Consider the following 55607-nt stretch of genomic DNA (forward strand, 5'->3'; position numbering starts at 1 on the left):
GCAGCCGGCATCTGGCACAACTGGACCACCGGCGCCAAGATCAAACGATCCCTGATCGCCTACGACCACTGAGAACATCGGACTCACTCATCTAGGGGGTGTCGTTTGGATCTTGCCGGGGTCGCGGGCCCCGGGCCGGGCCGTTCCCGGCGCCCTCCAGGAGCATGTCCGGCGCCGTCGGGCAGGCACCGGCGCCCCTGCGGCAGGCCCCGGCCGCTCCTCGTCGGCCTGCGGCGCCGTCGGCGCTCCGCGGGACCACGCGCCTCGGCGTCGTCGCCTCCTCGCGCTCCTGCGCCGGCGCCATTGACCTCGTGCCGTCGCGAGGCGTTGTATCTCCGGCCGGGGCCCGCACACATCCCGGATCCACGAGGATCCACGAGGCAGAGAGGGAGTGCTCCGTCATGCGCGTACTGCTCGTGGGAGCCGGCGGGGTGGGCACCGCCGTCACCCGGATCGCGGCCCGGCGGCCGTTCTTCGACCGGATGGTGGTGGCCGACCGCGAGCCGGGCCGGGCCGAGGCGGCGGTCGCCGCGCTCGGCGGGGAGGGTGCCCGGTTCCGTGCCGAGCGCGTGGACGCCGGTGACGAGGACGGGGTGGCGGCGCTGCTCGCACGGCACGGCTGCGACGTCCTGCTCAACGCCACCGACCCCCGGTTCGTGATGCCGCTGTTCCGCGCCGCGCTCCGCGCCGGCACCACCTATGTCGACATGGCGATGTCGCTGTCCCGGCCGCACGCCGAGCGGCCGTACGAGGAGTGCGGGGTCAAGCTCGGCGACGAGCAGTTCGCGCGGTCCGGGGAGTGGGCGGCGGCCGGTGCGCTGGCCCTGGTCGGCATGGGGGTGGAGCCGGGCCTGTCGGACGTGTTCGCCCGGTACGCCGCCGACGAACTCTTCGACGGGATCGAGGAGATCGGCGTCCGCGACGGCGCGAACCTCACGGTGGACGGCCACGGCTTCGCGCCGTCCTTCAGCATCTGGACCACCATCGAGGAGTGCCTCAACCCGCCCGTGGTCTACGAGAAGGACCGCGGCTGGTTCACCACCGAGCCGTTCAGCGAGCCGGAGGTGTTCGACTTCCCCGCGGGCATCGGCCCGGTGGAGTGCGTGAACGTCGAGCACGAGGAGGTGCTGCTCGTCCCGCGCTGGGTCGACGCGCGACGCGTCACCTTCAAGTACGGTCTGGTCCGCGAGTTCGTCGACACGCTCAGGACGCTGCGCCTGCTGGGCCTGGACCGCACCGAACCGGTGACCGTGCCCGGCCCGCAGGGCCCGGTGCGGGTCTCCCCCAGGGACGTGGTGGCCGCCTGTCTGCCCGACCCGGCGACGCTGGGCGAGCGGATGCGCGGCAAGACCTGCGCCGGCACCTGGGTGCGGGGCGTGAAGGACGGGGCGCCGCGCGAGGTGTACCTGTACCACGTGGTCGACAACCAGTGGTCCATGGCGGAGTACGGCTGCCAGGCCGTGGTGTGGCAGACCGCCGTCAATCCCGTCGTCGCCCTCGAACTGCTCGCCGGCGGCGCCTGGTCGGGCACCGGCGTGCTCGGTCCGGAGGCGTTCCCCGCGGGGCCGTTCCTGGACCTGCTGACCGCGTACGGCTCGCCCTGGGGACTGCGCGAACAGTGACCGCGCGCACGGCGTTCCGTTGTTTCACCACCGGTCGACAGGTGACCCGAAGAGGAGTAAGGCGCCCAAAAGGGTGCTGTCCGCCTTCACACCGATCGCAGGTGACTCTCGATGGACAACTGGCGCGCACGTGCGGCCTGCAGGACCGAGGACCCCGACCTCTTCTTCCCGATCGGCACCTCCGGACCCGCCCTGATGCAGACGGAACAGGCCAAGGCCGTGTGCCGACGCTGCCCCGTGCGGGAGCAGTGCCTTCAGTGGGCACTGGACACGGGGCAGTCCATCGGGGTGTGGGGCGGTACGAGCGAGACGGAGCGCCACGCCCTGAAGCGCCGCGTCGCCGCGCGGCGGACCGCCGGGGGTTCCTGAGAGGGCTCGCCGTGCCCGGCCCCCTGAGCCGCAGTACGCTCGCGGGACACCACGGGAAGGGGCCGCCATGAGCGTGCGCGTGCGCCGTGTCTACGAACCGCCCGAGCCGGACGACGGGGTCCGGATCCTGGTCGACCGGCTGTGGCCGCGCGGTCTGGCGAAGGACGCGGCGCGGGTGGACGAGTGGCCCAAGGGGCTGACCCCGTCCACCGAGCTGCGCCGCTGGTACCACGCGGACGACCGGCCGTACGAGGAGTTCCGCGAGCGCTACGAGGCGGAACTCGCCGCTCCGGAGGCCGCCGAACTCCTGGATCACCTCCGCGAGCTCGCCGGGAAGGGCTCGGTGACCCTGCTGACCGCGTCCAGGAGCCCCAAGGCCGGTCACGCGGAGGTGCTGGCCCGTCTGCTGGAGGACTAGGCGGTCCGCGCGGCCGCCGCCCGCCCCGCCGCCCGGCCCGAGAAGAGACAGCCGCCGAGGAAGGTGCCCTCCAGGGCGTTGTAGCCGTGGACACCGCCGCCGCCGAAGCCCGCCACCTCGCCCGCCGCGTACAGGCCCTCGACGGGCCGGCCGTCGGTGCCCAGCGCACGGGAGTCCAGGTCCGTCTGGATGCCGCCCAGGGTCTTGCGGGTGAGGATGTTCAGCTTGACGCCGATCAGCGGGCCGGCCGCGGGGTCGAGGATGCGGTGCGGGGTGGCGACGCGGCCGAGGCGGTCGCCGATGTAGCGGCGGGCGTTGCGGATGCCCTGCACCTGGGCGTCCTTGCTGTAGGCGTTGTCCATCTGCAGGTCGCGGGCCTCGATCTGGCGGCGCAGGACGGCCGCGTCGAGCAGCGGTTCGTCGGTGAGGGCGTTCATCTTCTCGACGAGCTGTTCGAGGGTCGGGGCGGTCACGAAGTCGGCGCCCTTGCGCAGGAACGCGTCCACCGGTCCGGGGGCGCCCTTGCCCAGCAGGCGGGTGCGCAGGAAGCCGGCCCGGTCCTTGGCGGTGATGTCGGGGTTCTGCTCGGAGCCCGACAGCGCGAACTCCTTCTCGACGATCCGCTGGGTGAGGACGAACCAGGAGTGGTCGTGTCCGGCGATGTCCTCGGTGGTGCGCAGGTGCTTCAGCGTGCCGAGGGTGTCGTAGCCGGGCAGACAGGGGTCGGGCAGGCGGCGGCCGAGGGCGTCGAACCACATCGAGGACGGCCCCGGCAGGATGCGGATGCCGTGTCCGGGCCAGACCGGGTCCCAGTTCCGCAGGCCCTCGGTGTAGTGCCACATGCGGTCCCGGTTGACCAGGCGCACCCCCGCGCGGGCGCTGATGTCGAGCATCCGCCCGTCGACGTAGGCCGGGACCCCGGTGACCATCTCCCGGGGCGGGGTGCCCAGCCGCTCGGGCCAGTACCGGCGGACGATGTCGTGGTCGGCGCCGATGCCGCCGCTGGTGACGATCACGGCCTGGGCGGTGAGCTCGAACTCGCCGGTCGTCTCGCGGCTGGAGGCGACCCCGCGCGGCGCGTTGTCCTCGGCCAGAACGGTGCCGCGCACCCCGCGCGCGGTGCCGCCCTCGACGACGAGTTCGTCGACCCGGTGGCGGTGGTGGAAGGTGAGCAGTCCGTCGCGCGCGGCCTGCCGGGCGTACCGGACGAAGGGGGCGACGACACCGGTTCCGGTGCCCCAGGCGATGTGGAAGCGGGGCACGGTGTTGCCGTGGCCGTCCGCGCGGAGGTCGCCGCGCTCGGCCCAGCCGACGGTGGGCAGGAAGGTGATGCCGTGGCCGTCCAGCCAGGACCGCTTCTCCCCCGCCGCCCACTCGACGTAGGCCCTCGCCCAGCGCACCGCCCAGGAGTCCTCGTCGTCGAGCCGGTCGAAGCCCGCGCTGCCCTGCCAGTCGTTCCAGGCGAGGTCGAAGGAGTCCTTGATGCCCAGGCGCCGCTGTTCCGGTGAGCCGACGAGGAACAGCCCGCCGAAGGACCAGAAGGCCTGGCCGCCGAGGTTGGCGGCGTTCTCCTGGTCGACCAGGGCGACCCTGCGGCCCCTGCTGGTCAGCTCGTGGGCCGCGACGAGGCCCGCGAGTCCCGCTCCGACGACGATGACGTCGGCGTCCATGGCGACCGTCCCTTCCTGTTGCGCGGTGACTGTTGTCCGGTGAGCAGCGCGGTGAGCAGTTGTTTCAGCCAGGCCCGGGCGCCCGCGACGTCCCGGTCCAGGAGCAGTCGGGTGGTGACGCCGTCGTAGGCGGCGACCACGGCGTGCGCGGCGCCCTCGACGTCACCGAGCACGGCGGGCAGTTCGGTGTGGCCGCGGGCCCGGGCGAGCCGGTCCTCGACCGCCCGCCGCAGCCGTGCCCGGTGCTCCAGCAGGGCGCGCGCCACCTCCGGGTCGCGGGCGGCGTGCACCAGGAAGTCGGTCTTCACCAGCAGCCAGTCGCGGTCGAGGAGCAGGACCTCGGTGACGCGGTCCACGGCGGCGGGCACGTCGAGGTCGGGACCGTCCTGGGCGAGGGCCCCGGCGACCTGCTCGGCGATCAGTTCGGCGCGCTCCGTGTACAGGGCGAAGAACAGTTCGTCCAGGCCGGCGAAGTTGGAGTAGAAGGCGCCCCTGGTGTAGCCGGCGGCCTCGCAGACCTCCTCGATCGAGACGTGCCCGAAGCCCTTGGCGGCGAAGACGGAGAACGCGGCCTCGAGCAGGTTCGCGCGCGTGCGCAGACGGCGCCTGGTGACGCGCCCCGCCGTACCGCCCACCGCCATGCCGGCCCCGTTCCCTCGGTTCGATACGGGAACGTATCCGATACGCCGGTGTATCGAAAGGTCCTGGAGCGGCGGAGTCCGTGCCGGAAGCCTGTCCTCCCCGCCCCCGCTCCTCCACACTGGGCCGCACCCGGGCGGGGAGGGGCCGATGGGCGCGGACACGGAGCGGGGGCCGGGGGCCGGCCGGCGCGGCGAACTGGACGTGCTGCGCGCCCTCGTCGTCCTCGGGCTGGTGTTCTTCCACACCGCCCTCGTCTTCTCCCCGGACGACGACTTCTACGTCAAGAACGCCCGGACCACGGACGCCGTCACCGTCCTCGCCGGGTTCGGTGTGGTGTGGGCCATGCCCATGCTGTTCCTCGTCGCCGGTCTCGGTGCCCGGCACTCGATCCGCCGCCGGGGGCCCGGCGGGTTCGCCCGGGAACGGCTGCTGCGCCTGGGCGTCCCGCTGGTCTTCGCGACGGTCGTGCTGTGCCCCCTCCCCCCGTGGCTGCGGCTGCGCGCCGCCGACCCCGGGTACGACGAGTCGTACGGGCGGTTCTGGGTGCGCTTCCTGTCCGTGCGGCCGGACCTCGCCGACTTCCCCTTCGTCCTGGAGGGCGACCACTTCGAGACCGGACACCTGTGGTTCGTCGTCCTGCTGCTCGCCTTCTGCCTGCTGCTCGCGCCGGCCGCCGCCCGGCTGGCGGCCGGGGCCGACCGCGTGGCGCCCGCGCTGCGGCGGCGGCCGGCGCTGCTCCTGCTCCCCGCACTGCCGCTCGCCGCCGTCAACGCGCTGCTGGGCATGGAGGAGGGCTACGCGGGCTGGAACCGCTGGGCCTACCTGCTCTTCTTCGTGTACGGCTTCGCCCTCGCGGACGACGAGCGGGTCCGGGAGCCCATGCGCCGCGCCGCGATCCCCGTGGGTGTGCTGGGTGTGGCGCTGTTCGCCGGGACCGCGCCCGGTTTCGTCGCCGGGGACGACCCGTTCACCGCGTGGACCCCGTTCGCGCTGGTGACCAGGGCGCTGTTCGGGGCGGCCGGCTGGTGCTGGGTGGTCGCGATCCTCGGCCTGCTGGACCGGCCGGGACGCCCGCGCGTACGGAGCGGCCGGGGCAGCGGGTCCAAGGTCCTGCCCTACCTGGCCCTCGCCGCCCTGCCGCTGTACGTGCTGCACCAGCCGGTCGTGGTCGCCTTCGCGTACGGCGTGGTCGGCTGGTCCGCGCCGATGGCCGTCAAGTACGCGGTGATCGTGGCCGCCTCCCTGGCGGTGGTCCTCGCGCTGTACGAGTACGGGGTGCGCAGGTGGACGGCGACCCGGTTCCTGTTCGGGATGCGCCCCGACCCGCGCACCCCTCCGCCCGCGCCCGCGCGGTGATCTGCTTTCCTACTCTCCTCGGACGGCAACGACTCGAACTCGGGACGATCATGCGAGCAACCGTGCGGCACGTCGCGGACGGCACCTTTCTGGTGCACGGCACGAACACCAACTGGGTGATCCTGACCGAGGGGGACGCCGTCACGCTGATCGACACCGGCTACCCCGGCGACCGCGAGGGACTGCTCGCCTCCCTCGCGGAGGTGGGGAGTTCACCGGAGGCGGTGACGGCCGTGCTGATCACCCACGCCCACAGCGACCACCTGGGATCCGCCGAGTACCTGAGCGCCGCGTACGGCACTCCCGTCTACACCCACAAGGCCGAAGTCCCGCACGCCCGGCGGGACTTCCTGCACCAGGTGACCGTCGGGCAGGTACTGCGCAACGGCTGGCGGCCGGGCGTGCTGCCGTGGGCGGCGCACGCCCTGCGCTCCGGCGGGACGGCGGACGTGGCGGTCACCGCGCCCGAGCCGTTCCCGGAGTCCGGTCCGGGCCCGCTCGACCTGCCCGGCCGGCCCGTGCCCGTGCACACGCCCGGCCACACCGCCGGGCACTGCGCGTTCCACTTCCCGGAGACCGGGGTGGTGGTGTCGGGCGACGCCCTGGTGAGCGGCCACCCCACCTCGCGGGTCGAGGGACCGCAGATGCTGACGGACATGTTCCACCACGAACGCGCCACCGCCGTGGCCTCGCTGGACGTCCTGGCCGGGCTGGACGGCGGCCTGCTGCTGCCCGGGCACGGCCCGCTGCACGAGGGGTCCGTACGGGACGCCGCCCGGCTGGCCCGGGAGCGGGCCCAATAGAGTGAGGTGACGATCACCCGCGAGACGAGGACACCGCCGCCATGGCACTGCAGATCAACGCCACCAACCCGGAGCACCCCGCGCTCCTGTTGGAACTGCCGTGGCACCTGCCGCTGGAGGAGTGGCCCGAGGAGTACCTGGTGCCGCTGCCGCGCGGCATCTCCCGGCACGTGGTGCGCTACGCGCGCGCCGGCGACGAGGTGATCGCGGTCAAGGAGCTCGCCCAGCGGCCCGCGCTGCGCGAGTACGAGCTGCTGCGCGACCTGGACCGGATCGGCATCCCGGCCGTCGACCCGCTCGCCGTGGTCACAGGCCGCACCGACCCCGCCGGGGAGCCGCTGGAGAGCGTCCTGATCACCCGTCACCTCGGCGGCTCGATGCCGTACCGGTCGATGTTCGAGACGACGCTGCGCCCGGCGACCATGCACCGGCTGATGGACGCGCTCGCCGTGCTCCTGGTGCGGCTGCACCTCGCCGGGTTCGCCTGGGGCGACTGCTCGCTGTCCAACACGCTGTTCCGGCGCGACGCGGGCGCCTACGCCGCCTACCTCGTGGACGCCGAGACCGGGGACCTGCACCCGGAACTGAGCGTCGGCCAGCGCGAGTACGACCTCGATCTCGCGCGCGTCAACATCAGCGGCGAACTGCTCGACCTGGAGGCATCCGGGGCGCTGCACCCCTCCGTCGACCCGATCGAGTTCGGCACCGAGATCTGCGCCCGCTACCAGAGCCTGTGGCAGGAGCTGACCCGCACCTCCGTCTACCCGGCGGGCAAGCACCACTACATCGAGCGCCGCATCCGCCGGCTGAACGACCTCGGTTTCGACGTGGCCGAGATGCAGATCGAGCACGCCTCCAACGGCGACACCGTCACCTTCGTGCCCAAGGTCGTGGACGCCGGTCACCACCAGCGGCAGCTGCTGCGCCTGACCGGCCTCGACGCCGAGGAGAACCAGGCCAGGCGGCTGCTGAACGACCTGGAGAGCTGGATGGCCACCCAGGACGACTACGCGCCGGGCGACCCCCTCGGCGCCCGCCCGGAGGTCCTCGCCCACCGCTGGGTGCGCGAGGTCTTCCGGCCCACCGTGCGGTCCGTGCCGCCGGAGCTGCGCGGCCCGATGGACGCCGCGGAGATCTACCACGAACTGCTCGAGCACCGCTGGTACCTGTCCGAGCGGGCGCAGCACGACATCGGTCTGGACACGGCCGTCGAGGACTACATCAGGAACATCCTGCCGAAGGCGCGGGAGACGCTCCAGCCGACGAACGACTGACCCGGCGGTCCGGCCCCGTCAGGCCGGCGGCACCACCGCCACCGGGCAGTCCGCGTGGTGCAGGACACCGTGGGCCACCGAGCCGATCCGGGCGCCCACGGCCGTGCGGCGGGCGCGGCGGCCGACCACCATCAGCTGGGCGGTGCCCGCCACCGACAGCAGCACCTGTCCGGCGCTGCCCATCTCGACGTGCTCGATCACGTGCACGTCGGGATAGCGCTCCCGCCACGGCGCGAGGGCCGCCGCCAGCGCCTTCCGCTCGTACGGTTCCAGGCCGCCGGCCTCGTCGAGGAGCCGGAGCGAGGCGGGGCTGTAGGCGAACACCGGCGGCAGGGTCCAGGCCCGTACGGCGCGCACCGTGGCCCCGCGCCGGGCCGCGGTCTCGAAGGCGAGGCCGAGCGCGGCGGCGCTGTCCTGCGGGTCGCCCTGCTGGCCGACCACGATCTCGTGCCCGGCGACCTCGTCCGACGCCTGGTCCCCGGCCCGCACGAACACCACAGGGCGTTCGGCGTCGACGATCACCTGCTGGCCGACCGAGCCGACCAGGAAGCCCATGATCCGCCCGTGCCCGCGCGAGCCGAGCACCAGCATCTCCGCGTCCGCGGCGACACCGGTCAGTGTCCGCACGGCGTCGCCCTCCAGGACGTCCGTCGTCACGGCGAGACCGGGGTGGCGTTCACCGACGGCGCGGACCGCCTCCTCCACCGACGCGCGGACCCACTGCTCCTGGGTCGCCCGGTCCCCCGTGTCCACCGCGTCGTGCGCCTCGAACCGCCAGGCGTGCACCACCCGGAGCGGCAGTCCCCGGCGGACCGCCTCCCGCGCCGCCCAGGCCAGCGCGGCGAGGCTCTCCCCGGTTCCGTCGATCCCTGCCGTGATCGGGCGCGTCATGCGGTTCCCTCCCGGTGTCGTGTCCGAACTCTCGTGTTCCCAGTCTTCCCCACGCCACCGTCCCGGCCGCACGCGGTCGCGCCGCACGTGGAGCTCACGCATACCTGAGCGATTCGGCGCGACCGAACATACGATGGGCGGGGCCGGTGCGGTGGCCGCGGCCGGACCGGGGCCCGCCGCGCCGGGGATCCGACCGCACGACGTGGGGGACGTATGGCACAGGCCGCCGAAGCGGCGCGGACCGTGATCATGACGGTGGACGACGACCCGGGCGTCTCCCGCGCCGTGGCCCGGGACCTCAGACGGCGCTACGGGGCGTCGTACCGGATCGTGCGCGCGGAGTCCGGGGAGTCCGCGCTGGACGCGCTGCGCGAACTGAAGCTGCGCGGCGACCTCGTCGCCGTGATCCTCGCCGACTACCGGATGCCGCGGATGAACGGCATCGAGTTCCTGGAACAGGCCCTCGACATCCATCCGGGCGCGCGCCGGGTGCTGCTCACCGCGTACGCCGACACCGGCGCGGCCATCGACGCGATCAACGTCGTCGACCTCGACCACTACCTCCTCAAGCCGTGGGACCCTCCGGAGGAGAAGCTCTACCCGGTCCTGGACGACCTCCTCGAGGCCTGGCGGCGCAGCGACCACCGGCCGGTGCCCAGCACCAAGGTGGTCGGGCACCGCTGGTCGGCGCGCTCCTCGGACGTGCGGGAGTTCCTGGCCCGCAACCAGGTGCCCTACCGCTGGTACTCCGCCGACGAGCCGGAGGGCCGGCGGCTGCTGGCCGCCGCGGGCGAGGACGGGATGCGGCTGCCGGTGGTGATCACCCCGGACGGGACGCCCCTGGTGGAGCCGGAGTCCGTGGACCTCGCCGCCCGGGTGGGCCTGGCGACGACCCCGGAGGCCGACTTCTACGACCTGGTGGTGATCGGCGGCGGCCCGGCGGGGCTCGGCGCGGCGGTCTACGGGGCCTCCGAAGGACTGCGGACCGTGCTGGTGGAGCGGTCGGCGACCGGCGGGCAGGCCGGGCAGTCCTCCCGGATCGAGAACTACCTGGGCTTCCCCGACGGCGTGTCGGGGGCACAGCTCACCGACCGGGCGCGGCGGCAGGCGACGAAGTTCGGCGCCGAGATCCTCACCGCGCGGGAGGTGACGGGTCTCGAGGTCAACGGCGGCGCCCGGGTCGTACGGTTCTCCGACGGTTCGGCGGTCGCCGCGCACAGCGTGATCCTGGCGACCGGGGTGTCGTACCGGCAGCTGGCGGCACCCGGCTGCGACGAGCTGGGCGGCTGCGGTGTCTTCTACGGGTCGGCGCTGACGGAGGCCGCCGCCTGCCAGGGCCACGACGTGTACATCGTCGGCGGCGCCAACTCGGCCGGGCAGGCCGCGATGTATCTGTCCCGGTTCGCCAAGTCGGTGACGCTGCTGGTGCGCGGGCCGGATCTGGCGGCGTCGATGTCGTACTACCTGATCCAGCAGATCGACCGGGCGCCGAACATCTCGGTGCGGTGCGGCGCGGTCGTCGAGGGCGCGCACGGCGACGGTCGTCTGGAGCGGCTGATGCTGCGCGACACGGGCAGCGGGCAGACCGAACTCGTCGACGCGCAGTGGCTGTTCGTGTTCATCGGCGCGGCCCCGCTGACCGACTGGCTGGACGGCACGGTGCTGCGGGACGAACGCGGGTTCATCCTCGCCGGGCCCGATCTGACCCCCGACGGGCGGCCGCCGGCGGACTGGGAGCTGGACCGGCCGCCGTACCACCTGGAGACCAGCGTGCCCGGCGTGTTCGTCGCGGGCGACGCGCGCGCGGAGTCCGCCAAGCGGGTCGCGTCCGCCGTCGGAGAGGGAGCCATGGCCGTGATGCTCGTCCACCGGTACCTGGAGCAGTCGTGAGCGGGCGGCCGATGCCGTGCAGCCCGCGGGAGATCGGCGCCCTGTTCCTGTTCGAGAAGCTCAGCGCCGAGCAGCTCGGGCGGCTCTGCGGGGAGGGACGGGTGGAGCGGTTCGAGCCCGGACCCGTCTACGCCGAGGGCGATCCCGCCACCTGCTTCTACGTGATGCTGGAGGGCACCGTCGTGCTGTCCCGCCGGGTCGGCGGGGACGACGTGGAGGTCAGCCGCACGTCCCAGCGCGGGGTGTACGCGGGGGCCATGCAGGCGTACCTCGGGGACCGGGTGCGGCAGGTCTACAACAACTCGATGCGCGTGACGGAGCCGACGCGGTTCTTCGTGCTGCCCGCGGACACGTTCGCGAGCATCATGCAGGAGTGGTTCCCGATGGCGGTCCACCTGCTGGAGGGGCTGTTCTTCGGTTCGAAGAGCGCCCAGCGGGCCATCGGCCAGCGGGAACGGCTGCTGGCGCTGGGCTCGTTGTCGGCCGGGCTGACGCACGAGCTGAACAACCCCGCCGCGGCGGCCGTACGGGCGACGGCGACGCTGCGTGAACGCGTCGGCAAGATGCGGCACAAGCTGCGCGTCATCTCCGCGGGCACCTACGACCGCGAGACCCTGGCCGACCTGATCGACATCCAGGAGCGGACGGCCGAGCGGGTCGCGAAGGCGCCCGTGCTCAGCCCGCTGGAGGCGTCGGACCGGGAGGACGAGCTCTCCGACTGGCTGGACGACCACGGCATCCCCGACGGCTGGCGGATCGCCCCGACGTTCGTCCAGGCCGGACTGGACCTGGACTGGCTGGACCAGGTCGCCGCCGCCGTCGACGAGGCGACGCTGCCGTCGGCGGTCGGCTGGCTCAGCTACACGGTCGAGACGGAACTGCTCATGGACGAGATCGCGGACTCCACGAGCCGGATCTCGCACCTCGTCGACGCCGCCAAGCAGTACTCGCAGCTCGACCGCGCCCCCTTCCAGGTCGCCGACGTGCACGAACTCCTCGACAGCACCCTGCTGATGCTGTCGGGGAAGTTCGGGCAGCGGATCAAGGTGGTCAAGGAGTACGACCGGACGCTGCCGCGGATCCCGGCGTACCCGGCGGAGCTCAACCAGGTGTGGACCAACCTGATCGACAACGCGGTCTCCGCCATGAACGGCGCGGGCGGTCAGGACCGGCCGGGCACGCTGACCGTGCGCACCGCGCGGGAGAACGACCGGCTGCTGGTGGAGTTCGGCGACACCGGCACGGGCGTCCCGCCGGAGATCCGCGACCGGGTCTTCGACCCGTTCTTCACCACCAAGCCGGTGGGCGAGGGCACCGGACTGGGCCTGGACATCTCCTGGCGGATCGTGGTCGACAGGCACCACGGGACCCTCCGGTTCGAGTCCGAGCCGGGCGACACCCGCTTCCAGGTGCTGCTGCCGCTCACCGCTCCGGCCCCCGACGACACCCCCGAGGAGTCCGCATGACCAGCGACCACGCCATCGACCCCGACGTCCCGCCGACCGGCCCGGGCTGCGCCGACTGCGACGCCGTGGGCGGCTGGTGGTTCCATCTGCGGCGCTGCGCGCAGTGCGGCCACATCGGCTGCTGCGACAGCTCGCCCGGTCAGCACGCCACGGCACACTTCAAGGCCACCGGGCATCCCGTGGTCCGCAGTTACGAGCCGGGCGAGGACTGGTTCTGGGACTACGCCGCCAACGAGCTGTACGATTCCGGCCCCGATCTCGCCCCGCCCGTGAGCCACCCGGCCGACCAGCCGTCGCCGGGTCCGGCGGGACGGGTTCCGTCGAACTGGGCGGAGACGCTGCGCCGCTGAGGAACCGCGGCCGGGAACCCGCGGCCGCCGCCCGTCGTTGTCCGGACACCCCCCACCGGTCCGTGTACGACGACAGCAGGGCGGCGTGATGCAGGAGTTGGTCCCCGGCGGGAATCTGGCCCTCCCGGGCGGCGCCGTGACCGTCCGGGTGCCCGGCCCCTTCGACGTGTCCGCGCTGATCACGGACGACGGCGGAAAGGTGCGCGACGACGGCGACTTCGTGTTCTACAACCAGCCGTCCGCGCCGGGCGCCCGGCTCGGCGGGGACACCCTGACCGTCGACCCGGCGGCGCTGCGTCCCGGCGCCGCGCGCGTCACGGTGGCCGTCAGCCCCGCCGACCCCGGCACCCCGCTGAGCGGGCTGCCCGCCCCCGTGCTCCAGGTCGCCGGCGCCGGCGGCCGTCCGCTCGCCCGGTTCTCCCCGCCCCGGGTGCGGCAGGAGGCCGTGCTGCTCCTCGCGGAGATCTACCGGCGCGGCGGGGACTGGAGACTGCGCGCCCTGGGACAGGGGTACGCCGACGGACTGGCCGGTCTCGCACGGGACTTCGGGGTCGAGGTGACGGACGACGGCGGGGCGGCCGCCCCGCGCACGGCGCCCGCCGCCCCGGCCCGCCCGGCCGCCGGGGACGGCTTCCTCGGCCTGGTGAACGCCGCCCGGGCCGCCGCCGGTTCGCCTCCGGTCACCCATGACGCGCGGCTGGCCGACGCGGCGCGGGAGCACGCCGGCATGATGGCGCGGGGCGGACGCCTCGCTGTCGAGGGCGTGGACGGCGTCTCCGTCCACCAGCGGGTCGTCGCCGCCGGGTACCCGTACCTCACCGTCGGCGAGCACCTGGTCTCCGGGCCGCTCACCGTCGACCGGTTCGTCGACCACTGCCTGCGCCACGACGCGGCCCGCCGCACCGTGTGCGACCCCTCCTTCACCCACGCCGCCGTGGCGTCCTGCGACGGGTCCGGCGACACCTACTGGACGGCGCTGTGGGCCAGTCCGCTCACCCCGGACGGGCGGGACCGCACGGCCGGCGAGGTCATCGACCTCACCAACCGGGAGCGCGCCCGCGCCGGACTGCCGCCCCTGTCCCGCGATCCCCGGCTGACCGCGGCCGCGCAGGCGCACAGCGCCGACATGGTGGCCCGCGACTTCTACTCCCACACCGCGCCCGACGGCGGCAAGCCCTGGGACCGGGCCGCCGCAGCGGGCTCGGCACTGCGGACGATCGGCGAGAACATCGCGTGCGGACAGCGCTCGGCCGCCGAGGTCGTCCAGGGCTGGATGAACAGTCCCGGTCACCGCGCCAACATCCTCAAGGCCGGTTTCACCCGCATCGGCGTCGGATTCGCGGGCGGCGGCCGGGCGGGCACGTACTGGACCCAGCTCTTCGGTGGCTGACGGGGCCGGTGCCGTCCGCGCACGATCCTGGCGGAGGGAGGAAGTCCGGGCGAGGATGCCCCCATGAAGGGTGACCTGTTTTCCAGTCAGCACATGGTGCAGCCGGCCACGGCCGCGGGCATGACCGTCGAGAACGCCAAATGCATCCGCTACACGGTCGACGGCGAGATGCACGCCCGGCAGGGCGCGATGATCGCCTACCGCGGCGACCTCCAGTTCGAGCGCAAGGGCCAGGGCGTCGGCGGCATGCTCAAACGGGCGGTGACCGGCGAGGGGTTGCCGCTGATGGCGGTCCGCGGACAGGGCGAGGCCTGGTTCGCGCACGAGGCGCAGAACTGCTTCGTCGTCGAGGTGGACCCCGGCGACGAGTTCACCGTCAACGGCCGCAACGTCCTGTGCTTCGACTCCACGCTGTCGTACCGCATCGCGACCGTGAAGGGGGCCGGCATCAGCGGTGGCGGGCTGTTCAACAGCGTCTTCACCGGGCACGGCCGGCTGGGGCTGGTGTGCGAGGGGAATCCGCTGGTGATCCCGGTGTCGTCGCAGTACCCGGTGTACGTGGACACGGACGCGATCGTCGGCTGGACCGCGGGCCTGGCCACCTCGCTGCACCGTTCGCAGTCGCTGGGCTCGATGCTGCGCGGCGGGTCCGGCGAGGCCGTGCAGCTGGTGCTGCGGGGTGAGGGGTACGTCGTCGTCCGGCCCAGTGAGGCGACACCGCAGAAGGCCCAGCAGCACTGACCGTTGTTGACCTCGGCCGCCGCGCGGGCCAGGGTGGGTCACGGCGCGGATCATCACCCCCCGGGCCGGAAAGGTGACAGTCGTGATCGGGATCGCCGACATCGAGACCGCGGCCGAGCGGATCGCCGGGCACGTGGTGCGGACCCCGACCGTGCCGAGCCCCGGGCTGTCGGCGCTGCTGGGTGTCCCGGTCACGGCGAAGCTGGAGCTGCTGCAGCGCACCGGTTCGTTCAAGGTGCGGGGCGCGGCGGCGAAGCTGCTGTCGCTGAGCGGGGCCGAGCGGGCCGCCGGGGTCGTGGCGGTGAGCGGCGGCAACCACGGGATCGCCCTCGCGGTGATGGCCGCGGCCCTCGATGTGAAGGCCACGGTGGTGATGCCGCGTTCCGCGCCCCTCCGGGCCGTGGAGATCGCGGAGTCCGCGGGCGCCTCGGTGCGGGTGACCGACGACATGGACGGCGCGTTCGCGCTCATGACCCGGCTCCAGCAGGAGGGGCTGACCCTGGTCCACCCCTTCGACGACCCGGTGGTGATCGCGGGTCAGGGCACGGTGGGGGCGGAGTTCGCCGCGGACACCGGTGACCTCACGGACGTCCTGGTGAGCATCGGGGGCGGCGGGCTGATCGCCGGGGTCGCGGCGGCGCTGCGGGCGCTGCGGCCCGGGGTGCGGGTCTGGGGCGTGGAGACCGAGGGCGCGCAGGCGATGTCCGAGGCACTGGCGGCGGGCGGCCCGGTGCCGGTGAAGCTGACGTCGATCGTGTCCACGCTCAGTGCCCCGGCCGTGTCCCAGCTGACGTACGAGCATGTGTCGGAGCTGGTCACCGAGGTGCTGGTGGTGCCGGACCGGGAGGCGGTGCGGGGCTCGCTGGAGCTCGCGGACCACGCCAAGGTGTGGGCGGAGCCGGCGGCCGGCTGTCTGCTGCCGGCCGCGCGGCGGGTGCTGGAGCGGGTCGGCGAGGGGGCCCGGCTCGGTCTGGTGGTGTGCGGCGGCAACGCCACCACCAGCGACATGATCGCCTGGACGGAACACTTCGAGCTTCGCTGAGCCTCCCGTTGAACGGACCCCGCCCGCTCCTCCGTACCACTGGGGGAAGCGGGAACCGGCGGTTCGACGAGGGATGGCCATGGGCAGGGCGCACGTCTCCACGGAACGATCGGTCGCCGGACGGTACCGGCTGGTCGAGATCACCCACCGCGAGACCAACCGCGTCCGCTGGTACGCCGACGACCTGCGGACCGGCCGCCCCTGCCTGGTCACCCGGGTGGAGCTTCCGCGGGACGCGGCCGGCGCGCGCCGTGCGCCCTCCCGCGTGCTGCGGGCGACGGAGAGCGTGGCCCGGCTGTGCCCCGGCCGCACCGCCACCGTCGTCGACGCCGTCGACGAGTCCGGCTGCCTGTGGACCGTCACCACGTGGATCGACGGCACCCCGCTCGACGAGGCCCTCTCCGAGGAGGGCGCGTTCGACCACGCGCGGGCCGCGCGCACCGCGCTGGAGCTGCTCGACGTGCTGGACGCCGCGCACGCCGCGGGCGTCACGCACGGCGAGCTCAGCCCCGGCCAGGTGTTCCTGCGCGAGAGCGGGCCGGCCGTCGTCACCGGGTACGGCCTGGCCGGCACGGCGTCGGCGCCCCGGCTCACGGCACCGTCGTACGCCTCCCCGGAGCAGGCCCGTGGCGAGCGGACCGGGCCCGCCGCGGACCTGTGGGCGCTGGGCGCGATCCTCCACACGATGCTGGAGGGGCGTCCGCCGTTCCGGGACCGCGGGCGGCCCGAGGCCACGCTGAAGGCCGTGGACCGGCTGCCGCCGCGCACACCGGTCCGGGCGGGCCCGCTCACGCAGGTCGTCCAGGGGCTGCTGCGCAAGGACCCGCGGGAGCGGCTGACCCGCCAGGTGGTCCGCGAGGCGCTCACCCGGGTGCTGCGGGAGGACCCGGGTGCCGTCCCCGCGGCGGTGCCGGGCCCCCGGCCGCGCGGTGGGCACACCGGCTCCGCGCGGTACGCGGGGCGGGGCGGGCGGACGGCGCTCCTCGGCACCGCGCTGGCCGTCGTCACGGTGGCGGTCGCCGCGCTCGCCGCGACGCGGGGGCTGCCGGGGGCCGGCAGCGACTCCGCCGCCGGCGCGCGGCCCTCGGCGTCCGCGCCGGCCGGCTCGCCGGACGAGCCCGGGGATCCGTCCGCACCCGCCCCGTCCCCCTCCCCGTCGGACGTCGCGGACGGCCTCCCGCCCGGCTACCGGACCTACCGGGCCCCGGAGGGCTTCTCCGTCGCGCTGCCCGAGGGCTGGGAGCGGCTGGACACCTCGCGCGCCTCCGACCTGGCCTACCGCGTCACCTTCGGCGCCGGCGGGGATCCGCGCACGCTCGCCGTCACCTACAGCACGCGGGTGGGGACGGACGCGGTGGCCGTGTGGCGGGACGACGTGGAGCCGCGCCTGGAGCGGTCCGGTGACGGCTACGAGCGGATCGGCGGGATCCGGGCGACGGCGTACCAGGGGCGCGAGGCCGCCGACATGGAGTGGTACGCCGCGGCCGACGGCGCCCGGGTGCGCACCTTCGGCCGGGGCTTCCTCCTGGGCGGCGGGCGCGGCTTCTCGCTGCGCTGGACGACCCCGGCCGCCGCCTGGGAGGACCCCGCGAGCCGGGAGGCCCTGCGGACCTTCCTACGGACGTTCCGGCCCGCCGCGGACTGAACCGCGCGGGGCGCGCAGCTTGTGCAGGGGCCACGCGTGCAGCGGGCGGGTGAGCCAGCGGGCGGTGAAGGTCCGGTCGGTGAGGGAGCAGGTGACCCGGAGGCGGTGCGGAGTCTCCAGGAACACCAGGTCCACGGCGAGGGTGTCGCCGTCGGTCCAGCCACCGCTCGCGGCGGTCGGGACGGGCGTCTCGGCGGTGGTCCACCCCTGCCCGCCGGAGAACCGTGCGTCGAACCGCGCGCCGTCCTCGGTGAGGCTCAGTGTCCAGCCGCCGTCGGCGTCCGCCGTGACCTCGGCCGCGGTCAGCTTCGGCTGGTCGGCGCAGGCCCCGCCCTCCGGGGTGAACGCGGCGCCGGACCAGTCCCCGGCCCGCTCCGGCGGTACGGGACCGCCGTCGGCCGGGGGCAGGGCGAGCCGTTCGAGGCGCTCGCGCAGGGCGGTGTCCGCGGCCTCGCGGCCGGTCAGCGGTTCGGGGCGGAAGGCGGGCAGGAGGTGCCGCCAGACCAGCTCGAGGTACTCCTGCATCCGCTCGGTCGCCGTCGTCACGGCGATCACCGCGTCGTGCTCGGGCAGGACGAGGCAGAACTGTCCGTAGGCCCCGTCGCCCCGGAATCCGTGCCGGGAGATCCAGAACTGGTGTCCGTAGCCGCGGTCCCAGTCCTGCCGGTCCGTCTCCCCCATGGCGCCGGCGGTCGGTATGTGCGGGTGGGAGGCGCGGGCGGCCCATCCCTCGGGCAGCAGCCGTTCGCCCTGCCACACGCCGTCGTCCAGATACAGCTGGCCGAGCCGCGCCACGGCGTCGGTGGCGGCGTACAGTCCGCTGAAGCCGATCTCGCGGCCGGTCCGGTCCCGCTGCCACAGCGCCTCGCCGAGGCCCAGCGGGTCGAACAGCCGGGGCCGCAGATATCCGGTGAGCGTCTGCCCGGTGACCCGTTGCACGATCGCGCCGAGGGTGTACGTGCAGGGCTGGTTGTACGCGAAGACGGTGCCCGGGTCCCGCTGCGGCGGCTGGAGCAGGAATCCGCGCACGGGTTCGGCGGGGTCGGCGGCGAAGGCCGCGTCGACGGTCTCGTCCTCGTGGCCGCTGGCCATGGACGCCACGTGCCGGACCAGCATCGCCCGGCTGCGCGGGTCGGTGATGTCGGCCTCGAACTCCGGGAAGTACGACAGCACCGGGGCGTCGAAGTCGAGCAGTCCCTCGGCCTCGGCGAGGGCGGCGGCGGTCGCCGTGAAGCTCTTGCTGAGCGAGTACAGCAGGTGCGGGCGCCGCGCGGCGTACGGCGCCCACCAGCCGGCGGCCACGAGCCGGCCGTGGCGCAGGATCATCAGGCTGTGCGGTTCGATGTCCGGGGCGGCTTCGAGGGCGTCGAGGAAGGCGTGGACGCCGGACGCGTCGACGCCCTGGGCGGCGGGGTCGGCGGTGGGGAGCGGGTGGGCTGTCATGGGAGGCATCCTGCCCGGGCCGCCGCCGGGTGATCCATCGTTTTCCCCGACCCGGGCCGGGGGACCCGGGCGGCATGGTGCGAATCGGATACACGATGATGACCGAGCAGGCCGGGCCCCGTGAGCTGGTCGACCACGTGGTGCGGGCCGAGGAGGCCGGCTTCGACTTCTCGGTGACCTCGGACCACTACTTCCCCTGGCTGGCGTCGCAGGGGCACTCGCCGTACGCCTGGAGCGTGCTGGGCGCCGCCGCGCAGGCCACCTCGCGCATCCCGCTGATGACGTACGTGACGTGTCCGACGTTCCGCTACCACCCGGCGGTGGTGGCGCAGAAGGCGGCGACGGTGCAGCTGCTGTCCGAGGGCCGGTTCCGGCTGGGGCTCGGCTCCGGCGAGAACCTCAACGAGCACGTGGTGGGCGGCGGCTGGCCGTCCGTGGACGTGCGGCACGAGATGCTCGAGGAGGCGGTGGAGATCATCCGCGCGCTGTTCGAGGGCGGCCACGTGAATCACCGGGGCACCCACTTCGACGTCGAGTCGGCCAAGCTGTGGGACGTGCCGGACCAGCCGCCGCCGATCGGCGTCGCGGTGTCCGGGAAGCGGTCCTGCGCCCTCGCGGGCCGGCTCGCCGACCTGGTGATCGCCACCGAGCCGGAGGCGGAGCTGCTCGACGCCTTCGACCGGCACGGCGGGCAGGGCAAGCCGCGGGTGGGGCAGCTGCCGGTGTGCTACGACCCCGACCGGGACGCGGCCGTCGAACGCGCCCACGGCCAGTTCCGCTGGTTCGGCAACGGCTGGAAGGTCAACTCGGAGCTGCCGCACCCGGACTCCTTCGCGTCGGCGACGCGGTTCGTCCGGCCCGACGACGTCGCCGGGTCGATCCCGTGCGGCAGCGACCCGGCGGACTTCGTGGAGGCCGTCCGCCCCTACGCCGAGGCGGGTTTCACCGAGATCGCCCTGGTGCAGATCGGCGGCGAGTCGCAGCCGGCGTACCTGGACTGGTCGGAGAAGACGCTGCTGCCGGCGCTGCGGGACGCCCTCGGCTGACGCCCCCCGGCGGCCCTCACGGCCGGTGATTCACCCGGAGGGCCGAGCATCTCGCGTGGATGCGGGGTACTAGAGGGCTCTACGTCGGTACTTCCCGGAGGCCCCCTCGTGAACTCGTTCGTGCACAAGACCCTGGTGGTGGAGCTCCAGGCGGGCGACACGGACCGCTTTCCCGTGCTCGCCCACCTGAGCTACGACCCGTCCGACCCGTTCGCCGTCACCATCGTCTTCAGCCACGACGGCCGGGTCCTCGCCCGCTGGCAGCTGGACCGGGAGATGGTCACCGAGGGTCTCATCCGCCCGGTGGGCATCGGGGACGTACGGCTGCGGCCGGAGTCCCGGGGTGTGGGGCGGGAGCTGCGGATGGAGTTCCTCGGTGAGGCGCACGCCGACGGCGGCCGGCACCACGCGGTGGTGTTCGCCTGGGCCGAGGCCGTCGGCGCGTTCCTGCACGAGACCCGGCTGGTGGTTCCGCCGGGGCGCGAGGAGGTCCGCGTGGACGACTTCCTCGCGGACGTCCTCACCGGGAACTGATCAGCGCGTGGTGTGCCGGTGCCGGGTCCACATCGGCAGGCCGAACCAGCACAGCAGGTACCAGCACACCACCCCGGCGACCAGGTACGGGACGAAGTCGTCGTGGGTGGCCACCCGCAGGATGAGCAGCAGCGAGGCGCTGGTGGTGGCGAGCAGCAGCAGGAGGCCGAGCATGGTGAGCCGGGAGGCCCACCGCACCGCCTGCGGTTTGATGCGCCGTCCGGAGACGAGCCGGTGCAGGGAGACCGGGCCGATGAGCGCGCCGGTGGCGCAGGCGCCCAGCAGCACCGTCACGATGTAGATCGTCTGGTCCGTGTCGGACAGGGTGGCGTACGTCGGGGTGAACACGACGGTCAGCAGGAAGCCGAAGAGGATCTGCACCCCCATCTGGGCGACGCGGATCTCCTGTATGAGCTCCGTCCACATCCGGTCCGCTCTCTCCTCCGCGGTCTCGTCCCGCCCCCTGCGCGTGCTCGCGCCCTGCTCCGCGTCCGACACGGTGGCTCCCTTCCGTAGGTCTCCCTCTGCTGATGCCCTGAAAGCCGCCGTCCTCCCAAGGGCGGCCGCCGGTTTGCGGACGCGGGGCACGGTTACCCGGACGGCTGATGACGCCGAGGCCAGGAGGTCGTGGGACGCATGTCGGACACCCAGCTCACCGTGACGCTCAGCGGCGGGGACGCCGACGACGCCCGAGCGGTCGTCCGGGCCCTGGAGGACACGTTCGGGGCTGCGGACCAGCGTCCCTCCGGGGAGCACGCGACGGTGCGCGTGGCGACGTTCACCGGAGAGGGGCGGGAAGAGGCCGGTCCCGCGGGAGCGGGGACGCTGTCGGCGCCGGTGACCGTCACCGTGCAGGGCACCCCTCAGGCGGTGCGGCGGGCGAGCGACACCCTCGCACGGTCCTTCACGGCGCGCGACGAGGGCGCCGCCTCCGGCGACCAGGAGCAGGAACGGCAGCTGCTCCTGGAGCCGTGACGTCCGCGGCTGCTACCAGCGGGCTTCGACCTGGCCCTTGATCCGCCGGTCGTAGAGGTCCCGGATCGCCGTGAGCGTCGCCCCGGGCAGCTCGGGGAGCCGGGCGGCGGCCGCGTTGGCACGGGCCTGCCCGGGCGTGCGGGCTCCGGGGATGACGGTGGTGACGCCGGGCTGCTCGATGATCCAGCGCAGGGCCAGCTGGGCCGGGGTGTATCCCTCGGGGGCGAGCGCGGCGAACTCGGCGGCGGCCTCGACACCGGTCGCGTAGTCGACGCCGGAGAAGGTCTCGCCCTGGTCGAAGGCCTCGCCGTGCCGGTTGTAGGTGCGGTGGTCGTTCTCGGGGAAGACGGTGTCCTTGGTGTACTTGCCGGACAGCAGTCCGGAGGCGAGCGGGACCCGGGCGATGATGCCGACGCCCGCCTCGCGGGCGGCCGGGAGGACCTCGAGCAGCGGCTTCATGCGGAACGGGTTGAGGATGATCTGCACGCTCGCCACGTTCGGCCGGGCGATCGCGGTGAGCGCCTCCGCGCAGGTCTCCACGCTGACGCCGTAGGCGGCGACGCGCTCCTCCGCCACCAGGGTGTCGAGGGCGTCGAAGACCTCGTCGGTGGAGTAGACGGGGGTCGGCGGGCAGTGCAGCTGCACCAGGTCGATGCGGTCGACGCCCAGGTTGCGCCGCGAGCGGTCGTTCCAGGCGCGGAAGTTGTCCAGTACGTAGTTCTGCGGGATCTGGTCGACCCGGCGGCCCATCTTGGTGGCGACCAGTACGTGCAGGTCGGGCCGTCCGCTCAGGAACGACGCGATGGTCTGCTCGCTGCGTCCGTCGCCGTAGACGTCGGCGGTGTCGAAGAAGGTGACGCCCGACTCCGCGGCGGCCTCCAGCACCGCGAGGGCTTCCTTGTCGTCGACGTCGCCCCAGTCCGCCCCGAGTTGCCATGTGCCGAGACCGATCACGGAGGCGTGCTGTCCCGACCTGTCGAATGTGCGCTCGTCCATGGACGTCAGTCTGTCATCCGTCCCGGCCGGGCGACGGGGCGGCTCCACTTCCGCGTGGGCCCGGTCAGACGCTCTGGGCCGTCCGGCAGTCGGGGTGGCCCCAGCCCTTGTCGTTCTTGGCGATCGGCTCTCCGGCCGCGTAGGACCGCCCGCACGTGCAGCGGCCCGGGAACTTCGCCTTGATCGTGCGGGCCGAGGAGCCGCCGCGCTGCCGGGGCGTCCTGGCACCGCCGGACGCGCGTTTCGCCGGACCGCCCGCCGGGCGGTCCGGGGCGGCCGGCGGCTCGGGCGAACCCTGTGCGCTGCCGGCGTCCTGCTGGACGGTGGCCGCCTGGCTGGCCGCACGGTCGGCGAAGTCGTTGAGCCGGTCGCCGTCGACCTGGTGGGCGGGGACGTAGCGGAACTCGACCGAGCGGTCCTGGAGGAGTCCGTCGATGCGGACGACGAGTTCCTGGTTGGCGACCGGCTTGCCGGCCGCCGTGCGCCAGCCGTTGCGCTTCCAGCCGGGCAGCCAGGTGGTGACGGCCTTCATGGCGTACTGCGAGTCCATCCGCACCTCGAGCGGTACGGCGGGATCGGTCGCCGTCAGCAGCCGCTCCAGCGCGGTGAGTTCGGCGATGTTGTTGGTGGCCGTGCCGAGCGCGCCGGCCTCCCAGCGGACCGGCGTCCCGGACGCGTCGGCGACCACCCAGGCCCAGCCGGCAGGCCCGGGATTTCCCTTCGAAGCCCCGTCGCACGCGGCCACAACTCGTTCACACATGCGCCCGATCATGCCATGTCCGGGCGGGCGGGCCGGTCCCGCTCACTCCAGGTCGTGGACGCGGAGGTCCGTCCCGTCCTCGAACCGCTTCGAACGGTGGGAGAGCACGGTGGGAGAGCACGGTGGGGAAGAACGCGCCGCACTCCCCCGGCTCACGGGTGGGGACCACCGCCCGGCAGCGGGCGCCGGGCCCGGCACGGGTGCCTCCGGGATCACACGGGTGATCGGGGAGGGCCTCCGCCACGGCCGGCCGGGGCCTGCGGTCCGGACCTCACTCGCCCGCGTACGCCTTCTCCAGGGCGGCGATGTCGAGCTTGCCCATCGTCATCATGGCCTTCATGGCACGGTCCGCCTTCCGCCGGTCCGGGTCGCCGATCATCTCGGTCAGCCGGACCGCGTTGACCTGCCAGGAGACGCCGAACCGGTCCTTGAGCCAGCCGCAGGGGCCGTGTTCGCCGCCGCCCTCGACGAGCTTCTCCCAGTAGTGGTCGATCTCCGCCTGGTCCGCGCAGTCGAGCTGGAAGGAGATCGCCTCGTTGAACGTGAACTCGGGTCCGGCGTTCAGCGCGACGAACCTCTGGCCGTTGGCCGTGAACTCGACGGTGAGCACGGAACCCTCGGCGCCGGGCGTGGCACCGGTGTTCCGGACGATGTCGCCGAGGCCGGAGTTCTCGAAGACCGAGACGTAGAAGTTCGCGGCCTCCTCCGCCTGGCCGTCGTACCAGAGACACGTGGTGAATCCGTCGGTGTTCATGGGCACCTCCTGGGGATGGATCGCGGTCATGGGTGTCGACTCCTCCGCGCCGCGGAATTCATCGGTGCGCGGCGAACCGGGCGGAACGGGCGATCTGCCCGTGGCGAATCTGCCGCGGGCAGAGATTTCCCCGCCGGCCGGCCCGTCCCGTCGACAGTGGGTGACACGCGGTCACCCGGGCCGCGTTCCGACGAGCGACCACCAGGAGCGCCGATGTCTCCGTTCACCGCCGGCCCGTGGCCGGCCCCGCTGCCCCGGGCCGAGGAGGGCGACACCCCGCCGACCCGGTTCGACGACCACCTCGCCGCCCAGCTGCTCGCGCAGCGCATCGTGCTGCTCGGCACGCAGGTCGACGAGGTGTCGGCCAACCGCGTGTGCGCGCAGTTGCTGGTCCTGTCCGCCGAGGACCCGCGCACCGACATCAGCCTGTACATCAACAGCCCCGGTGGCTCGGTCCACGCGGGCCTGGCCATCTACGACACGATGCGGCTGATCCCCAACGACGTCTCGACCCTGGCGATGGGCTTCGCGGCCAGCATGGGCCAGTTCCTGCTCTGCGTCGGCACGCCCGGCAAGCGCTACGCCCTGCCGAACGCGCGCGTCATGATGCACCAGCCGTCGGGGGGCATCGGGGGCACCACCGCCGACATCGAGATCCAGGCGGAGAGCCTGGAGTTCACCAAGCGGACCATCGAGCGGATCACCGCCGAGCACACCGGCCAGACCCCGGAGACCATCTCCCGGGACGGCGACCGGGACCGCTGGTTCACCGCCGAGCAGGCCAGGGAGTACGGGATGGTCGACCGGGTGGTGGAGTCGCTCGCCGACGTCCGCCCGGCCGCCGCCCGGCCCAGGATGGGGCTGCGGTGATGGGGACGTACACGATTCCGAACGTCGTCGAGCGCACCCCGCAGGGCGAGCGGTCCTACGACGTGTTCAGCCGGCTGCTGGCCGAGCGGATCATCTTCCTGGGCACGGAGATCGACGACGGGGTCGCCAACGTGGTCATCGCGCAGCTCCTCCATCTGGAGTCGGCGGCCCCGGAGAGCGAGATCGCGGTCTACATCAACTCCCCCGGCGGCTCGTTCACCTCGCTGATGGCGATCTACGACACGATGACGTTCGTACAGGCTCCGATCTCGACGTTCTGCGTCGGGCAGGCGGCGTCCACGGCGGCCGTGCTGCTGGCGGGCGGGGACCCGGGGCGGCGGTTCGTGCTGGAGCACGCGCGGGTGCTGCTCGGGCAGCCGGCCAGCGGCGGCACGCGTGGCACGGCGTCCGACCTGGCACTGCGGGCCAAGGAGATGGTGCGGATCCGCTCCCAGGTGGAGGAGGTGCTGTCCCGGCACACGCACCACGACGTGGCGACCCTGCGGGCCGACATGGACCGCGACAAGGTGTTCACCGCCGAGGAGGCCGTGGCGTACGGCCTGGCCGACGAGGTGCTGGCCCGGCGCCTGGTGGGCGTGTGAGGCGCCGGGCGTCGCGGGTCAGGCGGCCAGGCACAGTCCGTTGTGGGCGGAGCCGGACACTCCCCGGCCGGTGACGGTCCGCCGGTCGGTGACGGTCCGCCGGCCGGTGACGCGGACCAGCTCTCCGTGGGCCCGGGTCAGCAGGTCGCCGAGGCCGAGGCCGAGCGCCTGGGCGGCGGCCGCGAGGACCTCCGAGGAGGCCTCCTTGCGGCCCCGCTCCACCTCCGAGAGATAGGGCATGGAGATCCGGGCCGCGTCGGCGACGTCCTTCAGCGTCCGTTCCTGGGCGAGCCGCTCGCTGCGCAGCACGTCGCCGACGAGGTCGCGCAGCAGCGGCTCCCTGGGCGCGGGGGCCGGCTCCGGCCGCGACGGGCCGGGGCGCAGGGGGATGACACGGGCACGGTCCGGCGCTGGGCCGGTCACCTCTTGATTGGTCACCTCCTCAGCCTAGGAATTCCGGTCCCGAGGGGAAGGGAGCGGAATTCCGCCCTGAGTGAAGGCGCTCCCGGGCGCGGCCCGGGCTGCCGCGCGGGCCGCGCCCCCGTACCATCGGACGTACGAGTGACGACCGGTGCGCACCGCGGTTCCGAGCCTCTCGGAACACGGTGGGCATGGGTTCGTGTGACCTGGGTACCCGCAGGGCTCAGGCACATGTCAGCCGTGACGTCCGTGGGGAGAGGTAATGAGGACCGCCGTGATCCGGTCGCAGGCGCAGGTAGCGGAGATGCACACCGAGGCCGGGACGGGTGACGGGAATCGGCGGGCCGTGGTGGATCCGCGCGCCGTGGCCCCGCGCGATGCCAGGGAGCTGTCCCGCCAGTTCTTCCGTCGCATGGCGGAGCTGGAGGAGGGCACGCACGAGTACCAGTACGCGCGCAACACCCTCATCGAGATGAACATGTCCCTCGTCCGGTTCGCGGCCGGGCGGTTCCGCGGCCGCGGCGACGACATGGACGACATCGTGCAGACCGGCATGATCGGCCTGATCAAGGCCATCGACCGGTTCGAGCTGTCCCGCGAGGTCGAGTTCACCTCCTTCGCGCTGCCGTACATCGTCGGTGAGATCAAGCGTTTCTTCCGGGACACCACGTGGGCCGTGCACGTGCCGCGCCGGCTCCAGGAGCTGCGGGTCGAGCTGGCGAAGGCCCGCGAGGAACTCGCCAGCCGGCTGGACCGGGAGCCCACGGTCGGTGAGCTCGCCACGCTGATGAACATCACCGAGCAGCAGGTCGTCGAGGGGCAGATCGCCGCGAACGGGTACAACTCGTCGTCGCTGGACGCCGCCCTCACCGGTGACGGCCCGGAGAACGGCGAGGCCGTCCTGGCCGACTTCATCGGGGTCGAGGAGGAGGGGCTGCGCCTCGTCGAGGACTTCCACTCGCTCGCTCCGCTCATGGCCGAGCTCAGCGAACGCGACCGGGAGATCATCCACATGCGGTTCGTGGAGGAGGCCACCCAGGCGGAGATCGGCGAGCGCCTCGGCTGCTCGCAGATGCATGTGTCCCGCCTGATCAAGCGGATCATCACCCGGCTGCGCGAGGGCATGCTGGGCGAACTCGGCTGCGCCTGACCGGACGGACGACGACGCGGCCGGTCAGGCGGCGCCGAGCTCCAGCACGGCGCGCACACACTTGCCGACCGGCACGCGTTCCACACGGACGTCCCGCGCCAGCGCGCGGACGATCTCCAGACCGTGCCGGCCGACGCGTTCGGGGTTGCGGGGGAAGACCCGGGGCAGGCTGGCGCTGCTGTCGTAGACCGCCACCGTGAGCGAGGTGTCCGTGCCCTCCAGCTCCAGGATGTACGGGCCGTCGCTGTGCCGGTCCGCGTTGGTGACCAGTTCGCTCACCACCAGCAGCACCGCGCCGTCGGCCCGCTCGTCGATCGTGGCGCACCACTCGGTCCTGAGCTGCTGGAGGAAGTGCGCGGCGAACGCCCGCGCCTCGGCGATGCATCCCGGCTCACCGGTGAAGTGTGCCGCCCGCCGCAGCGGTTCCACGGGCACGTCGAAGCCAATCGGTATCACTGCCCCGTCCAGGTGGTAGGTCATGCTCGTTTCTTTCCGCGAAGCCGGGTCGGCCGGACGAATCCGCACCGGTCCTGGTACCCCGGCTCTCGCGGCACAGTCCCCCTGATCGGTGTTCGGCTCCACGGGGCGGGGAACCCGGGTTCCGCCGGGGTTCGGCGGAAGGGGCGCCATGAACGGACTGACGGCGGTGCGGAGCCTGACGACGCTGCCCGTGGTGACGCTGGGCGGCGATGCCGTGGCACACGTCAAGGACACGGTCTTCGACCCGGCGGCCGGGCGGATCGCGAGCTTCACCCTCACCGGCCGGACCCTGATGTCGGGCCCGCTGCCGCGGGATCTGCCCTGGCCGGCGGTGCACTGCCTGGGCCCTCACGCGGTGATGGTCCGCGACGAGGGGGCGCTGTGCGACCTGCCGCTGTCGGTGGCGCGCCGTGACGCCCTGCGCGGGCGGCTGCTCGGGGCGCACGTGCTGACCGACGAGGGCGACCTGGTGGGCACGGTGCTCGACGTGCTGGTCGAGGGCGGCACCAGCGGCCGGCTCGTCGCGTTCCGGCTCGCCGCGCACCGGGAGCTGGTGCACGGCTCCCGGCACCGCCGGCACCAGGTGTACGTGCCGCGGGGCGAGGTCCTGAGCGTCTCCGGCCGGACGCTGGTGATCCCGGCGCACGCGACGGCGTACGTCACCGACGACCTGCCGTCCTCCGTCGCCCGGACCGGCGCCCGTCACGGCCTCGGGAGGGGTGCGGCCCGGTGATGCTGTTCTCACGGGTGCGCGGGCTGCCCGTCCTCACCCCGGGCGACGCGGACCGGGTCGGGGCGGTGCGCGCGCTGACGGTCGACGCGGCGTCCGGGGAGGTCACGCACGTCCGGATACGGCGCGGGCGGTTGCGCAGGGAGGCCGTGGTGGCCTGGGCCGACCTGGGCGCGGCCGGCCCGGACATGCTGATCGCGCGCCCGGCCGGCCGGCCGGCCGAGGTCCCGCCCCACCGTGACCTGGTGGGGAGCAGGGTGCTCACCGAGTGCGGCGAGGAGCGCGGCACCGTGCTCGACGCGGCGTTCGATCCGGCCACCGCCCGCATCGAGGCGGTCCTGACGACCCTCGGCGAGCTGCCGGCCGAGCGCCTGCTGGGTCTCGGGGACCACGCCCTGGTGGTCCGGACGGGCGACGGGCACCACGGGGAGGACATGCCGCGCGGACGGACCTCCCGGCGGGCGGGGGCGGGCGGGGCTGCTTAGCGTGCAGACGTGAGTTCACGCACCTTCTCCGGCCGTCCGGCCGCCCGTCACGGCTGGGCGCAGGCCCTCGCCGCGGTACTCGGCGCGCTGATCGCCATGGGCGCGGTGGCCGCGCTCGGGCTGTGGGCGGCGGGTGCCACGGACCTTCCGGGCGGTTCCTTCCCTCCGGTGGTCGCGGCGACGGTGGTCGCGGCTGTCGGCGGCTCGGTGGAGCTCTCCGGGGACGCCGGCGACCTGGCCGGCACGGAGGGCGGTCTGACGGTCGTCCCGCTGTCCGTCACCCTCGTCGGGGCGCTGGTCATCGGCCGGGCCTTCCTGCGCCCGCTGCGGCACCACGCGGTCGCCGGAGCGCCCGAGCTGGCCGGGTGGGCCGCGAGGATCGCCGCCCTGTGGCTGTTCGCGCTCCTCGGCCTCGCGCTCGCCGCGCGGCACACGTTCGAGCTCTCCCTCGGGGACGGCCCGCTCGGTGACCTGGGTGACCTGTTCGGGATCAGGCCGGTGGTGGGGTTCTCCACCGACGTGCCGCCGACCGTCCTGATCGGCCTGCTCTGGCTGGCGGGGGTGCTGGTGGTGTCACTGCTGGTGTCCCAGGGTGCCCCGCTGCCGGCCGGGCTGCTGCGCTTCCAGACGTCGGCGCGTCCGGCGGCGCACGCGATGGTGCTGCTGTTGCTGGCCGCCGTCGTCATCTGCCTCGTCATCGCGCTGGTCGTCGCCGCCACCCGGGGGCACCCGGCCGAGACGTTCGCCGTGATCCTGCTGGGGCTGCCCAACGTGGCGTGGCTGGCGCTGACGATCGGGCTCGGTGCCACCTGGGACGGCAGGGTGGAGGGGCCCTTCGGGCTGCCCATGCCTCAGGTGCTCGACGAGGTGCTGCGCACCCCGGACGTCTCCGCCCTGAACCTGCGCACGCTCACCGAGCACGACGGCGGGAGGTGGTGGTGGCTGCTGGTGGTGGACGCGGTGCTGCTGCTGGCCACCGCGTCCGTGACGGCGGCCCGGTCCCCGGCCCGGGTCCCCGCCTGGCAGCACGCCGTGCGCATGGCGCCGGCGCTGGCGTCGACCGTGCTGATGATCTGCCTCACGGTCCGGATCTCCGCACGGTTCGGCCTGTCCGTGCTCGGCATCGGTGACCTCGGCGAGGGCTTCTCCGGCCAGGTGCTGCTGAGGCCACGGCTGTGGAGCGCCCTGGGCCTGGCCCTGCTGTGGGGCCTGGTCACGGGTTTCGCGGGGGCGCTGTCGGCGCGCGGGGTACCCCGGAGGGGCAGGGCCGACCGCTGACCGGGTTCACACCCGCGGACCGAACGCCGGCCGCGCCCGACGCGGCGGCTCGGGCCGGTCCTCGCCCGCGCCGGGGCCGGGCACACGCAGGTCCCTCGGCGTCGCCGGACGGCCGGTCACGGCCGTGTTCCCGCCGCCCGTGGCGGCGGTGTGCGGGGCAGGGCCGCGACGAAGTACCCGGCAGGAGGCGCAGCGGTCGTCGGGGGCCTTCGCCGGGGCCCCGGCGAGGACGGCGTCGGTCCGTGGGGCGAGGTCGGTGCGGTCGGCGGTCCGTGGCGGCGGGACGACGTGCGTGGGGACGGCGGCGGGACGACGTGCGTGGGACGGAATCCGGGGCCGTCGTCGTCGGCCCCTACCCCCGCATCACGGCCGGCTCGTGACGCCGCAGCAGACGGGACACCAGCAGGCCGAGGACCAGCGACAGGGCGAGCAGCATGCCGACGGCGAGCAGCCACACGTCCGCCGTGTGCGCGAAGAGCGGATCACGGCTCAGGTCGCCGGGCGAGAGCGAGGGGAGCCCGATGGTGCCGGCCATCGCGGCGAACCCCCAGCGGGCGGGTACCAGCCAGGCCAGCTGCTCCAGCACGAGCACGCCCTCGAGCGGCAGCAGGGCGCCGCAGAAGACGACCTGGACGATGGCGAGCAGCACCAGCAGCGGCATCGTCACCTCCTCCTTGCGGACCACCGCGGAGACCAGCAGGCCGAGCATCATCGCGGTGAAGGCGAGCAGCGCGACGGCGACGGTGATCTCGACAAGGGGCGGCATCAACACGCCTTCGTCACCGGGTGCGTTCAGGTCCACACCGAGCAGTGCGACGAGGGTCAGCACCACGGCCTGGAGCACGGTGACCGTGCCGAGCACGACCACCTTGGACATCAGGTACGCCGATCTGGACAGGCCCACGGCCCGCTCCCGCTGGTAGATCACCCGCTCTTTGACGAGTTCGCGCACCGCGTTGGCCGCGCCGGTGAGGACCGCGCCGACGCACAGGATGAGCAGGGCGTTCATGGCGGACCTGCGCGTCAGCTCGCTGCCCGCGAGGGCCCGCGCCATGGCACCCATCACGAACGGCAGCGCGATCATGATGGCGAGGAAGGTGCGGTCCGCGGCGAGCGCGGCGGTGTAGCGGCGGACCAGGGTGCGGAGCTGGGCGCCCCAACCGCGCGGCCGGGGCAGGGGTCCCACGAGGACCGGCTCCTCGCGGGGCCGCTGGGGCTGGGCGGCGGCCTCGGCGACGTACCGCCGGTGGAAGGGCGAGTCGCGGTACTGCCCCGCCCAGTCCCGGTCCTGCTGCTGCTCGAACGCCTCGAAGGCCTCCGGCCAGTGCTCGAAGCCGAAGAAGGCGAGGGCGTCACCGGGCGGGCCGTAGTAGGCGGTCCTGCCGCCGGGGGCGAGGACGAGGAGGCGGTCGCAGACGTCCAGGCTGAGCACGCTGTGGGTGACGACGACGACGGTCCGGCCGTCGTCGGCGAGGCCGCGCAGCATGCGCATCACCGAGCGGTCCATGCCGGGGTCGAGGCCGGAGGTCGGCTCGTCGAGGAAGAGCAGCGACGGCTTGGTCAGCAGTTCCAGCGCGACGCTGACCCGTTTGCGCTGGCCGCCGGACAGGCTGTGCACGTGCTGGCGGGCCCGCTCCCCGAGGCCGAGTTCGCGGATCACCTCGTCGACCCGGGCCCGTCGTTCGGCCTGGGCGGTGTCCTGCGGGAAGCGCAGTTCGGCGGCGTAGGACAGGGCGGCGTGGACGGTCAGCTGGGTGTGCAGGATGTCGTCCTGCGGGACGAGGCCGATGCGCTGACGCAGCTCGGCGTAGTCGTGGTAGAGGTCGCGGCCGTCGTAGAGGACGGTGCCGTGGTCGGCGGGGCGCTGACCGGTGAGCGCGTTCATCAGGGTGGACTTGCCGGCACCGCTCGGGCCGACGACCGCGAGCAGGCACTTCTCCCCCACCGGGAAGGAGACGTGGTCGAGGAGGCGCTTGGTGCCCCGGTCGACGGTGACGGTGAGGTCCTGGACGTCGAGGGAGACCTCGCCGGTGTCGACGTACTCCTGGAGTTCGTCGCCGATCAGGCAGAAGTCGGAGTGGCCGACGCCGACGATGTCGCCGGGGCGGATGTCGGCCCGGTCGACCGGCACGCCGTTGAGGTAGGTGCCGTTGTGGCTGCCGAGGTCGACGATCTCGTACGAGCCGTCGGCGTGGACGTGCAGTTCGGCGTGGTGCCGGGAGACGATCAGGTCGTCGACGACCAGGTCGTTGTCGGGGTCCCGGCCGATGCGGACGGTGCGGGTGGGCAGCGGTCGTACGGAGGCCGGCTGTCGGAAGGTGTGGGTGAGGGCGGGATGGGAGACCGCCTGCGGCCGGTCGCGCGCGGGGGCGGCGAGGACGGCGCGGGGGCCGTCGTCGGGATTGCCGAAGTGGATGACGTTGCCGGGGCCGACCTCCCGGGCGCGGATGCGCTGACCGTTGGCGTAGGTGCCGTGGGTGCTGTGCTCGTCCTCGACGGTCCAGCGGCCGTCCTCGGAACGGAGCACCGCATGGTGCCAGGAGACCCGGGCGTCGTCGAAGACGATGTCGCTCGACGGGTCGCGTCCCACGTGGTAGTCGCGGACCGGACTCATCACGGTGGAGCCCGTCTCGGTCTCCAGGACGAGCTCCGGGGCGACCGGCCGCTCCGCCATGACTGGATTCTACCCATTGACCCGTTCGAGTGCCCGGCGTCACCGGCCGGGGCGCGGCCGTGCGCCTCAGGCGACGGGAACACCGAGCACCCGGGCGGCGCGCTGCATGCGCAGGGCGTCCACGGACTCGGCCAGCAGTTCGTACTCGGTGGTGTCGTCACCGGTGGCGACGCGTACCATCCGTCCGGCGGCGAGCGTCTCGGCCACCTCCTCCTGCCGGGCGACGTCGCCGCACCAGGTGCGCAGCACGGCGGGTACGTCGGGGACGCCGTCGGCGACGGGGACGAGCGCTCCCGGCGGTAAGTGCTCGGCGTCGGGCTGCGGGTCGAGACGCTCGGCGATCCAGAGGGCGCGGTCGCGCAGCCACCACAGGGCCAGGGCGAGGGTGGGCGCCCGGTAGGTGCCGAGCGGTACGCCGATGCGCCGGCCGTCGCAGACCCCGTACGCGGTGACATGGCACAGGAATTCGTCGTGCACGTTCCCTCCCCCGCTGCGTTGCTCGCCCGCCGGGGCGGGCCGGCTGCCCGCCTCGCGGCTCGCATGCTGTGCGTGAGGGCGCCGTCGCGCGGTGTGAAGCGCTCTCGATGTCGAGTATGTTCACCGCTGAAACACTGTCACCACGTGTTTCCGGCCAGTCTCCTGGCATATTCACGGCCGCCGCTGGCCGAAACGATGCGGGTGTGGCCGACGGGGCGCATGTGACCTCGTCGACGGCCATGGGCCGGGCGGCTGCACGGCGCCCGGCCCATGGCGGTGTCCCTACTGCTTCACGACCGCGTCGATGCGGGCCAGCTCCTCCTCGCTGAAGTCGAGGTTCCGCGTGGCGGTGACGCTGTCCTCGAGCTGCTGCGGGCTGCTCGCGCCGACCAGGGCGGAGGTGAGGCGGCCGCCGCGCAGCACCCAGGACAGCGCCATCTGCGCCAGGGTCTGGCCGCGCGAGGCGGCGATCTCGTCGAGCGCGCGCAGCCGGCCCACCAGCTCCCCGGTGACGGCGTCGGTGTTCAGGAAGGGACTGTCGCTCGCGGCCCGGGAGTCCTCGGGGATGCCGTCCAGGTAGCGGGCGGTCAGCAGGCCCTGCTCCAGCGGGGAGTAGGCGATGGAGCCGACCTGGAGCTCGTCCAGGGCGTCCATCAACCCCTCGTCCTCCGGGCGGCGGTCGAGCATCGAGTAGCGGGGCTGGTTGATCAGCAGCGGGGTGCCCAGCTCACCGAGGATGCGGGCGGCCTCGCGGGTCTGCTCCGCGGAGTAGTTGGACACACCGACGTACAGCGCCTTGCCCTGCTGGACCGCCGAGTGCAGCGCGCCCATCGTCTCCTCCAGCGGAGTCTCCGGGTCGAAGCGGTGCGAGTAGAAGATGTCCACGTAGTCCAGGCCCATCCGGCTCAGGCTCTGGTCCAGCGAGGAGAGCAGGTACTTGCGCGAGCCCCATTCGCCGTACGGGCCGGGCCACATCAGGTAACCGGCCTTGGTGGAGATCACCAGTTCGTCGCGGTACGGCGCGAAGTCCGCCTTCAGCGCCTCGCCGAGGGCGGACTCGGCCGCGCCCGGCGGGGGCCCGTAGTTGTTGGCGAGGTCGAAGTGGGTGACGCCCAGGTCGAAGGCGCGGCGCAGGATGGCGCGCTGGGTCCCGGCCGCGCGGTCGGGACCGAAGTTGTGCCACAGGCCGAGCGAGAGCGCGGGGAGCTTCAGGCCGCTGCGGCCGGTGCGCCGGTAGGGCATGTCCGCGTAACGGTCGGGGTGTGCGGTGTACAACACGACTCCAGAGGGGTTGGCACACGTCTTGGACGGTTCCGTCGAACCGCCCGTCCACTCTGTCGCGACCTGCGGGCAGTGGTCCAACAGAAGAATCCGATGGAATTCAGCGGATACGCTTCTCAATCATGGAACTGCGTCACCTCCAGCACTTCGTCGCCGTGGCCGAGGACCAGCACTTCACCCGCGCGGCGGAACGGCTGATGGTCTCCCAGTCGGGCCTGTCCGCGTCCATCCGCGCCCTGGAGCGCGAGCTGCAGACCCCGCTGTTCGTCCGCACGACCCGCAGGGTGACGCTCACCGAGGCCGGCCGGGCACTGCTGGCGGAGGCCGAGCGGATCCTCGCCCAGGTGCGGGCCGCGCACGAGGCGGTGGCCGCGGTGCAGGGCGTGCTGCGCGGCACCCTCGCGGTCGGCGCCGAGCAGTGCATCGCCGGGGTGAACGTGGCGGAGCTGCTCGCCACGTTCCGGCGGCTCCACCCGGACGTGGAGATCCGGCTGCGGCAGTGGGGTTCGGCCGCGCTGGCGGAGGAGGTCGCGGCGGGGCGGCTGGACCTGGCCTTCGCCTACCGGACGGAGGCGGACCCGGAGCAACTGCGGTCGGTGCCGCTGACCAGCGAGCCGATGACGGTGCTCTGCCACCCCGGCCACCGCCTCGCGCGCGCCGGGGCGCCGCTGACCCCGCGCGATCTCGGCGACGAGGTCTTCGTCGACTTCCACCCGGACTGGGGTCCGCGCCGCGCCACCGACGCGGCCTTCGCCGCCGCGGGCGTACGGCGCACGGTGGCGCTGGAGGTGAACGACGTGCACAGCCTGCTCGACCTGGTCGACGAGAACCTGGGCGTCGCCGTCGTGCCGCGGCACTTCCGGCACAAGCGGGAGGCCCTCACCGCGCTCCCGCTGAAGGACACCGGGGAGGCGGTGTACGAGACGGTCGCCCTGGTGCCGTCACCGCGGGCGACGAGTCCGGCGGCGCGGGCGCTGATGACCCTGCTGGACGACGGGGGCGCGTGAGGCGCGCGGATGCGCGAGGGTGGGGGCATGCATGCCAAGGACATCCTCATAGACGGCTTCGGCCGCGTCCGGGAAGAAGTCCACTCCACCGTCGAGGGCCTCGGCCCCGACGACCTGAACGCCCGGCCCGGCCCCGGCGCGAACTCCGTCGCCTGGCTGGTCTGGCACCTCACCCGGGTCCAGGACGACCACGTCGCCGACGCCTTCGGGCTCGACCAGGTGTGGCTCTCCCAGGGCTGGGAGAAACGCCTGGGCCTCGGCCTGCCCCGCCACGACACGGGGTACGGCCACACCTCGGCGGAGGTCGCCGAGGTGCGGGTCGACTCCGGTGACCTGCTGACCGGCTACCACGACGCGGTGCACGAGCAGACCCTCGGCGCGCTGCGCGCGCTGGCCGCCAAGGACCTGGAGCGCGTCGTCGACGAGGGCTGGGATCCCCCGGTGACCCTGGGCGTACGGCTGGTCAGCGTCCTGTCCGACGATCTGCAGCACGTCGGACAGGCCGCGTACGTGCGGGGGCTGCTTCAGAGCACGGACGCGTAGCCGGGCAGGACGACGTCCTGGATGAGCGCGTTCCGCTCGTCGAACGGGAGGAACGCGCTCTTCACGGCGTTCACCGTGACCGTGCGCAGGTCCTCGGCCGTCCAGCCGGCCTGCTCGACCAGCAGGGACATCTCCCGCGTCATGGTGGTGCCCGAGACGAGACGGTTGTCGGTGTTGAGGGTGACGCGGAAGCCGAGGTCCTTCAGCGCGGTGATCGGGTGCTCGGCGATCGAGGTCGCGGCGCCGGTCTGGAGGTTGGAGGTGGGGCACATCTCCAGCGCGATCCGGCGGTCGCGGACCCAGCCGGCGAGGCGGCCGAGCTTGCCCTCCACGATGTCCTCGGTGATGCGCACCCCGTGTCCGATGCGCTGGGCGCCGCACACCTGGACGGCCTGGTGGATGCTGGGCAGGCCGTGGGCCTCGCCGGCGTGGATGGTGAAGGGCACGCTCTCGCGGCGCAGGCGCGCGAAGGCGTCGAGGTGGTCGGCGGGCGGGAAGCCGTCCTCGGCGCCGGCGATGTCGAAGCCGACCACGCCGGCGTCCCGGAAGGCGACGGCCAGGTCGGCGGCCTCGCGGACCCGGTCGAACATCCGCATGCCGCAGAGCAGGGTGCCGACCCGGACGGGCGTCCCGGCGGCGGCGGCCTTGGCCATACCGGCGGCGAGGCCCTCCTGGACGGTCTCCACGACCTCGCGCATCGTCAGCCCGCCCCTGGTGTTCAGCTCGGGGGCGTAGCGCACCTCGCCGTAGACGACACCGTCGGCGGCCAGGTCGAGCACGTACTCCTCAGCGGTGCGCAGCAGGCCCTCACGGGTCTGCATGACGGCGAGGGTGTGCTCGAAGGTGGCGATGTAGCGGACCAGGTCGCCGGAGTTCGCGGCCTCGACGTACCAGGCGGCGAGCTCGTCGGGGTCGGTGGTGGGCAGGGTGTGGCCGACGGCCTCCGCCAGTTCCACGACGGTCGCGGGGCGCAGGCCGCCGTCGAGGTGGTCGTGCAGCACCGCCTTGGGGAGGCGGCGGAGGGTCTCTGCGTCTATGCGCGTAGATGACATGTGCGGTCTTTCCTCGGCGGGTCGTTCGGCGGGAAGGCGGAGCGGATCAGGGGGTGGCGGGCTGGAGCAGGTCCCAGCGGTTGCCGTACAGGTCCTGGAAGACGGCGACCGAGCCGTACGGCTCGTGGCGCGGCTCCTCCAGGAAGGTCACGCCGGCGGCGGCCATGCGCGCGTGGTCGCGGGCGAAGTCGTCGGTGTACAGGAAGAAGCCCACGCGCCCGCCGGTCTGGTCACCGACCCTGGCCCGCTGGGCCTCCCCCTTGGCGCGGGCGAGCAGCAGCCCCGTGCCGGTGTGCCCGGCGTCCGGCTCGACGACGACCCAGCGGCCGCCGTCCGGCCGGGGCGAGTCCTCGGCGAGCCGGAAACCGAGCGCCCCGGTGTAGAAACGGATCGCCTCGTCGTAGTCGTCGACGACGAGGGTGACCAGGGGGATGCGTCTCATCGTGACCTCTCGAAGGGGGATTGACCGGAGAGGTTATACGTAAAACCGCCGGGCGCGCCAGTCCCGCTCCGGGGAGGCTCCGGGGCGGGACCGGCGAGGCGGCTACGGATACGCGTAGGTGTTGAGGGCGGTGACGGCGGCCGCCGGGTCGCCGAGGTCGTAGCGGTCCACGGCGAGGTAGTTGGGCTTCTTGCGGGCGGCCGGCTGGCAGAACCGGCGGGCGCGGTCGGCGAGCTTGGAGTTGTCCGTGCCGGCCGTGGAGGCGATCGCGGAGTCCCGGAAGTGGTTCATGACGAACAGGGGGCGGAAGCCGGGTTCGGTGCGGGTCAGCGGGATGTCGGTGCCCGCGTCGTACCACCGGCTGTAGCAGGACCAGTCGGAGGCGCCGACGCCCGGGCCCATGGACCAGTGGTTCTCGACGGTCCACTCCCGCTGGTACATCACGCCGAAGGTGTCCCGGGTCGTTCCGGCGGCCCGGTCGGCGGCGCGGCTGTGGTCGGTGAAGATCAGCAGCCGGTGTCCGGCGGCGGCCAGCTGCCCCATGGTCGGCCAGCCGTTCTCGCGGACACCGGTGCGGTCGGGCCGGTAGAGCACGTCCGACAGCCCCTGGACGCGGGCGAGTTCGGCGCGCAGGACGCCCGGGTCGACGTAGTCCTCCAGGAAGACGGTGACGAACTGGTCGGGGTGGGCGCGCAGGAAGTCGACGATCCGCTGGAGGTCCACCCACAGGGCGACGGGCCTGCTGACCAGGGTGCAGCTGTTGTGGCAGAGGATCGCGCCGTCCGGGGTCTGGTGGATGTCCAGCATGAATCCGCGGACGCCGTCGGCGAGTTGGCGCTCGATGCCCCGGTCCTGGTTGGGGAAGAGGTCGATGAAGGGCGGGGCGAAGCCGCCGTCGACGCCGTTGGCGTAGGCGTTGTGGGCGGTGAGGAAGGTGACCTGGTCCAGGGTGCGCCGGTCCCGCGGCGGCAGGGGACGGGTCACCGGGTCGACCGGGGTCAGGTACCAGGTGGCGAGGTCGCCCGTGCCGGTGCCCACGGCGAGCGGGGCGGGATGGACCGCGCCGGAGGGCTTCGGGGCGACGGTGAGGCGGCGGTCGGAGCCGGGGACGGTGAGCGTGAACCGGTCCGCGCCCACGGGGGCGATCTCCCAGCGCGCCTCCGGGCTCGCGCAGGCCACGGTCCGGGCCTGGTCGCCGGCGCGACCGAGGCAGGTGCCGGGGCTGTCGGTGTTCTCCAGGGTGCCGTCGGCGCGCAGGTTCCACCGCTGGTGGTCCTCGTCGCCGCGCGGTCTGTGCTGCTCGACCGCGCCGGAGGCGTCGGCGGCGTTCAGTCCGGTCGTCGCGCTCTGGAGGTAGTGGACGCCGGGCGACGGAGCCGCCGCGGCGGGTGCGGGTGCCACGACCGTCGCGGCCAGCGCGGCGGCCGTGACGGTCGTGGCGAGCAGGGCGTGGGGGGTGCGCATGGTGGCTGCCCTTCGTCCGGGGGACGGCCCGCGCACGTGCGGTGCGCGGGCCGCGACCCGAGGCTCTTAGGTCAGGTGCATGACAGCACACCGAGCGGTCGGGCGTCAGCAGTACAGGTTGCCGCCGGGTGACGTTCCGAGGATCTGGGTGAACTGCTGGTACTTGGTCACCCGGCTCTGCACCTGCGCCGGGTTCTTGCCGTCGCACTCCACCCAGCCGTTGATGGCGCGGATCGTGTGGCCGAATCCGGCCTGGTTGACCATGGCGCTGTGCGCGGTCATGGTCCCAGGACCCCGCTGGGTGTTCCAGTACCACAGGGCCGTCTTCCAGGCGACGGCGGAGTCGTTCTGCACCAGCCAGGGGTTGTTCAGCAGGTCGATGCCGAGCGCGTCGCCCGCCGCCTTGTAGTTGTAGTTCCAGCTCAGCTGGATCGGGCCGCGCCCGTAGTAGGCGGACTGCCCGGCCGGGCACCCGAACGGCTGTCCGTAGTCGCAGTAGTGCGGGTAGTTGGCGGTGTTCTGCTCCACGATGTGCACCAGACCGCCGGTCTCGTGACTGACGTTGGCGAGGAAGGCGGCGGCCTCCTGCTTCTTGACCGCGTCGCTGCCCGTGTTGGCGAAGCCGGGGTAGGCGCTCAGGGCGGCGGTGAGACCGCTGTAGCTGTAGAACGAATTCCGGTTCGGGAACATCTGGTTGAACTGCGCCTCGGTCACGACGAAGGTGCCGACGGGCGTTCCGGGGCCGTTGTCACAGGCGTACGGCTCCCAGTACCAGGTGCTGATGACCGGGTCGTACCCCGGATTGGCGTGCTCGGCGATGTACGCCCGGCCGTCGGTGTAGCGCACGATGTCACCGGCGTTGTACGACCTTCCGGCCACCCAGTTCGGATAACTGGAGCACGAGGCGGCGGAGGCGGTGGCGGCGGGGAGCAGCACCGGCGCGCTGCCGGCGAGGACGAGAGCGGCGGTCACGGCGGCGATGCGTCTTCTCGACAAGGGAACAACTCCTTCGCGGAACGCGGCCGCTCCCGGGCGAGGGCATGCCTGAGCGGGACCTCGCCCGCACATGCCGGCGGGGCCGGTCACGGCAGTGGGGGCGGCCGTGGTGGGGGATGTGAGAGCACACTCAACCGCTTTGGTCTGTACCAGTCAAGGGTTTAGACCAGTCACCGTGACGCGGTCGCGTCCGCGGGCTCGCGGCGGCCGGCATCGGGAGGGATCCGCGGTCGCGGGGAACCCGGCGGATCCCCTCCCGGGTCACGGGCACGTGCCCCCGCTCGCCCCGAAGGGGAGCGGACCCGCACGGAGCCGCGGTTCCGGGGAAGTGATCGCCCATCACCGCGCGCGACACGAGGAGGCCCCTGTGAGGGCACCGGGCCGGGACCGCTCCGCCCGGTCACCGGGGCGACGGGGCGCACCGGCGGACGGCTCGTGCCCGAACTCCCCGACGCCGGGTGCCGGGTGCGCCGCCCGGCCCGTTCGCCGGACCGGCCGCGCGACCGTCCGTGGCGGGCCGTGCGGAGGTGGACCGCGGCGAGAAGCGTGACCGGGTCCGACCCCCCACGAGCTCTACACATAAAGGAAAAATAAGAGCAGAATGAACTTACGCGGCTCTTACCGCATACCGCACCAGCCGCGGTCAGGCCTGCTAGTCGAAGGAGACGACCCATGGCCAACGTCTCACACCCGCGCGGTGACATCACGAGCCACCCCGACGCCTCGGAGATGCGGGCACGGTACGACCGTGTGCTCGGGGGTCGTGATGTGGCCCTCGTGGACGGACCGGTGTTCCTGCTCGGTCTCTACTGCGCCGTGTCCCCGTGGATACTCCACTACACGACGAGCCAGCCCTCGCTCGTGGCCCACAACCTGATCGTGGGCATCGCGATCGGTCTGCTCGCCCTGGGGTTCACCGCGGCCCCGGCGCGCATGTACGGCCTCAGCGGGGCCATGTGCGCCCTGGGCCTGTGGATGATCGTCTCGCCGTGGATCGTCGGTAGTGACCCCGACGCCGGCGTCATCTGGAACAACATCATCATCGGCGCCCTCACCCTGATCCTGGGCACGGCCTGCGCCGCCACGGCCGCCAAGACCGCCAAGACCGCCCGGCGGTCGTAGGAGGGCCACGAAAGGAGCCGAGCGCCGGTCCGCGCCGATCGTGGACCGGCCCTTTCACGTCCGGGCGGAACCGTCGCGGGGGCCTTCGGGGCGGTCGGCGCCCAGGGCGTCGACCGGGTGGAGCGGCCGCTCCGGATCGACCTCACCGCACCGGGAGCGGTCGCGCCGGAACGCGCGAGGACCGGCCGCCGACGGAATCCGGCGGTCCGCGTCAGCGGCGGGACAGCCACTGCTCGTACCAGGTCACCGTGGCGTCCACGGTCTCCTCGAGCGGCGTCGGCGTCACGCCGAAGGCCCGTTCGAAGGCCGAGGAGTCCATGATCTGGGGCTCGGTGTACTGGTAGAACATCTCGGCGAGTTCGGCCATGAAGACCTCGTCGAACGGGCCGAAGGGGCGCGGCTCCTCCAGGACGACCACCTTCAGGGGCCGGCCGGTCCGCTTCTCGATCATGGCATGGATCTCACGGGTGCTGACGGCGGGCGCGGTGGGCAGATGCCACACCCGCCCGTCGCCCTCGGGCCGCTCGCCGAGGGTGGCCAGACCGGCCGCCACGTCCCGGATGTCGGTGTAGCTGTGCGGCAGGCCCAGGTCGCCCGCCCCCATCACCTCGCCGCCGGTGAGCGCCCCCGGGAAAACGGCTCCGCCGAGGGAGGAGTTGAGCACGCCGGGGCCGACGAAGTCGGCGGAGCGGCCGAGGACCACCCGGGCACGGCCCTCCCGGTGCGCGGCGAGATACCGCTCGTCGAGCGTCGCGCGCATCCGGCCCTTGCGGCTGGTCGCCCGCCAGGGGGTGTCCTCGGTCATCACCGCTCCCCCGGTCGGACCGTACGGGTAGATCGTGTCGAGGACGACGAGCCGGGCTCCGGACTCCTCGACGGCGGCGAGCACCGCTTCCTGGATCCGCGGCATCACCTCGACCTGCAGGTGGTAGGCGACGTTGGCGCAGTGGTACACCACGGCGGCGCCGGCGACGGCCGCGCGTGCGCCGTCGGCGGTGCCGACGTCGGCGGCATGCCGCCGGACCCCCTCGAGCTCGGGCCCGTCCCCCTTCCGGGAGACGAGCCGGACGGCGTGACCGCGCCGGACGAGCTCCCGGGCGAGGGTGGTTCCGGCGGGACCGGATCCCAGGACGGCGTGCAGGGGGCGGGAGGCGTGGGCGGCAGCGGGCATGGCGGTCTCCTCGACGGACGGCGCGAGGGATCGCTTATCGACCCTCACAACTGTTAGAGACTATAACTCTCGCAATGAGGGCTCGCAATGATGGGCCGTGCCGCTTCGCCCTACCGCACGGGCACGTACACGTACGGCGTGGTCGTGGTCAGAGGGGTGAAGCCGAGGCGTTCGAGGACGGGCCGGCTCTGGCCGGAGGCATCGACCTGGAGATAGCGGTAGCCGCGGTCGGCCGCGACCCGGGCCCGGTGGGCCACCAGCGCGCGGTAGACACCCCGCCCACGCCAGTGCCGTACGGTGCCGCCGCCCCACAGCCCGGCGAACGAGGTGCCGGGCACCAGCTCCATACGGGCCGCGCTCACCGGTTCGTCACCGGCCAGGGCCACGACGGCGACGACGCTGTCGGCGTCGGCGGCGAGCCGGTCGTACAGGTGCCGGCGGAGCCTGGACGCGTCGGCGTCGAACGCCCTCTCGTGCACATCGGCCACCAGGTCGGCCCCCGCCCGGTCGGTGACCGGCACGATGCGGACCCCCTCGGGCGGCTCCGTGTCCAGGGTGAGACCGGCGACCTCGCCGACCATGAGCGTCTCGACCGGCTCGGGGACGAATCCGGCCGCCACGAGCCGCCGCCCGAGGTCCGCCGGCAGGTCGTGTCCGTACAGCTTCCACTCGAACTCGCGGCCGAGCCCGGTGAAGTACGCGATCTGCTCCGCGATCACCACGTCCGCGTCCGCCGTCTCCAGGGCGGACCAGACGACACCGTTCCAGCCGTGCGCGGGGCCCTTCTGGCGCACCACGGCGCCGGCTCGCTCCACCTCCGCGCCGGGGCCGTCGGGCCGCGCCCCCTTGCGCATCTCACGGTCGAACAGGGCGAGTACATCGACTTGATCCATGCGCCGGACCCCATCATGGGGCGATACGCGGGGCAACGGGATTACCGTTGCCCCGGTCGAACGCGACGAGGAGGCCGGACCATGGTCGTGCGGGACGAGGAACTGCCGTACCTGCGGCGCTGCGTGGAACTGGCGGCCGAGGCGCTGGAGTCCGGTGACGAGCCGTTCGGTTCGGTGCTCGTGTCCGGGGACGGCACCGTGCTCGCCGAGGACCACAACCGCGTGGCCTCCGGGGACCGCACCCGGCACCCCGAGTTCGAACTGGCCCGCTGGTCGGCCGCCCGCATGACCCCCGCCGAACGGGCCGCGGCCACGGTGTACACCTCCGGCGAGCACTGCCCGATGTGCGCCGCCGCCCACGCCTGGGTGGGCCTCGGACGCATCGTGTACGTCGCCTCCTCCGAGCAGCTGGCGTCCTGGCTCACCGAGCTGGGGGTGCCCGCCCCGCCGGTGCGGACGCTGCCCGTCTCCGAGATCGCCCCGGGCGTGACCGTGGCCGGCCCCGTCCCCCGGCTGGCGGAGGAGGTCAAGGAGCTGCACCGGCGGTTCCACCGCGGACGCGGCTGACCCACGGGACCGGTCGTTCCTCCGGACGGTCCGGCCGTACGTCCGCAGCCGGTTCACCTCATCGGGCGTCCCGCCGCCCGAACCCCGGGCACAGCCCGTCGAACTCGTGGCGGCCGGACCGCCCGGCCTGCCGTCGCGGGGCCGACGGGCGGGAGCCCCGGGGCCCGCTTATGGTGGGCGAGGGCGCCGGTCGGGGCGTCCCTGGAGGCATCGATGCTGGCCAAGCTGTCCAAGCGACCCTCGGTCCGGCGCCGCGCGGTGCGGCCCTCGGTCCGGCGCTGCGCGGCCACCGGGGCGGTCGGGCTGGCCCTGCTGGGCACGGGACTGACGGCCACCGACCGGACGGACTCCGACCTCGACCGGTTCTACGACCAGAAGATCACGTGGTCGGCCTGCGAGGGCACGGACCTGCCGAAGGACATGCAGTGCGGGACGGTCACCGTGCCGCTCGACTACGCGAAGCCCGACGGGGGCACCCTCGAACTGGCCCTCGCCCGCTACCGCGCCTCCGGCGACCCACGGGGCTCGCTGCTGCTGAACTTCGGCGGTCCGGGCGGTTCGGGGGTGCTGGGACTCGCCCAGGGCCGCGAGGACTTCCTGGGCCTGACCGAGGACTACGACGTGGTCTCCTTCGACCCGCGGGGCGTCGGCCGTTCCGCGCCGGTCAGCTGCGGCGCCGACGCCACCGGTCAGGCGCTGGAGGCCACCGACGGCGAGGAGATGGCGGACCCGCGCGACACGCTGCGCAAGCTGCGCGAGGTGGCCGCCGAGTGCGCCGAGCACTCGGGCCCGGTCCTCGAGCACATCGGCACCGTGGACGTCGCCCACGACCTGGACGTGATGCGTCAGGTGCTCGGCGACGAGAAGCTCAACTACCTGGGATTCTCGTACGGGACCCGGCTCGGCGCGGTGTACGCCGCCCGGTTCCCCGAGAAGGTGGGCCGCATGGCGCTGGACGGCGTGGACACGCTGACCGAGCCGCTGGCCGAGCAGGGGCTGGCCGGTGCCAGGGGGCAGCAGACCGCGCTGGACAACTTCCTCACGTGGTGCACCGAGGAGCTCTCCTGTCCGTTCGGGCAGGACGCGCGCACGGCCCGCACGCAGGTCGTGGAGCTGGTCGACTCGCTCGACGAGAACCCGGTGCCGACCGACTTCGGTTACGAGTTCACCGGTCAGGACCTGGCCGCCGCCATCGGGCAGGGCCTCTACACCAAGGAGACGTGGCCGCTGCTGCAGCGGGCGCTCGCCCAGCTGATGGAGGACGGGGACACGCGCGGGGTGGAGGCCCTCGTGGCCGGGGGGATGGTGCTGCCCGTGCCGCGGCGGGCCGACCACCCCCTCGTCGACGAGGAGGACGTTCCCCTGGACAACCTGCCGGCGGCGCTGATGGCGGTGAACTGCGCGGACGACCCCAACCGTCCGGACGCCGAACGGCTGACCCGGGACCTGGCCCGGCTGCGCAGCGCCTACGAGGAGGCCTCGCCGGTCTTCGGGCCGTACCGGCTCGCCCAGGTGGTGCTGTGCTACGGCCGCCCCAAGGGGACCGACTACATCCGCGAGCAGGTCAAGGACCTCGACACGCCGAAGATGCTGCTGGTCGGCACCCGGGGCGACCCGGCCACGCCGTACCGCTGGACGGTGGAGACGGCCGAGCGGCTCGGCCCCTCCGCCGTGGTGCTGGACAACCGGGCGGAGGGGCACACCGGCTACGGGACGTCCGAGTGCGTCCACCGCAAGATCGACGACTTCCTGCTCTACGGCTCCCTGCCGCGCAGCGGCAGTTCCTGCGGGTCCGAGGACGACGGCCGCCTCTGAGCGGCTGCCCGGCCCCGGAGGCGCACCGACCGCTCCGCCCCAAATGCCCGATCGGCGGATTCGCCCTATGGTGCTGTCATGGAGCACGATCTGAGTCCCGCGACCCTTGCCGAGCTTCGTCGCCCGCGCCCCTACCCCGCGGTGTCCGTGCTGACGCCGACGCACCGGCGCGAGCCCCTCAACACCCAGGACGCCGTCCGGCTGCGCAACGCGGTGGCCGAGGCCAAGAAGAAGCTGGAGGCCGATCCCGCGGTCACCCGGGACCGGCGCACCGATGTGGCCCGGCAGCTCGACCGGGCCCTGGCCGAGGTCGACCTGTCGCACTCCGAGGACGGCCTGGTCATCTTCGCCGCCCCGGGCGAGCACCAGGTGTGGTCGCTCGCCCGCAGCGTGCCCGAGCGCATCGTCCTCTCGGACACCTTCCTGACCCGCAACCTCGTCTCCGCCCACACGGCGCAGCGGCCGTTCTGGGTGCTGTCCGTGTCCGCCGACCGGTGCACCCTGTGGAGCGGCGGCGTGGACCGGGTGGTCGAGGAGCGCGCCGGCGGCTTCCCGCTGATCCGGGAGCAGCGGAACTTCGACCCCGAACGGCAGGAGCAGGTCGGCGACCAGCCGAGCAACTTCCGGGACGAGGACACCCGCCGGTTCCTGCGCGAGGCGGACACCGCGCTGGGGAAGCTGCTGCGCGACCACCCGCGACCGCTGTACGTCACCGGTGAGCCCGCCGCCCTGTCCCTGCTGTGCGAGGCCGGCAGCGTGGCCAGGGACGCCGTGCACGTCCCGCACGGCGGACTCGCGCACGGCACGCATGAGGCGGTCTGGCAGGCCGTACGGCCGACGCTGGAGGCCGAGGCCCGCAAGAGCACCGAGGACGTGGCGCGGTCGCTGGAGTCGGCCCGGGGCCGCAAGGAGTTCGCGGCCGGCGTCGACGAGCTGTGGCAGAACGCCCGCGAGGGCCGGGTCCGGCTGCTGGCCGTGGAGGAGAACTACCGGATCACGGTGCGCGACACCGGCGACCATCTGGTCGTCGCCGAGGACGGCGACCTGGACGCCCGCGCGGACATCGTGGACGAGATCGTCGAACAGTGCCTGGAGACCGGCGCCGAGGTCCGCTTCGTCCCGGACGGCGCGCTCGGGGACGCGGACGGGATGGCGGCGGTGCTGCGCTACTGAGGACGGGGCTACCCACCGGTCACCCGCACGCAAACACTTGTCCGTCGAACGCGCGAACGAGGGGCTGCGGTTGACCGACGGGGCGTCATATCACTTGCGTACCATGGGAGTTGAGACGCCCGTAGCGCCTCTGACGTATTCCTGCGGGTAACCCGGTGAAGACGGTGACATATGCCATGGGCACCGCCTTATCGTGTGTTGCCGAATCCCTTACGGGCCGTCGCGGGCTGTGCGAGAGTCGTAACGGTCCCTCCCTCCGCCTGAAGGCCGTACCGTCCCCGCATCGGAGTGCGTCATGCCGTCCCACCTCTCCGCGGACCGCCCAGCCGCCCAGCCGCCAGGACGCGGCCCGGTCGACGCGCTCATCTCGCAGACCCGGCGGCTCAAGGGCGAGGTCGACGCCGCACGCCGGGACAGTCCGGCCGACGCGGCGGACCCGCGGGAACGCTGGCGGCGCGCGCTGTACGACCTGGCGCTGCATCAGCTCGACGACCTGGACGGGCACCTGGCGCAACTGCGGGACGACCCGCTCCCCGTGCCGGCGCCGGCACCGCACGACGCCCTGCTCAGCCGGGTCGGCAGCGCGGAGTGGGACCTGCTCACGGACGAGGTGCGCTGGTCCGGGGAGCTGTACCGGATCCTGGGCCGCGACCCGGCCGCCGCGCCGCTCACCCTCGACGAACTGCCCTCGCTGGTGTTCGAGGAGGACCGGCCCAGGCTGACCGCGATGGTCACGGACTGTCTCGTCGACGCCCGGCCCATCGACGGGGAGTTCCGCGTCGTACGCCCGGACGACGGTGTACGGACCGTGCACATGATGGGCGAACCGGTACTCGGTGCCGACGGCAGCACCGCCTCGATGTGGGCGGTGCTGCGCGACGTCAGCGAACTGCGCCGCTGCCGGCGGGCGGTGAGCGAGACCCGTGACTCGCTGCACCACCAACGGCACGCCGCCGCGCGGACCGAGCACCGGCTCGCGGTCGAGCTGCAGGAGGCCGTGCTGCCGACGTGGCACGGTCCCCTGCGGTTCCCGCAGGCCGGCCCGGGAACCCTCGACCTCGCCGCGGCCCACCTGCCGCCGTCGGCGCACGCACGGATCGGCGGCGACTGGTACGACGCCCTGGAACTGTCCGACGGTACGACGCTGCTCAGCGTCGGCGACCTGACCGGGCACGGCGTCGGCGCGGCCTCGGGCATGACGATGCTGCTCGGCGCCGTACGCGGCATGGCGATGACCGGCACCGCGCCGGGACCGCTGCTGGCCTGCCTCAACCGGTTACTGGACACCACCGCGCAGCCGGCCCTGGGCAGCGCCGTCTGTCTGCACTACCGGCCCGGGACCCGCTCACTGCTGTGGGCGCAGGCCGGACACCCCGCCCCGCTGCTGTTCCGCGGCGGGACGGGGCGGGCGCTGGACGCGCCGGACGGGGTACTGCTCGGCGCCGTCTCGGGCGCCTCCTACGGACAGGCCGAGGAGACCCTCGACGCCGGTGACGTACTGCTGCTGCACACCGACGGGCTGGTGCCCGGACACGCCGGAGCCACGGCCGCACACCGTCTGCTCGAACTGGCCCCCCGCTTCGCCGCCGCCCGCACCGCGCAGGACTGCGTCCGGGCGGTCACGGAGGAGTTCGGCGAGCGGGAGCGCGACGACGCCGCCTGTGTGCTCGTCGCCCGGATCACGCCGTAGCGAGCGAGCCCCGCGGGCCGGGCCGCCCTCACGCCTGGGCGCTGCCTCCCTTGCCCCTGGGCCTGGGCAGCACCAGTTCGATCTCCTCCCTGAGTTCCTGGATCCTCGGGTACGAGGCGTACTCGGCGGTGAGCCGGTACATCTGGCGCAGCCGGTCCCAGGTGCGGCGCGAGGAGTTCTGGCCCATCGACACCAGGGCGAGGCGCGCGAACCGGTCCGCCTGCTCGGGGTCGTCGGCGATGAAGCACGCGGAGGCCATGGACAGGAAGTCGAAGATCTTCGACCGCTGCTGTGCCTCGACCCGCAGTGCCAGCGCCTTGTCCGCGTAGTGCTGGGCGTGCGCGGCCGCGTCCGGCTCGAACTCCGCGAGCGTCCGGTACGCCAGGGCCTGCATGCCGTACAGGTCCGCCTCGTTGAACAGCTGCATCCAGTTCGGCGGTGGCACGTCCCCCTTGTCGGAGACGAAGAGGTCCTCCGCCTGTCCCAGGGTGCGGCGCATCGCCTGGCCCTTGCCCATGGACGCCTGCGCCCAGGCCTCGATGGTGTGGAACATGGCGCGGGTGCGCGGCAGGACCTCCTCGCCCGAGCCGGACTGGGCGAGTTCCATCAGGTCCATCGCCTCGTCGGGCCGGCCCAGGTGCACCATCTGCCGGGCCGCCCGGGAGAGCGCCTCGCCGGCGCGCGGCCGGTCGCCGCCCTCCCGAGCCGCGTGGGCGGCGATCACGAAGTACTTCTGGGCCGTGGGTTCCATGCCGACGTCGTGCGACATCCAGCCCGCGAGGACGGCGAGGTTGGCGGCGACGCCCCACAGGCGCCGCTGGAGATGGGGTGGGTGGTGGTAGGCGAGGATGCCGCCCACCTCGTTGAGCTGGCCGACCACCGCCTTACGCTGGAGACCGCCGCCCCGGGCGGCGTCCCAGGCGCGGAACACCTCCACGGAGCGCTCCAGTTCCTCGATCTCCTGCGAGCCGATCGGGGCGGCCTCGTAACGGTCGAACCCGGCGGGGTCGGCGCGCAGGGGGTCGTCGAGTCGGGGTGCGTCGGCGGTCAGGGCCGGATCGGTGTGCAGCCAGTCGTGCATGGCGCTGCTGAGTGCGGAGCCCGCGGTGAGCGCGGCACCCGCGCCCACCAAGCCGCGTCGGTTGAGCATGAGGTCCATTCCCGTGAATTCGGTGAGGACCTCGGCTGTCCGCTCGGGCGCCCACGGCACTCCGTCGGGATGTTCCGCACTCCCGGGGCGTGGCCGTTTCCCCGTACGCCCGTGCCGGACCAGACCGAGATCCTCGATGGTCACGACACGGCCGAGACGCTCGGTGAACAGGGCCGCCAGCACCCGCGGTACGGGATCGCGCGGGATCTCTCCCATGTCGATCCACCGCCGCACCCGGGAGGTGTCGGTCGCCAGCTGGGGGTGGCCCATGGCCGCCGCCTGCCGGTTGACCAGCCTCGCGAGTTCGCCCTTGGACCAGCCGGCCAGGCCGAACAGGTCCGAGAGCCGGGTGTTGGGTTGTCCGCTCACGTCAAGCCCCCAGGTTCTCGGCTGAGTTGACAGTAGCCCGGTGCGGGTTGCCGGGCGACTATTCGCCAGGGTTCGCCAGGGTGCGCCAGATGGTGTGCCAGGGGGCATCGGGTGTCGAGTAGGAACGCGCCACCACGACCCCGTCGCCACAGGGGCATTCCCCAGGGTGCGCCCGGGCGGCCGGGCCGGGTGGTGCGCTGACGTCGCAGGCACACGAAGGGATCTGTATCACCCATGTACGCAGCATCGTCCTCCGTGTCCGCCCCGCCCCGGCCGCTGCGCCCCCGTCCGTCGGACAGCGGCCCCTACCTCGCCCCCGCGCGCCCGGCGAACCCCGTGCTCGGCGCGGGCAACGTACGGCGCACCGCGGGACCGGGCACCCAGCCGCTCAGCGGGAGGCTCGACCTGTCCGGCCCGCAGGGCGCCCAGCTGCGCACGGCGATCACGTCGGTGCACCGCATCTGCCCGGAGTTCGCGCCGGTCCAGGTGCTGCGCCGCACCGGCCGGTCCGTCCTGCTGGTCGGCACCACCGGCCGGAGCACCGCGGTCGCCAAGTGCTTACTGGACCACTCCCCCGCGTGGAGCGAACGGATCCGCCACGAAATAGCGGCATACCGCTCGTTCGTCCGGCACCGCCCGCCCGTGCGGGCGCCCCGGCTGATCGCGGCGGACCCGGACAACGGCACGCTGGTGATCGAGCGGCTGCCCGGCCGGGTGGCGGCGCTCCAGCGGCACCCGGTGGAGGCACCGCCGCGGGCGGACATCAGGGCGGCACTCGGCGCGATCTGCCGGCTGAACTCCTGGCGGCCGCCGGCCGGGACGTTCGACGCGCCGCTGGACTACGCGGCTCGCATCTCCCGGTACCACGAACTGGGTCTGCTCACCGACCGGGACCTCGGCGACCTGCAGAAGCTGCTGCACGGCATCGCGCTGGCGACCGGCCGGCAGGGCATGGGCCAGTTCTGCCACGGCGACGCCCTGCTCTCCAACATCCTGATCTCACCGGCCGGTCCGGTGCTGGTGGACTGGGAGCACGCGGGCTGGTACCTGCCGGGATACGACCTGGCGACGCTGTGGTCGGTGCTGGGGGACGCGCCGGTGGCGCGGCGTCAGATCAGCCAGATCGCCCAGTCGGCGGGGCCCGCCTCGCGGGACGCCTTCCTGGTGAACCTGATGTTGGTGCTGACCCGGGAGATCCGTACCTACGAGACGGCCGTACAGCGTTCGATGCAGGACACGTCCCCCTCGGCCCCGTCCGGCGAGGAACACCGCCTGCTCCTCCGCCGCCTCCACGACGACTGCCAGATGGCCCGCCGAGCGGTACGCGCAGCGGTGGGCACCCGCTGACACCCCCATCACCCCAGCTGCGCCACCTGTGCCGCTTCAGCTACGGGCAATCGTGCCTCCCCCAGTGCCTTAAGGGCCTGGGAGGTGCCCCCAGGGCGGCACGGGTGGGCGGTGGGGGTACCTCCCGCTCATGGGGGGTCCCTCCCGCTCGAGCGGAGTCGAGAGTGGGGGAGAAGCCGAGAGTGGGGGAGGCACCCCGCAACGCCGGGCTGCGCAACACCCCCCGCCCCACCACCACTGGCGTACACCACTGACGCCCCGCAGGCCCGACACCCACCACCACGAAACCGACGCGCACCCTCATTGACAAGGTAATACGCGCCTCCCTGGGCATGATTGACGGATCATCAGCCGACCGGTACCACTGACACACCGCTCGGCTCCCGTCACACGCCCCACCGCCCCAGGAGGCCGCATTGAGACAACCCGTCCCCACCCGGATCGCCCTCCGCGCCCTCGCCGCAGCCACCCTCACCCTCCCCCTCCTGGGCGCAGCCCCCTCCGCCACCCCGCCGAGCACCGCCCACCTCCAGCACGCGTTCGCCACCGCCGCCGCCGAGTACGACGTGCCGCAGAGCGTGCTGCTGGGCGTCTCCTACCTCCAGTCCCGCTGGGACGCCCACGGCGGCGCCCCGAGCGTGACCGGCGGCTACGGACCGATGCACCTCACGGACGCCCGCACCGCGCTCGCCGCCTCCGACCACCACTCCTCCGGCACGGAGGACCCGCGCGGCGACGAGGCCCGCCCGCCGAAACGTCCCGGGGCACGAGCGGCACCGACCGAGGAGCTGCCGGACCGGCTCACCACGCTGCCGGAAGCCGCCCGCCTGACCGGCCTCAGCCCCGAACGCCTGCGCGAGGACCCGGCCGCGAACGTGGCGGGCGGCGCCGCCCTGCTGGCCGAGGCCCAGCGCCGACTGGGCGGGCCGAGGAGCGACGACCCCGCGGACTGGTACGCGGCGGTCGCCCTCTTCTCCGGCGCGGACGACACCGCGTCGGCGGCGGCGTACGCCCACGACGTGTACGAGGTGATCCGCGCGGGCGGGACACGGGTCACGGACGCCGGACAGCGGGTGGTCCTGGACGCCCGCCCGGACCTCGTACCCGACACCGCGGCGCTGGAGCGCGCCGGACTGCGCACCGCCTCCGCCACCGGGACGGAGTGCCCGAAGACGGTGTCGTGCGAATGGATCCCGGCGCCGTACGAGGAGTTCGGCGACGGCGACTACGGCAACCACGACCTGGGGAACCGGCCCGCCTCGCAGCGCATCCGGTACATCGTCGTCCACGACACGGAGGGCGCCTGGGAGGGCGTTCTCGACATGGTGCAGGACCCCACCTATGTGTCCTGGCAATACAGTCTGCGCTCCACGGACGGCCACATCGCCCAGCATGTGAAGGCGAAGGACGTGGCCTGGCACGCGGGCAACTGGTACGTCAACGCGGGGTCGATCGGTCTGGAGCACGAGGGTTTCCTGGCGGATCCCGACGCCTGGTACACCGAGACGATGTACCGGTCCTCGGCCCGGCTGGTGAAGTACCTCGCCGAGAAGTACGACATCCCGCTGGACCGGCAGCACATCCTCGGCCACGACACGGTGCCGGGGACGACCACCGCCACCATCCCCGGCATGCACACCGACCCCGGACCGTACTGGGACTGGCGGCACTACTTCGAACTGCTGGGCGAACCCCTGAAGGCCACGGCCGGCGAGAACGCCGGCGTCGTCACGATCCGGCCCCACTACTCCGCCAACCGCCCCGTCTTCACGGGCTGCGAGACCGCGGGCGAGCCGTGCGCCACCCACGGGTCGAGCGCGGTGCGGCTGTACTCCGACCACGCCGAGGACTCCCCGCTGATCAGGGACATCGGCCTCGGCTCCGCCCCGACCACCGGGGTGAACGACCTGTCCTCGCGGGTCTCCACGGGTCAGCAGTACGCGGTCGCCGACCGCTGGGGCGACTGGACCGCCATCTGGTACCTCGGTCAGAAGGCCTGGTTCAAGAACCCGAAGGAACAGCCGACCGCCGTGCCCGCGAAGGGCAGGGTCGTCACCCCGAGGAAGGGCCTCGGCTCGGTGCCGGTGTACGGAAGGGCGTACCCGGAGAAGGCCGCCTACCCGGAGGGCGTACCGGCCCAGGCGGTGTCGCCGCTGCCGTACACGGTGCTCGAGGGCCAGAAGTACGTGACCGGGGGCAAGGTGCCCGGTGAGTACTACTACGCGGTGACCTTCGACGAGGCGTCCCACCAGGTGGTGCGGGGCGAGGACCTGTACTACGAGATCCAGTTCGGCCACCGGGTCGGCTTCGTCCGGGCGGCGGACGTGACGGTGACGTCGTCGTAGCGGCGCGCAGGACGTAGCGGGAGGGCCGGGTTCCCACGGAACCCGGCCCCTTGTGTCAGCCCTGCTGGAACAGCTCCGCGGGGAGCGGCTTGAGGAGGGCGTACAGGTCGTCGGTGATGGGGCGGTCCCAGGCGGCGATGGTCACCAGGACGTTGTCGCTGCGGTCGAACTGCACGCAGGAGATCCGGCCCTCGGAGAGCTTGACCCGGCGCACGATCAGCAGGTTGTCGCCCTGCATCACCGGCACGTCCTCGGTGCCGACGACGGTGATCTCCTCGTCGTTCTCCAGCGCCAGCAGCAGCTGTCCCACCTCGAAGGGGACCTCGCCCTCCGGAATGTCCCGGGCCGGGGAGCCCTCGGGCAGATTGCCGATGACCATCGCGGGGCCGCGGCCGCCGAACAGGTCGTAGCGCAGGAAGACGCCCTGGCAGCTTCCGTCGGGGGCGGGCAGCAGCCCGGCGCCCAGGTTGCCGGGCCAGTCACCCGGGTCCATGGCCAGAACGTCGAAGTCGGGCCCGGCGGGCGTGGCACTGCGGCGGCGGAGGAACGACATGCCGCCATGGTACGTGCCCGGACCCGCGTATGGACGGTCGGGCGACACCCGCTCCGGCCACCCGGACCACCGGTGCCGCTCGTGGTGGCGGGCCACGAACGGGGGGAGGCACCTCGCGGTGCCGAGTCGCGCAACCCCTGCCCCGCCCCGGCTCAGCCGGCCCCTCCGGACTACTCCTCCGGTGCCGCCGGAGGAATCACCGCGACCGGACTCACCGCGTGGAGCAGCACCGCCTGCGTCACCGACCCCATCATGCGGGCCGGCGCCAGCAGCCGACGCCGATGACGGCCCACGACGACCAGCTCGGCGTCCCGCGACGCCTCGACCAGATGGCCGGCCGCGTCTCCGGGCAGCACGTCGATCCCGGCGGTGACCTCGGGATGCCGCTCCCGGTGCGGAGCGAGGAAGCCGTCGACGAGAAGGCGGTTCTCGTGCTCGACAGCACCCTGATCGACCTGCGGCGGAGGCATCTCCCCGGGCAGCATCCAGGTCTGCAGCGGCCACGGATAGGCGGCGAGCACCCGCAGCCGGGCACCGCGCAGCGCCGCCTCCGCGAAGGCGAAGGCGAGCGTGGCCTCGTCGGGGCCGTCGGCGTTCAGGCCGACCACCACGGGCCGGTCGGACCCGCCCGGCGTCCCCTCCTCGCCACCGCGCCCGGGCCGGGGCACGACGACGACCGGGCACTCGGCGTCGCGGGCCGCGGCCAGGGAATTGGAGCCGAGCAGCAGGCTGGCGAAGCCCCCGCGGCCCCGGGAGCCGAGCACCAGCAGCCGGGCCGCGGCCCCCACTTCGGGCAGCAGCACCCCGGGCGCCCCCTCCAGCACGGCGTACTCGACGGCGGGCAGGCCGCCGCGCTGTGCCAGGTGACCGCGGACCTGGTCGAGGACCGGGTCCTCGTCGGGGTCGGGCGGCCCGGCCGCCAGCACCTCGGGCTGTGTCCAGGGGGCGTACTGGCGTACGTGCACGATCCGCAGCGGGGCCCCGCGCCGGCGTGCGGCGTCGAGGGCCCACTCCAGGGCGCGCAGACTGTCGTCCGAACCGTCGACCGCCGCGACGACCGGCTGGGTGTTCATGGTTCCTCGCCTCCGGGATACGACCATCGCTCTTCGCCCCCCGGCCAGCCTGACTCAGGCGCGGGCCGGGAACGGCGCTTCGGATCGCGTGTCCGGAAAAACGCGCGGAACACCCCCGTGGCGGCGACGCCGCTCACGTCAGGTCGAACTCCCCCTCCCGCGCTCCCGACACGAACGCGCCCCACTCGGCGGGGGTGAAGATCAGGGAAGGGCTCTCCGGACTGCCACTGTTGCGCATGGCGATAAAGCCCTCCACGAAGGCGATCTGGACATCGCCCAGGCCACGGCTGCTGGACTGCCACTGCGCGTTG

At 73.3% G+C, this 55607-nt stretch carries 54 protein-coding genes and 1 pseudogene (1 of these 55 running past the window's edge); 32 read left to right on the forward strand and 23 right to left on the reverse strand.

Features of this window, described 5'->3' with window-relative positions; translation table 11 throughout:
- Nucleotides 1-401 precede the first annotated feature (401 nt).
- From KUM38_RS22575 to KUM38_RS22585, 3 genes are all read left to right on the forward strand, one after another.
- Nucleotides 402-1622: a saccharopine dehydrogenase family protein gene (locus tag KUM38_RS22575; protein ID WP_217131237.1), complete on the forward strand. Its 1221-nt coding sequence runs from the start codon at nt 402-404 to the stop codon at nt 1620-1622.
- A 111-nt stretch (nt 1623-1733) separates the two neighbouring features.
- Entirely contained in the window at nt 1734-1991 is a 258-nt protein-coding gene (locus tag KUM38_RS22580) for a WhiB family transcriptional regulator (protein ID WP_217131238.1), read from the forward strand.
- 67 nt (nt 1992-2058) lie between these two features.
- Nucleotides 2059-2409: a DUF488 domain-containing protein gene (locus tag KUM38_RS22585; RefSeq protein ID WP_217131239.1), complete on the forward strand. Its 351-nt coding sequence runs from the start codon at nt 2059-2061 to the stop codon at nt 2407-2409.
- On the opposite strand, the gene KUM38_RS22590 is transcribed toward KUM38_RS22585, so the two are convergent.
- Both KUM38_RS22590 and KUM38_RS22595 read right to left on the reverse strand, forming a co-directional pair.
- A complete protein-coding gene (locus tag KUM38_RS22590) occupies nt 2406-4079 on the reverse strand; it encodes an FAD-binding dehydrogenase (protein WP_217131240.1) in 1674 nt (557 codons plus the stop codon). The two genes, KUM38_RS22585 and KUM38_RS22590, sit on opposite strands and share 4 nt — an antisense overlap.
- Entirely contained in the window at nt 4016-4720 is a 705-nt protein-coding gene (locus KUM38_RS22595) for a TetR/AcrR family transcriptional regulator (protein WP_254397603.1), read from the reverse strand. The genes KUM38_RS22590 and KUM38_RS22595 overlap by 64 nt, the downstream gene beginning before the upstream one ends.
- Nucleotides 4721-4868: 148 nt before the next feature.
- On the opposite strand from KUM38_RS22595, the gene KUM38_RS22600 reads away from it, so the two are divergent.
- Genes KUM38_RS22600 through KUM38_RS22610 form a run of 3 tightly spaced genes read left to right on the forward strand, consistent with a single transcriptional unit; the run spans nt 4869 to nt 8154 of the window.
- Nucleotides 4869-6077 carry an acyltransferase gene (locus KUM38_RS22600; RefSeq protein WP_217131241.1) on the forward strand — a complete coding sequence of 403 codons (1209 nt, stop codon included), beginning with the start codon at nt 4869-4871 and terminating at the stop codon, nt 6075-6077.
- 50 nt (nt 6078-6127) lie between these two features.
- Nucleotides 6128-6880 carry an MBL fold metallo-hydrolase gene (locus tag KUM38_RS22605; RefSeq protein WP_217131242.1) on the forward strand — a complete coding sequence of 251 codons (753 nt, stop codon included), beginning with the start codon at nt 6128-6130 and terminating at the stop codon, nt 6878-6880.
- Nucleotides 6881-6921: 41 nt separating this feature from the next.
- Complete coding sequence (locus KUM38_RS22610) at nt 6922-8154, forward strand: DUF4032 domain-containing protein (protein ID WP_217131243.1); 1233 nt, start codon at nt 6922-6924, stop codon at nt 8152-8154.
- 18 nt (nt 8155-8172) lie between these two features.
- Here the strand turns inward: KUM38_RS22610 and KUM38_RS22615 are convergent, their stop codons facing one another.
- Complete coding sequence (locus KUM38_RS22615) at nt 8173-9045, reverse strand: universal stress protein (RefSeq protein ID WP_217131244.1); 873 nt, start codon at nt 9043-9045, stop codon at nt 8173-8175.
- A gap of 213 nt (nt 9046-9258) precedes the next feature.
- Between KUM38_RS22615 and KUM38_RS22620 the strand changes: the two genes are divergently transcribed.
- From KUM38_RS22620 to KUM38_RS22650, 7 genes are all read left to right on the forward strand, one after another.
- The gene (locus tag KUM38_RS22620) at nt 9259-10935 is read left to right on the forward strand and encodes an FAD-dependent oxidoreductase (protein WP_217131245.1); all 1677 of its coding nucleotides are present in this window, start codon (nt 9259-9261) and stop codon (nt 10933-10935) included.
- Nucleotides 10932-12401, forward strand: a complete 1470-nt coding sequence (locus KUM38_RS22625; RefSeq protein ID WP_217131246.1) for an ATP-binding protein — start codon at nt 10932-10934, stop codon at nt 12399-12401. Before KUM38_RS22620 ends, KUM38_RS22625 begins: the two co-directional genes overlap by 4 nt.
- On the forward strand, nt 12398-12751 hold the full coding sequence (locus KUM38_RS22630; protein ID WP_217131247.1) for a UBP-type zinc finger domain-containing protein: 354 nt from the start codon (nt 12398-12400) through the stop codon (nt 12749-12751). The genes KUM38_RS22625 and KUM38_RS22630 overlap by 4 nt, the downstream gene beginning before the upstream one ends.
- 88 nt (nt 12752-12839) lie before the next feature.
- Entirely contained in the window at nt 12840-14141 is a 1302-nt protein-coding gene (locus KUM38_RS22635) for a CAP domain-containing protein (protein WP_217131248.1), read from the forward strand.
- Nucleotides 14142-14204: 63 nt separating this feature from the next.
- Nucleotides 14205-14882, forward strand: a complete 678-nt coding sequence (locus KUM38_RS22640; protein WP_217131249.1) for an AIM24 family protein — start codon at nt 14205-14207, stop codon at nt 14880-14882.
- An 82-nt stretch (nt 14883-14964) separates the two neighbouring features.
- Nucleotides 14965-15924, forward strand: coding sequence for a threonine/serine dehydratase (locus KUM38_RS22645; RefSeq protein ID WP_217131250.1), 960 nt, complete (start codon nt 14965-14967; stop codon nt 15922-15924).
- A 79-nt stretch (nt 15925-16003) separates the two neighbouring features.
- On the forward strand, nt 16004-17569 hold the full coding sequence (locus tag KUM38_RS22650) for a serine/threonine-protein kinase (protein WP_217131251.1): 1566 nt from the start codon (nt 16004-16006) through the stop codon (nt 17567-17569).
- Here KUM38_RS22650 and KUM38_RS22655 read toward each other — a convergent pair.
- Nucleotides 17540-19012 carry a serine hydrolase gene (locus KUM38_RS22655; protein WP_217131252.1) on the reverse strand — a complete coding sequence of 491 codons (1473 nt, stop codon included), beginning with the start codon at nt 19010-19012 and terminating at the stop codon, nt 17540-17542. The two genes, KUM38_RS22650 and KUM38_RS22655, sit on opposite strands and share 30 nt — an antisense overlap.
- A 74-nt stretch (nt 19013-19086) precedes the next feature.
- Here KUM38_RS22655 and KUM38_RS22660 point away from each other — a divergent pair, with 74 nt between their 5' ends.
- Both KUM38_RS22660 and KUM38_RS22665 read left to right on the forward strand, forming a co-directional pair.
- The gene (locus KUM38_RS22660) at nt 19087-20058 is read left to right on the forward strand and encodes an LLM class F420-dependent oxidoreductase (protein WP_217131253.1); all 972 of its coding nucleotides are present in this window, start codon (nt 19087-19089) and stop codon (nt 20056-20058) included.
- A gap of 108 nt (nt 20059-20166) precedes the next feature.
- The gene (locus KUM38_RS22665; RefSeq protein ID WP_217131254.1) at nt 20167-20592 is read left to right on the forward strand and encodes an SsgA family sporulation/cell division regulator; all 426 of its coding nucleotides are present in this window, start codon (nt 20167-20169) and stop codon (nt 20590-20592) included.
- On the opposite strand, the gene KUM38_RS22670 is transcribed toward KUM38_RS22665, so the two are convergent.
- Nucleotides 20593-21090 carry a DUF6328 family protein gene (locus tag KUM38_RS22670; RefSeq protein ID WP_217131255.1) on the reverse strand — a complete coding sequence of 166 codons (498 nt, stop codon included), beginning with the start codon at nt 21088-21090 and terminating at the stop codon, nt 20593-20595.
- 138 nt (nt 21091-21228) lie between these two features.
- Between KUM38_RS22670 and KUM38_RS22675 the strand changes: the two genes are divergently transcribed.
- The gene (locus KUM38_RS22675; protein WP_217131256.1) at nt 21229-21567 is read left to right on the forward strand and encodes a hypothetical protein; all 339 of its coding nucleotides are present in this window, start codon (nt 21229-21231) and stop codon (nt 21565-21567) included.
- A gap of 12 nt (nt 21568-21579) precedes the next feature.
- On the opposite strand, the gene KUM38_RS22680 is transcribed toward KUM38_RS22675, so the two are convergent.
- The 3 genes from KUM38_RS22680 to KUM38_RS22690 form a co-directional block, all read right to left on the reverse strand.
- A complete protein-coding gene (locus tag KUM38_RS22680) occupies nt 21580-22563 on the reverse strand; it encodes an aldo/keto reductase (RefSeq protein ID WP_217131257.1) in 984 nt (327 codons plus the stop codon).
- Between the two features lie 64 nt (nt 22564-22627).
- Nucleotides 22628-23335 (reverse strand): ribonuclease H, encoded by a 708-nt coding sequence (locus KUM38_RS22685; RefSeq protein WP_217131258.1) that lies wholly within the window; start codon nt 23333-23335, stop codon nt 22628-22630.
- A gap of 259 nt (nt 23336-23594) precedes the next feature.
- Nucleotides 23595-24077 (reverse strand): VOC family protein, encoded by a 483-nt coding sequence (locus KUM38_RS22690; protein WP_217131413.1) that lies wholly within the window; start codon nt 24075-24077, stop codon nt 23595-23597.
- 213 nt (nt 24078-24290) lie between these two features.
- Between KUM38_RS22690 and KUM38_RS22695 the strand changes: the two genes are divergently transcribed.
- A complete protein-coding gene (locus KUM38_RS22695) occupies nt 24291-24947 on the forward strand; it encodes an ATP-dependent Clp protease proteolytic subunit (RefSeq protein ID WP_217131259.1) in 657 nt (218 codons plus the stop codon).
- Nucleotides 24947-25549 carry a ClpP family protease gene (locus tag KUM38_RS22700; RefSeq protein ID WP_217131260.1) on the forward strand — a complete coding sequence of 201 codons (603 nt, stop codon included), beginning with the start codon at nt 24947-24949 and terminating at the stop codon, nt 25547-25549. Before KUM38_RS22695 ends, KUM38_RS22700 begins: the two co-directional genes overlap by 1 nt.
- Before the next feature lie 18 nt (nt 25550-25567).
- Here the strand turns inward: KUM38_RS22700 and KUM38_RS22705 are convergent, their stop codons facing one another.
- On the reverse strand, nt 25568-25972 hold the full coding sequence (locus KUM38_RS22705; RefSeq protein WP_217131414.1) for a helix-turn-helix domain-containing protein: 405 nt from the start codon (nt 25970-25972) through the stop codon (nt 25568-25570).
- 259 nt (nt 25973-26231) lie between these two features.
- Between KUM38_RS22705 and KUM38_RS22710 the strand changes: the two genes are divergently transcribed.
- Nucleotides 26232-27119 carry an RNA polymerase sigma factor SigF gene (locus KUM38_RS22710; protein ID WP_217131261.1) on the forward strand — a complete coding sequence of 296 codons (888 nt, stop codon included), beginning with the start codon at nt 26232-26234 and terminating at the stop codon, nt 27117-27119.
- Between the two features lie 24 nt (nt 27120-27143).
- Here the strand turns inward: KUM38_RS22710 and KUM38_RS22715 are convergent, their stop codons facing one another.
- A complete protein-coding gene (locus KUM38_RS22715; protein ID WP_217131262.1) occupies nt 27144-27599 on the reverse strand; it encodes an ATP-binding protein in 456 nt (151 codons plus the stop codon).
- Between the two features lie 148 nt (nt 27600-27747).
- Between KUM38_RS22715 and KUM38_RS22720 the strand changes: the two genes are divergently transcribed.
- The 3 genes from KUM38_RS22720 to KUM38_RS22730 are packed head-to-tail and all read left to right on the forward strand — an operon-like array spanning nt 27748 to nt 30092.
- Nucleotides 27748-28332: a PRC-barrel domain-containing protein gene (locus KUM38_RS22720; protein ID WP_217131263.1), complete on the forward strand. Its 585-nt coding sequence runs from the start codon at nt 27748-27750 to the stop codon at nt 28330-28332.
- Nucleotides 28332-28814 carry a PRC-barrel domain-containing protein gene (locus KUM38_RS22725; RefSeq protein WP_254397604.1) on the forward strand — a complete coding sequence of 161 codons (483 nt, stop codon included), beginning with the start codon at nt 28332-28334 and terminating at the stop codon, nt 28812-28814. The genes KUM38_RS22720 and KUM38_RS22725 overlap by 1 nt, the downstream gene beginning before the upstream one ends.
- 9 nt (nt 28815-28823) lie before the next feature.
- On the forward strand, nt 28824-30092 hold the full coding sequence (locus KUM38_RS22730; protein WP_217131264.1) for a streptophobe family protein: 1269 nt from the start codon (nt 28824-28826) through the stop codon (nt 30090-30092).
- Between the two features lie 352 nt (nt 30093-30444).
- On the opposite strand, the gene KUM38_RS22735 is transcribed toward KUM38_RS22730, so the two are convergent.
- The 3 genes from KUM38_RS22735 to mgrA form a co-directional block, all read right to left on the reverse strand.
- Entirely contained in the window at nt 30445-32766 is a 2322-nt protein-coding gene (locus tag KUM38_RS22735) for an FHA domain-containing protein (protein ID WP_217131265.1), read from the reverse strand.
- A gap of 66 nt (nt 32767-32832) precedes the next feature.
- Entirely contained in the window at nt 32833-33243 is a 411-nt protein-coding gene (locus KUM38_RS22740) for a hypothetical protein (RefSeq protein WP_217131266.1), read from the reverse strand.
- A gap of 282 nt (nt 33244-33525) precedes the next feature.
- Nucleotides 33526-34518: an L-glyceraldehyde 3-phosphate reductase gene (gene mgrA, locus KUM38_RS22745; protein ID WP_302181253.1), complete on the reverse strand. Its 993-nt coding sequence runs from the start codon at nt 34516-34518 to the stop codon at nt 33526-33528.
- Between the two features lie 128 nt (nt 34519-34646).
- On the opposite strand from mgrA, the gene KUM38_RS22750 reads away from it, so the two are divergent.
- The gene (locus KUM38_RS22750; RefSeq protein ID WP_217131268.1) at nt 34647-35531 is read left to right on the forward strand and encodes a LysR family transcriptional regulator; all 885 of its coding nucleotides are present in this window, start codon (nt 34647-34649) and stop codon (nt 35529-35531) included.
- Between the two features lie 27 nt (nt 35532-35558).
- On the forward strand, nt 35559-36074 hold the full coding sequence (locus KUM38_RS22755) for a DUF664 domain-containing protein (RefSeq protein ID WP_217131269.1): 516 nt from the start codon (nt 35559-35561) through the stop codon (nt 36072-36074).
- Here KUM38_RS22755 and KUM38_RS22760 read toward each other — a convergent pair.
- The 4 genes from KUM38_RS22760 to KUM38_RS22775 form a co-directional block, all read right to left on the reverse strand.
- The gene (locus KUM38_RS22760; RefSeq protein WP_217131270.1) at nt 36056-37126 is read right to left on the reverse strand and encodes an adenosine deaminase; all 1071 of its coding nucleotides are present in this window, start codon (nt 37124-37126) and stop codon (nt 36056-36058) included. The two genes, KUM38_RS22755 and KUM38_RS22760, sit on opposite strands and share 19 nt — an antisense overlap.
- 46 nt (nt 37127-37172) lie before the next feature.
- Nucleotides 37173-37568 carry a VOC family protein gene (locus KUM38_RS22765; RefSeq protein ID WP_217131271.1) on the reverse strand — a complete coding sequence of 132 codons (396 nt, stop codon included), beginning with the start codon at nt 37566-37568 and terminating at the stop codon, nt 37173-37175.
- A gap of 102 nt (nt 37569-37670) precedes the next feature.
- Nucleotides 37671-39032, reverse strand: a complete 1362-nt coding sequence (locus KUM38_RS22770) for a PI-PLC domain-containing protein (RefSeq protein WP_217131272.1) — start codon at nt 39030-39032, stop codon at nt 37671-37673.
- A gap of 105 nt (nt 39033-39137) precedes the next feature.
- Nucleotides 39138-40028 (reverse strand): glycoside hydrolase family 19 protein, encoded by an 891-nt coding sequence (locus KUM38_RS22775; RefSeq protein WP_217131273.1) that lies wholly within the window; start codon nt 40026-40028, stop codon nt 39138-39140.
- A gap of 387 nt (nt 40029-40415) precedes the next feature.
- Here KUM38_RS22775 and KUM38_RS43650 point away from each other — a divergent pair.
- Together KUM38_RS43650 and KUM38_RS22780 are read left to right on the forward strand one after the other, a co-directional pair.
- Nucleotides 40416-40579 (forward strand): annotated as a pseudogene (locus tag KUM38_RS43650) (DUF2867 domain-containing protein); the annotation flags it as partial.
- Nucleotides 40580-40700: 121 nt separating this feature from the next.
- Nucleotides 40701-41150 carry an SPW repeat protein gene (locus tag KUM38_RS22780; RefSeq protein ID WP_217131274.1) on the forward strand — a complete coding sequence of 150 codons (450 nt, stop codon included), beginning with the start codon at nt 40701-40703 and terminating at the stop codon, nt 41148-41150.
- 211 nt (nt 41151-41361) lie between these two features.
- Here KUM38_RS22780 and KUM38_RS22785 read toward each other — a convergent pair whose 3' ends face one another.
- Entirely contained in the window at nt 41362-42321 is a 960-nt protein-coding gene (locus KUM38_RS22785) for an NAD-dependent epimerase/dehydratase family protein (protein ID WP_217131275.1), read from the reverse strand.
- A gap of 110 nt (nt 42322-42431) precedes the next feature.
- Nucleotides 42432-43214 (reverse strand): GNAT family N-acetyltransferase, encoded by a 783-nt coding sequence (locus tag KUM38_RS22790; protein WP_217131276.1) that lies wholly within the window; start codon nt 43212-43214, stop codon nt 42432-42434.
- An 81-nt stretch (nt 43215-43295) separates the two neighbouring features.
- Between KUM38_RS22790 and KUM38_RS22795 the strand changes: the two genes are divergently transcribed.
- From KUM38_RS22795 to KUM38_RS22810, 4 genes are all read left to right on the forward strand, one after another.
- The gene (locus KUM38_RS22795; protein ID WP_217131277.1) at nt 43296-43781 is read left to right on the forward strand and encodes a nucleoside deaminase; all 486 of its coding nucleotides are present in this window, start codon (nt 43296-43298) and stop codon (nt 43779-43781) included.
- Between the two features lie 213 nt (nt 43782-43994).
- A complete protein-coding gene (locus KUM38_RS22800) occupies nt 43995-45596 on the forward strand; it encodes an alpha/beta hydrolase (RefSeq protein WP_217131278.1) in 1602 nt (533 codons plus the stop codon).
- A gap of 78 nt (nt 45597-45674) precedes the next feature.
- Entirely contained in the window at nt 45675-46769 is a 1095-nt protein-coding gene (locus KUM38_RS22805) for a chemotaxis protein (protein WP_217131279.1), read from the forward strand.
- A gap of 295 nt (nt 46770-47064) precedes the next feature.
- Nucleotides 47065-48459, forward strand: a complete 1395-nt coding sequence (locus KUM38_RS22810; RefSeq protein WP_217131280.1) for a PP2C family protein-serine/threonine phosphatase — start codon at nt 47065-47067, stop codon at nt 48457-48459.
- 28 nt (nt 48460-48487) lie between these two features.
- Here the strand turns inward: KUM38_RS22810 and KUM38_RS22815 are convergent, their stop codons facing one another.
- Nucleotides 48488-49978, reverse strand: a complete 1491-nt coding sequence (locus KUM38_RS22815; RefSeq protein ID WP_217131281.1) for a hypothetical protein — start codon at nt 49976-49978, stop codon at nt 48488-48490.
- Nucleotides 49979-50212: 234 nt separating this feature from the next.
- Here KUM38_RS22815 and KUM38_RS22820 point away from each other — a divergent pair, with 234 nt between their 5' ends.
- The gene (locus KUM38_RS22820; protein WP_217131282.1) at nt 50213-51325 is read left to right on the forward strand and encodes an aminoglycoside phosphotransferase family protein; all 1113 of its coding nucleotides are present in this window, start codon (nt 50213-50215) and stop codon (nt 51323-51325) included.
- 416 nt (nt 51326-51741) lie between these two features.
- The gene (locus tag KUM38_RS22825; protein WP_217131283.1) at nt 51742-53670 is read left to right on the forward strand and encodes an N-acetylmuramoyl-L-alanine amidase; all 1929 of its coding nucleotides are present in this window, start codon (nt 51742-51744) and stop codon (nt 53668-53670) included.
- 55 nt (nt 53671-53725) lie between these two features.
- Here the strand turns inward: KUM38_RS22825 and KUM38_RS22830 are convergent, their stop codons facing one another.
- The 3 genes from KUM38_RS22830 to KUM38_RS22840 form a co-directional block, all read right to left on the reverse strand.
- Nucleotides 53726-54223 carry a hypothetical protein gene (locus KUM38_RS22830; protein WP_217131284.1) on the reverse strand — a complete coding sequence of 166 codons (498 nt, stop codon included), beginning with the start codon at nt 54221-54223 and terminating at the stop codon, nt 53726-53728.
- Between the two features lie 170 nt (nt 54224-54393).
- On the reverse strand, nt 54394-55296 hold the full coding sequence (locus tag KUM38_RS22835) for a universal stress protein (protein ID WP_217131285.1): 903 nt from the start codon (nt 55294-55296) through the stop codon (nt 54394-54396).
- 133 nt (nt 55297-55429) lie between these two features.
- Nucleotides 55430-55607, reverse strand: partial view of a DUF397 domain-containing protein gene (locus KUM38_RS22840; protein WP_217131286.1) — the 3' portion only. Its footprint extends 65 nt past the window's final position; 178 of the gene's 243 nt are visible here — the last part of the coding sequence; the start codon falls outside the window, past its right edge; the stop codon is at nt 55430-55432.

The sequence above is a fragment of the Streptomyces sp. AC558_RSS880 genome (genome assembly GCF_019049255.1).
In the GTDB taxonomy this organism is placed as follows: Bacteria; Actinomycetota; Actinomycetes; order Streptomycetales; family Streptomycetaceae; genus Streptomyces.

Bases quoted from the DNA above. Each gene is read 5' to 3' on its own strand.
- KUM38_RS22600 (WP_217131241.1), top strand. From the start codon at position 4,869: ATGGGCGCGGACACGGAGCGGGGGCCGGGGGCCGGCCGGCGCGGCGAA.
- KUM38_RS22585 (WP_217131239.1), top strand. From the start codon at position 2,059: ATGAGCGTGCGCGTGCGCCGTGTCTACGAACCGCCCGAGCCGGACGAC.
- KUM38_RS22795 (WP_217131277.1), top strand. From the start codon at position 43,296: ATGGTCGTGCGGGACGAGGAACTGCCGTACCTGCGGCGCTGCGTGGAA.
- KUM38_RS22650 (WP_217131251.1), top strand. From the start codon at position 16,004: ATGGGCAGGGCGCACGTCTCCACGGAACGATCGGTCGCCGGACGGTAC.
- KUM38_RS22835 (WP_217131285.1), bottom strand. From the start codon at position 55,296: ATGAACACCCAGCCGGTCGTCGCGGCGGTCGACGGTTCGGACGACAGT.
- KUM38_RS22620 (WP_217131245.1), top strand. From the start codon at position 9,259: ATGGCACAGGCCGCCGAAGCGGCGCGGACCGTGATCATGACGGTGGAC.
- KUM38_RS22580 (WP_217131238.1), top strand. From the start codon at position 1,734: ATGGACAACTGGCGCGCACGTGCGGCCTGCAGGACCGAGGACCCCGAC.
- KUM38_RS22595 (WP_254397603.1), bottom strand. From the start codon at position 4,720: ATGGCGGTGGGCGGTACGGCGGGGCGCGTCACCAGGCGCCGTCTGCGC.
- KUM38_RS22765 (WP_217131271.1), bottom strand. From the start codon at position 37,568: ATGAGACGCATCCCCCTGGTCACCCTCGTCGTCGACGACTACGACGAG.
- KUM38_RS22755 (WP_217131269.1), top strand. From the start codon at position 35,559: ATGCATGCCAAGGACATCCTCATAGACGGCTTCGGCCGCGTCCGGGAA.
- KUM38_RS22810 (WP_217131280.1), top strand. From the start codon at position 47,065: ATGCCGTCCCACCTCTCCGCGGACCGCCCAGCCGCCCAGCCGCCAGGA.
- KUM38_RS22715 (WP_217131262.1), bottom strand. From the start codon at position 27,599: ATGACCTACCACCTGGACGGGGCAGTGATACCGATTGGCTTCGACGTG.
- KUM38_RS22820 (WP_217131282.1), top strand. From the start codon at position 50,213: ATGTACGCAGCATCGTCCTCCGTGTCCGCCCCGCCCCGGCCGCTGCGC.
- KUM38_RS22680 (WP_217131257.1), bottom strand. From the start codon at position 22,563: ATGGACGAGCGCACATTCGACAGGTCGGGACAGCACGCCTCCGTGATC.
- KUM38_RS22790 (WP_217131276.1), bottom strand. From the start codon at position 43,214: ATGGATCAAGTCGATGTACTCGCCCTGTTCGACCGTGAGATGCGCAAG.
- KUM38_RS22750 (WP_217131268.1), top strand. From the start codon at position 34,647: ATGGAACTGCGTCACCTCCAGCACTTCGTCGCCGTGGCCGAGGACCAG.
- KUM38_RS22640 (WP_217131249.1), top strand. From the start codon at position 14,205: ATGAAGGGTGACCTGTTTTCCAGTCAGCACATGGTGCAGCCGGCCACG.
- KUM38_RS22695 (WP_217131259.1), top strand. From the start codon at position 24,291: ATGTCTCCGTTCACCGCCGGCCCGTGGCCGGCCCCGCTGCCCCGGGCC.
- KUM38_RS22610 (WP_217131243.1), top strand. From the start codon at position 6,922: ATGGCACTGCAGATCAACGCCACCAACCCGGAGCACCCCGCGCTCCTG.
- KUM38_RS22805 (WP_217131279.1), top strand. From the start codon at position 45,675: ATGGAGCACGATCTGAGTCCCGCGACCCTTGCCGAGCTTCGTCGCCCG.
- KUM38_RS22770 (WP_217131272.1), bottom strand. From the start codon at position 39,032: ATGCGCACCCCCCACGCCCTGCTCGCCACGACCGTCACGGCCGCCGCG.
- KUM38_RS22655 (WP_217131252.1), bottom strand. From the start codon at position 19,012: ATGACAGCCCACCCGCTCCCCACCGCCGACCCCGCCGCCCAGGGCGTC.
- KUM38_RS22785 (WP_217131275.1), bottom strand. From the start codon at position 42,321: ATGCCCGCTGCCGCCCACGCCTCCCGCCCCCTGCACGCCGTCCTGGGA.
- KUM38_RS22720 (WP_217131263.1), top strand. From the start codon at position 27,748: ATGAACGGACTGACGGCGGTGCGGAGCCTGACGACGCTGCCCGTGGTG.
- KUM38_RS22675 (WP_217131256.1), top strand. From the start codon at position 21,229: ATGTCGGACACCCAGCTCACCGTGACGCTCAGCGGCGGGGACGCCGAC.
- KUM38_RS22780 (WP_217131274.1), top strand. From the start codon at position 40,701: ATGGCCAACGTCTCACACCCGCGCGGTGACATCACGAGCCACCCCGAC.
- KUM38_RS22660 (WP_217131253.1), top strand. From the start codon at position 19,087: ATGGTGCGAATCGGATACACGATGATGACCGAGCAGGCCGGGCCCCGT.
- KUM38_RS22690 (WP_217131413.1), bottom strand. From the start codon at position 24,077: ATGAACACCGACGGATTCACCACGTGTCTCTGGTACGACGGCCAGGCG.
- KUM38_RS22700 (WP_217131260.1), top strand. From the start codon at position 24,947: ATGGGGACGTACACGATTCCGAACGTCGTCGAGCGCACCCCGCAGGGC.
- KUM38_RS22590 (WP_217131240.1), bottom strand. From the start codon at position 4,079: ATGGACGCCGACGTCATCGTCGTCGGAGCGGGACTCGCGGGCCTCGTC.
- KUM38_RS22615 (WP_217131244.1), bottom strand. From the start codon at position 9,045: ATGACGCGCCCGATCACGGCAGGGATCGACGGAACCGGGGAGAGCCTC.
- KUM38_RS22575 (WP_217131237.1), top strand. From the start codon at position 402: ATGCGCGTACTGCTCGTGGGAGCCGGCGGGGTGGGCACCGCCGTCACC.
- KUM38_RS22685 (WP_217131258.1), bottom strand. From the start codon at position 23,335: ATGATCGGGCGCATGTGTGAACGAGTTGTGGCCGCGTGCGACGGGGCT.
- KUM38_RS22760 (WP_217131270.1), bottom strand. From the start codon at position 37,126: ATGTCATCTACGCGCATAGACGCAGAGACCCTCCGCCGCCTCCCCAAG.
- KUM38_RS22630 (WP_217131247.1), top strand. From the start codon at position 12,398: ATGACCAGCGACCACGCCATCGACCCCGACGTCCCGCCGACCGGCCCG.
- KUM38_RS22605 (WP_217131242.1), top strand. From the start codon at position 6,128: ATGCGAGCAACCGTGCGGCACGTCGCGGACGGCACCTTTCTGGTGCAC.
- KUM38_RS22635 (WP_217131248.1), top strand. From the start codon at position 12,840: ATGCAGGAGTTGGTCCCCGGCGGGAATCTGGCCCTCCCGGGCGGCGCC.
- KUM38_RS22735 (WP_217131265.1), bottom strand. From the start codon at position 32,766: ATGGCGGAGCGGCCGGTCGCCCCGGAGCTCGTCCTGGAGACCGAGACG.
- KUM38_RS22800 (WP_217131278.1), top strand. From the start codon at position 43,995: ATGCTGGCCAAGCTGTCCAAGCGACCCTCGGTCCGGCGCCGCGCGGTG.
- KUM38_RS22830 (WP_217131284.1), bottom strand. From the start codon at position 54,223: ATGTCGTTCCTCCGCCGCCGCAGTGCCACGCCCGCCGGGCCCGACTTC.
- KUM38_RS22725 (WP_254397604.1), top strand. From the start codon at position 28,332: ATGCTGTTCTCACGGGTGCGCGGGCTGCCCGTCCTCACCCCGGGCGAC.
- KUM38_RS22710 (WP_217131261.1), top strand. From the start codon at position 26,232: ATGAGGACCGCCGTGATCCGGTCGCAGGCGCAGGTAGCGGAGATGCAC.